The organism is Pseudomonas sp. A39, assembly GCF_058145955.1.
Map to the genome: position 1 here is coordinate 1 of NZ_JBYVMD010000033.1, position 57,056 is coordinate 57,056.

Genomic DNA, 57,056 nt, shown 5'->3' on the forward strand with positions numbered 1-57,056 from the left:
TCCAGCTCGCCCGGTTCGACGATTTCTTCGACTTCGACCACGGTGATCTTGCCGGCGGTGGCGGCCAGCGGGTTGAAGTTCTGAGCGGTGTGGCGATAGATGACATTGCCGAAGTGGTCGGCTTTCCAGCCTTTGACGATGGCGAAGTCACCGGTGATGGATTCTTCCATCAGGTACGGGCGGCCGTTGAATTCGCGGGTTTCCTTGCCTTCGGCGACCGGGGTGCCGACGCCGGTAGCGGTGAAGAAAGCGGGAATGCCGGCACCGCCTGCGCGCATTTTCTCGGCCAGGGTGCCTTGGGGGGTCAGCACCACTTCGATTTCGCCGCTGAGCAATTGCTTCTCGAACAGTGCGTTTTCGCCGACGTAGGAGGCGATCACCTTGCTGATCTGCTTTTCTTCCAGCAGCACGCCCAGGCCAAAACCGTCGACGCCGCAGTTGTTGGACACCACGGTCAGGTCGCGGGTGCCTTTGCGCTTGATCTCGGCGATGAGGTTTTCCGGAATGCCGCACAGGCCAAAACCACCGGAGAGCACGGTCATGCCGTCTTCCAGGCCTGCCAGCGCTTCTTCATAGGACGCCACGCGTTTATCGAAACCTGCCATATGCACCTCTTTTTCTTGTGTGTGGGCCAGCCAATGAACCGAGTGTTGCTCCGACGGATTGATTTGTTAAGTTGTTTTTTAAGGTTGATTGATTTAGAAAACAGCATAGTCGACCCGCCGCCCGGAGCAACCTCATGACCGTCAAACAGATGCGCGCGTTTCTCGCCGTGGCCCAGAGCCTGAGTTTTGCTGCCGCCTGCGAGCGCCTGCACCTTTCCCAGTCGGCGCTGAGCCTGACCATCAAGGGCCTTGAAGAAGGCCTGGGTGGGCGCCTGTTCAGCCGCAATACGCGCAATGTAGCGCTGACACCCGAAGGCGAATCCCTGCTTCCGCTGGCACGCCGGCTGATTGCCGATTGGGACAACGCCGAGGATGAGCTGCGCCAACGGTTCACGCTGCAGCGTGGGCGAGTCACGGTCGCGGCGATGCCGTCGTTTGCGGGCAACTTGTTACCGCCGATCCTGAAGATATTCCGCGCACGTTACCCGCAGGTGAACGTGACGGTGCATGACTTGATCAACGAGCAGGTGCTGGAGATGGTGCGTGACCGCCAGGTGGAGTTGGGCGTGGCGTTCGAGCCGTCAGAAGGGTCGTCGCTGGCGTTCACGCCGTTGTACCTGGACCGCTTCATCGCTGTGGTGCCCGGTGATTCGCCGTTGGCGGGGTGTGCCGAAATCGATTGGAAGACCTTGCTGGAGCAGCCGTTCATCACCTTGCAACGGCCGTCCACGGTACGGGTGATGCTGGAAGAACACTTGGGCGCTCTAAAGATGAAGCTGCCGGTCGCACTGGAAAGCCATCAATTGGCGACGGTGGGCAAGATGGTTGCCAGCGGGCTTGGCGTCAGCGCGGTACCCGCGTTGTGCGCACGGCAGATGGAAGAGGCGGGTGCTCATTGCATCACTTTGACCGACCCGGTGATCGAGCGACCGATTGGGGTATTGACCAAGCCGGGGCATGAGCTGTCAGCGGCGGCGCAGGCGTTGTTTGATATTTTTCAGGATGAGGCCGCGAAAGGCCGGTTTCCGCTCTGATCACTGCAGGCGCCGGCTGTTGTTGATAACAGAATAACGATGGCAATAAAAAAGTCCGCTCGGCTCACCGGGCGGACTTAATGTGTTAATTAGTTTCTTATCAGCAGTATCGATCAATTACCTTAACGTGCGATTGGCCCTTGAGGTTCTGCCATTCGGTGTTAAGTGTGTGGAAGACTTGCTCGATAAAATTACGATCGGCTGCCGCTTTCTTACCAACATAACCCTGGCCGCGACGGTAAACCTTCAGGCGCGCTGCCAGTTCGCGGTGATTGCGGTCGAACTCGGCCTCTTCGGTATTGGGCTCCAGGCAGTCAAGTTGCACTTCGCCCGATTTGCCAATCCACAGGATATGGTCGTCGAGTGTGTCTTTCTGCGCTGCGAACATCTCAGCCAATTCATCGATAGTTGGTTGGTTGTTCAGATTCATGTGTAAGCCCCTTGACCAGTTGGCGATCTATCAGTTGGTTCGTTAAAACTTCTTTAGTTGTCTCCGGTTGCGAAAACCGGGCGTCAGCAACGGTCTGCCGAATACGGGCAGGGTCTTGAACCTGATGCATGTAGTCTTGCTGATGAGCTGCTACGCAATGCTTTCATAACGAAGACAAGCCGCATTTGAGCGCCTTGTACCGAGCCCTTTGGGCCGGTCAGCTTCATCAATCCGCCTTGTGGGCAGTGCACATCCGGAAAAAACAGCTCGGCGGTCAGACGAGCTTGTTCAAAACGCTGGTTGCCAACGCTCCCGATCCGGGAGACGTCTCGATAATGCAAGGACAAAATCGTTACGTCAACGGTTATGTAGTGATTATTTTTGCTCACTACATAAATTGCTGTGGGGACGGGAGAATGCGGGAAAACGTGACTTGAGCGTCATTTTTTGTGCGGTGGGTCGCGAGACTGAGAGGGCAAACTCAACACCGTTCAATGTGGTTGTGCTAGCCGAGTCGATCGACCAACAACGGCAACAACCGCTCGCACGATGCCTCGATTTTCACCTGCAGCAGTTCATCCCCCCGGGTCTTGCCCAGGTTGATGGCAATCACGGGCTTGCCGTGTTCGACCATCGCTTTGCACAAGCGAAACGCCGAATAGGCCATGAGCGATGACCCTACCACCAGTAACCCCTCGGCATGTCCTACCGCAGCCATCGCCCTGGCCGCTGTCGCCGGCGCGACGTTCTCACCAAAAAACACCACATCCGGCTTCAAGCGCTCGCCATTGCAATGGGGGCAGTGGGGGACCTGGAAGTGCTCTTCAAAGGCCGGGTCGAGCAAGGTGTCGCCATCCGGGGCCTGCACCGCATGGACTTGCGCCAGATAGGGATTGTCGATTTCCATCTGCCGCTGGATCACACCGCGCTCGCTGCGCTGTTGGCAGTCCAGGCACAGCACCCAATGCAGGCTGCCGTGCAGTTCGATCACATCGTGGCTGCCGGCCTGATCATGCAGGGTGTCGACGTTTTGTGTGATCAGCCCGCTGATGCGCTCGCGCTGCTGCAAGGTTGCCAACGCCAGGTGTGCTTGGTTCGGTTGCGCAATGCGTACCCTTGGCCACCCCAGCATCGCCCGTGCCCAATAACGGCGACGTGCCTGCGGGGTGGCGAGGAACTCCTGGTACATCATCGGTGCCCGGCCTCGGCGCACGCCTTCGCTGTCGCGGTAATCGGGAATGCCCGACGACGTGCTGATCCCCGCACCGGTCAACACCAGAAAACGCCGTTCGGCCATGGCCCGGTGCAGGGTGTCGAGGTGGTCCTCTTGATGTTCCAGCGTGTCGAGCATGGGGTCCCCTATTCGCCGCGGATGTACTGCTCCAGCTGTTTGATCAGGTCAGCCTGGTCGGCGATGGCTTCTTTGACCAAGTCGCCGATGGACAGCAAGCCCAGCAGTTTGCCGTCTTCGACCACCGGCAGGTGACGCAGGTGACTGTCGGTCATGATGTTCATGCACTCATCGACCTTTTTATGGGAGTCGACGGTGATCACCGGAGAACTCATGACTTCATCGACCCGAGTGGTGACCGACGACAGGCCTTTGAGGATGAGTTTACGTGCGTAATCACGTTCGCTGATGATCCCTACCACCACGCCTTCCTTGATGACCGGCAAGGCCCCGACGTTTTTCTCCGACATCCGGACCAGTGCTTCAAACACGGTGTGGTCGTGTTTGATGGTATGGACCTCCTGGTTTTTCTGGTCCTTGCTTTTGAGCACTTGTGCAACGGTTTTCATGGCGGCCACTCCGGTGTTGTTGTTAGTTAGTCAGGGTCCCCTTACAGAATCCTAGACGGCCCACGCCGAGGCAAGGTCCAAAGCGGCGTTAAACCCGTCGAAAAGCGTCATTCGCCGGTTTTTTTCAGTATTCACCCAGCATTTGTCGGCTTTTTTGCCCGCTTGGGGCTGGCTGTCGTCTTGCGTGGCGCGCTCTTGCGTTTGTTTTTCCACGGCGTGGCGCCTCGACCTGCCGGGCTGGCCGGGCCGGTGATGGTCATGCGCATGCCATTGCAGCGCGCCACCTGCTTGCTCATCCAGGCCGCCTGTTTGGCGACGAATTCTTCCAGGCTCATTTCGCCGCTTTGTACCATGTCCAGCGCCTGCTCCCAGATCGCGGTAGTGCCAGGGTCGGCGATGGCGCGGGGCACCGCGTCGATCAGGCTGAACGCCGCCGGTGTCGCCGACAGCGCCTTGCCGTTCTTCACCAGGTAACCTCGGTCGAGCAACCCTTGGATAATCCCGGCGCGGGTGGCTTCGGTGCCGATGCCGGTGGTGTCCTTGAGCTTTTGCTTGAGCAGCGGGTCTTCCACCAGCTTGGCGACGTTTTTCATCGCCTTGATCAGGTCGCCTTCGGTGAAGGGCTTGGGTGGTTGGGTCCAGAGGTCCTTGAGGTTGACCTTGGCCACCGCGTAATCCTGGCCCTGCACCAATGTCGGCAATGCCTGCGGCACAGGCGCTTCACGGCCCTTGGCCGGTGTGAGTGCTTCGGGCAGGGCGCGTTTCCAACCCGGCTCGATCACCACTTTGCCCACCGCACGCAATGCTTGGCCCGCACAGTCGAAATCCGCTTGAGTGCGATCGTATTCATGGTTGGGCAGGAACTGCGCCAGGTAGCGCGCGCGAATCAATGTGTACACCGCACGATGCTTACCGGCCAATTGCCCGACCTCCTTGCCGGCACCGGTCGGGATGATGCCGTGGTGGGCGCTGACCTTGGCGTCGTTCCACGCCCGCGAGCGACGCTGGGGATCGATATACGGCATCAATGCGTTTACCGCTGCATCAGCGCGTCCCAGCGCAGCCAGAATTTTCGGCGCTTCGCTGTGCTGACTGACCGGCAGGTAGCCGCAATCGCTGCGGGGGTAGGTGATGACTTTGTGGGTTTCATACAGCGACTGGGCAATATCCAGGGTTTCCTGAGCGCCGAGGCCGAGTTTCTTGGAGCAGATTTCCTGCAGGGTGCCGAGGTCGAAGGGCAGGGGCGCGACCTCACGCATGCGTTCGGTGCGTAGCTTCACCAGTCGCGCCGTGGCGGCATTGGCCATGGCATCGGCGGCGTCACGCGCCAGTTGCGGGTTGAGGCAGCGGCCCTGGTCATCACAGGCCTCCTCGGCCGCGCGCCATTGGGCGGTGAAGGTCATGCGCTCGTGGTGCAGGTCGACATCGATGGCCCAGTAAGCCACCGGCACGAAATCCGCAATGCTGCGGTCGCGGTCCACCACCAGGCGCAGGGTCGGCGTTTGCACCCGACCTACGGGCAATACGCCCTGGTAACCGGACTGGCGCCCGAGCAGCGTGAACAGGCGGCTCATGTTCATGCCGATCAACCAGTCGGCGCGGGAGCGGCCCAGGGCCGAGTGATACAGGCTGAAGGTCTCGGCGCCGGGTTTGAGGGCCGCCAGGGCCTTGCGAATCGAGGCATCGTCGAGCGCCGAAAGCCACAGCCGCTGGATCGGCCCGCGATAGCGGCAATGCTCCACCAACTCGCGCGCGATCATCTCGCCTTCACGGTCGGCGTCGGTGGCGATCACCAATTCCTGCGCTTCGCCCAGCAGTCGCTTGACCACCTTGAATTGGCTGGCGGTCTTGGGTTTGACCAGCATCTTCCATTTTTCCGGGACGATGGGCAGGTCGGCCAGCACCCAGCGTTTGTACTTGGCATCGTATGCATCGGGCGGGGCGGTTTCCAACAGGTGGCCGATGCACCAGGTGACTGTGACCCCATTGCCCAGCCAGCAACCGTCGCCCCGGCGGCTGGCGCCGAGCACGGCCGCAATATCCTTGGCCTGGGAGGGTTTTTCACAGAGGTACAGCCGCATGGTCATCACATCAGATGGGGTTGATGCCTTGCAGGATGCTTAGTCTGAGGGATTTGAGCAACTGTTATCTGTATGTATGTACAGCAATTTATGTAGGCGCTGGGGAATAAATGTGGGAGGGGGCAAGCCCCCTCCCACAGGCGATCTTCAGTGTTTGAAAATCCGTTGTTACGGGTCAGTTGTTATCGATATCCACATGCCGCGTTTCTTTCAGGCAGACCATCCCCACAATCAGGCTCACCCCTGTCACGACCACCGGGTACCACAGGCCGTAGAAGATATCGCCGGTGTACACCACCAGGGCAAACGACACGGTCGGCAGGAACCCGCCAAACCAGCCGTTACCGATGTGGTAGGGCAGGGACATCGAGGTGTAGCGGATGCGCGTCGGGAACAGTTCCACCATCAGCGCTGCCAGCGGGCCGTAGCACATGGCGGCGATCAGGATCAGCGCCACGATCAGCACCACCACCATGGTCTTGTTGACCTGGGCCACATCCGCCGAAGACGGGTAGCCGGCCAGGGTCACGGCGCCACGCAGGGCTTTTTCGTCAAAGCCGTCGATACGCACGTCACCCACGCTCACCTGCACCGGGCTGCCGGCAGGTGCCACGGCGCTGCTGTAGGGCAGGCCTTGCTTGACCAGGAAGGTCTTGACCTTGTCGCATGGGCTGTCAAATTTCGCCTTGCCCACCGGGTCGAACTGGAAGGTGCAGGTCGCCGGATCGGCCAGTACGGTGATCGGTGCCTGGTGACTGGCCTGGTCCATCGCCGGGTTGGTGTAGTGCGCCAGGCTCTTGAAGATCGGGAAGTACAGCACGGTGGCCAGCAGCAGGCCGAGCATCAGCACCGGCTTGCGGCCCACTTTGTCCGACAGCCAACCAAAGAAGATAAAGAACGGTGCGCCGATCACCACGCTGATGATCAACAACATGTTGGCCAGGGCCGGGTCCATTTTCAGGAACTGCGTGAGGAAGAACAGCACGTAGAATTGCGCCGCGTAGAAGGTCACCGCCTGGCCGCCGTTGATGCTGAACAGGGCGATCAGCACGATCTTGAGGTTCTCCCATTTGCCGAAGGACTCGCGGATCGGCGCCTTGCTGACCTTGCCTTCCTCTTTCATTTTCAGGAACGCCGGCGACTCATGCAGGCTCATGCGGATCCAGGTGGAAATGCCCAGCAGCACGATGGAAAACAGGAACGGAATGCGCCAGCCCCACACTTCGAACTGGTCACCGGTGAAGTAACGGCAGGCCAGCACCACCAGCAGTGAGAGCAACAGGCCGAGGGTCGCGGTGGATTGAATCCAGCTGGTGTGAAACCCGCGCTTGCCCGCAGGCGCATGCTCGGCCACATAGGTCGCCGCGCCGCCGTATTCGCCGCCCAGGGCCAGGCCTTGAAGCATGCGCAGCACGATCAGGATGATCGGCGCCGCAATGCCGATGCTGGCGTAGGTCGGCAACAGCCCGACGCAGAAGGTCGCCACGCCCATCAAAATAATGGTGACGAGGAAGGTGTATTTACGCCCGATCATGTCGCCCAACCGGCCAAACACCAGTGCCCCGAACGGTCGCACCACAAAGCCGGCCGCGAAGGCCATCAAGGCGAAGATAAACGCCGTGGTGTCGTTGACCCCGGCAAAGAACTGCTTGCTGATCACCGCCGCCAGGGCGCCGTAGAGGAAAAAGTCATACCACTCGAACACCGTCCCCAGGGACGAGGCGAAGATGACCTTTCTCGATTCGTTGCCGGTGCTGGCGGTAACCGCCGAGCCCAGGGGTTGAGCATGTTCTGACATCGGGTAGCCCTCACAGTGATTATTTATTGTTGTTCCACTGTCGGCGCCAGGTTTGGCGCCGCTATTCAGATTGCATGAACCAGTTCTTTCTCCGGGGCGAGACTCCTTGTAGGCGGCGAAAGGATCAGCTGCGCGGCTTTCTCCGCGATCATCAGCGTCGGTGAACAGGTGTTGCCGGAGGTAATGCGCGGCATGATCGACGCATCGGCGATGCGCAACCCAGGGACGCCATGCACCCGCAGTTGCGCATCGACCACCGCCTCTTTATCGCTGCCCATGCGGCAGGTACCGACCGGGTGGAAGATGGTCGTACCGATGCGCGCGGCGGCTTCGTGCAGTTCCTCTTCGGTCTGCAGCGAGTCGCCCGGCAGATATTCCACCGGCTTGAACTGGCTCAGGGCCGGTGCGGCAACGATGCGGCGGGTCAGGCGGATCGCATCGGCGGCCACACGCAAGTCTTCCGGATGGCTGAGGTAGTTGGGACGGATCAGCGGTGCATCCGCCGGGTTGGCCGAGCGAATGTCGATGCGCCCGCGACTTTGCGGGCGCAAGTCGCAGACCGAGGCGGTAAACGCCGGGAACGCATGCAGCGGTTCGCCAAAGCGCTCCAGGGACAGCGGTTGCACATGGTATTCAAGGTTGGCCGAGGCCTGTTCCGGGCCCGAGCGGGCAAATGCGCCGAGCTGACTGGGCGCCATCGACAGCGGGCCGCTGCGGTCGTACAGGTAGCGCAGGCCCATGCCCATCTTGCCCCATACGGTGCCGGCGATCTGGTTGAGCGTGCGGGCGTTTTCCAGCTTGTAGATCAGCCGCAGTTGCAGGTGATCCTGCAGGTTGCCGCCCACGCCCGGTAACTCGTGCAGTACCTCGATGCCCAATGGCTTTAGCACGTTGGAGGGACCTATCCCGGAGCGTTGCAGGATGCCCGGTGAACCCACGGAGCCGGCGCACAGCACAATCTCCTTGCGCGCTTTCCAACTGACCTGCTGGCCGTGCTCGCGCGCGACCACCTGGGAGGCGCGGCCGTTTTCCAGCAGCACGCGATCCACGTCCACGTCGGTCAGCACTGTGAGGTTGGGGCGTTGGCGGACCGGCTTGAGAAACGCCTTGGCTGCGTTCCAGCGCACCCCGGCTTTCTGGTTGACCTGGAAGTAGCCGCAGCCTTCGTTGTCGCCCTGGTTGAAATCGTTGAGGTTGGCAATGCCGCTCTGCGCCGCTGCGTCACGGAACGCATCGAGGATCGGCCAGTGCAGGCGCTGTTGCTCGACCCGCCATTCACCGCCGTCGCTATGGAACTCCGAGCTGCCGGCAAAGTGGTTTTCGCTTTGCTTGAACAGCGGCAGCACGTCTTTCCAGGCCCAGCCTGCGTTGCCTTCTGCCGCCCAGCCGTCGTAGTCCAGGGCCTGGCCGCGCATGTAGATCATGCCGTTGATGGACGAACAGCCGCCCAGCACCTTGCCGCGTGGATAACTCAGCGCACGGCCTTGCAGGCCTTCCTGGGCTTCGGTCTTGAAGCACCAGTCGGTGCGCGGGTTGCCGATGCAGAACAGGTAGCCGACGGGGATATGGATCCAGGGGTAATTGTCGCGGCCGCCGGCTTCCAGCAGCAGCACGCGATGGGCGGGGTTGGCGGACAGTCGATTGGCGAGCAGGCAGCCCGCGGGGCCGGCGCCTACCACGATGTAATCGTATTCAGCAGTTGCAAAGGGCATCTGAGGCCTCGCTTGTTTTTCTTATTGGTTCCATCCTAGTTGTTAGTTTTCGTCTTAAAAATGTTAGTTTTTACCCAGCTGCTGTGCGTTTTTAAACAGCGTAGCCGAGGCTCATTCAATGGAGGCGTCATGTTCGACTGGAACGACCTGCGGTACTTTCTCGAGTTGCAGCGCAGCGGCCGCCTGCTTACCGCCGCGCAACGCCTGAAAACCACGCATGCCACCGTGGCCCGGCATATCGAGGCGATCGAGAAAAGCCTCGGCACCGCACTGTTCGTGCAGCATGCCCAGGGCTACGAACTGACCCCCGCCGGCGAAGCCCTGCTCAAGCACGCGGAAGCCATGGAAAACGTCGCGCTGCTGGCCGAAGACGAACTCACCCACTCCGCCGCGCCCCTGGGCAAGATCCGCCTCGGGGTGGCCGAAGGGTTGGGCGTGATGTTCCTGGCCAGCCGCATGGGCGGCCTGTTCGACCGCTACCCCGGCCTGGAAGTGGAACTGGTGGCGGTGCCGCGCTTTGTCAGCATCCTCAACCGAGAAGCGGAAATCAGCATCCACCTCGAACGCCCGAGCGTCGATCAACTGGTCACACGCAAACTCACCGACTACCGCCTGGCCCTCTACGCCAGCCGTGCCTATCTGGACCGCAACCCGCCGATCGAAAAACGCGAAGACCTCGCGGCGCATGCGTGGATCGATTACGTGGACGACCTGCTGTTCAGCCAGGAGCTCAAATTCCTCAGCAGCTTCTGCCGCAACCCCAAGGTGGTGTTCCACAGCACCAGCGTGATCGCCCAGCACCAGGCGGCGCGCTCCGGGTTGGGGATCGCGGTGTTGCCGTGCTTCATGGCAGCCGGCGACCCGGAGCTGGTGCCGTTGCTGCCGGGGGAGGGGATCCAGCGCAGTTACTGGATCAGCTCGCGCCGGGAGTTGCATAAGTCGGTGCGGCTGCGGGTGTTGTGGGACTACGTGGTGGAGTTGTGCGCGCGTGAGCAAGGCTTGTTGCTGGGCGAAACCAACTGAAGAAACCGGATCAATACTGCTCCCACATTGGATTTGTGTGGAATCACTGAACCCGGTCAGGCGCGCAACTCAAACTCGGCACTCCCCAGCCTTTCCCCATTCACCAGCACATGCACCACATGCCGGCCAGGGTAATGCTTGCGGGTGGTCATGTCGCGAATGTGCTGTTCGCGCCGAATGTGCTGCTGCTCTCCGGCACCCAGACTGAATGCCTTGAGCTTGAACACCTTCGCCGCGCCGTGGCCGGTGCTCTTCACGTAGTCGATGGCGTAATCCACCACCAACTTCTGTGGGGCCGGGGCCGTGGATTCCAGGGTGAAGGACAGGTTGATGCGTTCGCCGAGGTTGATCACCGCTGGCGTGACCATGAGATGGTGGATCTTCACTTCGGCCTTGGCGCCTGCACCCATCAGGGTCAATGCACGCGTATTGCCTTGCTTGATCAGGCTGCGCAGGGCATGGCGGGCGATCCAGGCGGTGTGAGGGTTCTCCAGGTTCCAGCCTTCGATCAGGCTGAGCACCCACTCCGGGTGGTCCTTGGTGATGTCGTTGAGGTGGTTGGCCACGGACTTGCGCACGTACAGGCTGTTGTCGGCCTTGAGGTGGTCGAGGATCGACGCGCACAGCTCAGGGTCAGCCTGGACTTCGGCCAAGCGAAACGACCAGGGCAAGCGCGGCCGCGACCCTTCGCTGGCCAGGCGGCGCACGTGTTCGTTGTCATCCTGCGACCACGCCTGCATCACCGCCAATGTGCGCTGGAAGTCGTGCAGCAGAAAGTGGCGGATGGCGAATTCGGCGGAGCCAAACGTCGTGAAGTATTTAAGGGCGGCCATGGAGCGCTTGAAGTCATCCCGCCCATAGCTCGCCACGTAGTGCGGCAAAAACAGGCTGACAAACCCACTGTTCAGGCGTGGCGCCAAGGCGTAGAGCAGCGTGAGGGTTTGCGGGTAGTCCAGCGGGATCACCGCATGCAGGCTCTCGCTGACCCGCGCCATGCGCTGCATCACCGATAACTCGGCCAGCCCGGCCTTGGCGTGCTTGAGGAAGCCCTTGGCGTCGAACGCCGGGTACACCGCCGTCATCTCACTGGCAATGTGTTGCACGCGTTCGACGTTGAAAATTTCCTTCAGCGCCGGGGCAGCTTGGTCGGTCATCGATGATTCCAGGGGCGGTTAAAGAAACCAGCGGTATTCCCGCGCATTGATCTCTTGTTGAAAGGCCAGGTGATCCTGGCGTTTGTTCTCGCAGTACACGTCGACAAATTCGGCGCCCAGCTTATCGCGCAGCACCGCTTGATGCTGCATGGCGCGTACGGCTTCGAGCATTTCCAGGGGGAAGTCGCTGCCGCTGCTACGGTCCTCGTTCAGCGGGGCGATGGGTTCACGCTTGGCTTCGAGGCCATGCTCCAGGCCCACCAGGATCGCCGCCAGTACCAGGTACGGGTTGGCATCGGCACTGGCCAGGCGATGCTCGACGCGCAGGTTGCGTGGGTCGGACTCGGGAATGCGCACACACGCGTCGCGGTCTTCAAAGCCCCAGCTGGCGCGGGTGGCGGCATTCACCGTGCCGCCCAGGCGGCGGAAGGCGTTGTGGTTGGGCGAGAAGATCGGCATGCAGTGCGGCAACAATTCCAGGCACCCGGCCACGGCGTGGCGCAGGGGCTGCTGCTGATGGGCTGCGAGCACATTGTTGCCCGCGCCGTCATACAGGCTGACATGCACGTGCATGCCGCTGCCCGGGAATTGCAGGTAAGGCTTGGCCATGAAACTGGCGCGGTAACCCTGTTTGAGCGCCACGCCACGGGTGCTGCGGCAGAACAGGGCGGCCCAGTCGGCGGCGCGCAGGCCGTCGTCGAGGTGGCCGAAGTTGATCTCGAACTGCCCGGGGCCGAGTTCGGCGGTGATCACCGTGATATCGATGCCCTGGTCCTTGGCGGTTTGCGCCATGTCATCCAACACGCCGCTGAAGCGTGACAGCCGTTCGATGTGCAAGTTGGGCTGGTCGTCGGCATCGCCGCTGAGCGAGTCGCGGGCGAATTGCGGCAGGCCGTTATCCAACGTTTTGTCGAACAGGTAGAACTCCAGCTCAAACGCCACCACTGGGTGGATGCCCTTGTGCTGCAGGCGCTCCAGCACCTTGGCCAGGACTTCGCGGGGCTCGAATTCGATGGGCGCGTCGGTGCCATCGGAGGTCATCAGCATCTGGCCCAACGGCTGTGATTCCCAGCTCACCGGCTTGAGCGTGCCCGGCACCAGGCGGCGGTTGGCGTCCGGGTCGCCGTCGTTGAAGCAGTAGTCGCCAATCTTGAACAACCCGCCCTGAGCCCCCAGCAACACGGCATTCTGCGGCAGCTTCAACGGGCTGCCGGCGGCAACTTTTTCCAGCATCTCGATGGGGTAGCGCTTGCCGTAGAAATGCCCGGGAATGTCCAGGGCGATCAGGTCGACATAACGTACATCTGGATGGTTCTGGCGAAAGGTCCGTACTTCGGCCAGTAACGTGGAGGCATGGCTTTTCACGGGTGTTGCTCCTAGTTGTAAACCCACAACACGCGGGCGGGCAGGTCGGTGAGGTTGGCGTAGCGGCAATGGGCGAAGCTGGCCAGGTGAAAGCTGTCGCCGGGGGCAAGGGTGACCGGATCGGCCTCACCTTCTACCCACAGCGTCAATTCGCCCTCCAGCACAAAACCGGCCTGCTCGGCGCGATCGCTCATGGTTTGTTCGCCGCTGTTGGCGCCAGGGGCCAACAGGCTGTCGAGCATCGAGAACGCGCCGTTCATGCTCGGTGAGACGAGGATGTCGGTGATGCCATTGGCGTAATACACGGTGCGCCGCTCGTTGGGGCGGGTGATCCAGTCCACGGCCTTGGGTTTGGGCTGGCTGTAGAAGTAGGTGGTGGGCACGTCGAGTGCGTGGCTGATGGCGGTCAAATCGGCCACCGTCGGTCGCGACAGGCCGCGCTCGACCTGGGACAGGAAACCCACGGAACGCTCAATTTTTTGCGCGAGCTGGGCGAGGGTGAGCTTCTTGTGCTTGCGCAGATCGTGGATCAACGCCGCGAGAGTGGCGAGTTCTTCTTGTTGGTTCATGAAATTTATTTCGATTAATTTCATGAAAAATTACAGGATTTATTTCATGCGGGCAATGGGGGCTGCAGGATGAGGGGGTTCCTGTGGCGAGGGAGCTTGCTCCCGCTGGGCTGCGAAGCGGCCCCAACTCGTACGCCGCGTTCGTTCAGGAGGTATACGGTTTAGCTTTTTGGGGCTGCTGCGCAACCCAGCGGGAGCAAGCTCCCTCGCCACAGGGGGGGAAGGAAATATGAGGAAATTGAATTGAGCAGGGCGATGGGCGCGGACTGCTAGGTTGAGTTGATCAGATTATCAATCGCCAGGAGCATTGAGTTGCTTCAGAAGCCCAGCTCTCATTTGTTACGTCGTGGTCGTTACTCAGAAACAGGTCGTGCCTACTTGGTGACCGCGGTGGTTTATCAACGGCGGCCCGTATTTACCCACTTTTACCTGGGGCGGTTGCTGGTTGCAGAACTCAAGCAGGCCCATGACCTCGGCCTGGTTGAATCACTCGCATGGGTCATCATGCCGGATCATTTCCATTGGTTGTTTGAATTGCAGGACGCGTCGCTGCCCCAGGTTATGCAGCGGGTGAAATCGAGGAGTACGCTGACGATCAATCGAGCCTGCGGCACACAGGGCGCTTTTTGGCAAAGCGGATACCATGATCGAGCCGCGCGTGCCGAAGAAGACCTTATCCAAATCGCGCGCTACATCATCGGTAATCCCCTGCGAGCAGGCTTGGTGGATCAAGTGGGTGACTACCCTCTATGGGACGCTTCCTGGCTATGAAGGCCTGTCACCTGTGGCGAGGGAGCTTGCTCCCGCTGGGCTGCGAAGCGGCCCCAACTCCTACGCCACGTTCGTTCAGGAGGTATACGGTTCTGCTTTTTGGGGCTGCTGCGCAACCCAGCGGGAGCAAGCTCCCTCGCCACGGGGGGTGGTGCGCTACATCATCGGTAATGCCCTGCGAGCAGGCTTGGTGGGTGACTACCCTCTATGGGACGCTACCTGGCTATGAAGGCATGTCACCTGTGGCGAGGGAGCTTGCTCCCGCTGGGCTGCGAAGCGGCCCCAATTCATACGCCGCGTCTGTTCAGGGAGTACACGGTTCTGCTTTTTGGGGCTGCTGCGCAACCCAGCGGGAGCAAGCTCCCTCGCCACAGGTGGCGTGTTGCTTGATTGAATGATCGCGCGTGGCAGCGGTCCGAACCTGGGTACGCATCATTCATTGACGGAGCACCCATGAAATCCAAATCCCTGATCGCTTGCCTGCTGGTCGCCACGAGCCTGTCCACCGCCAGCTTTATCGTGCAGGCCGGTGATACCCCTCAGGAAACCGTGCAACCTTCGAATATCAACGCCCGTGACTTGAAAGAAGGTGATCGCGCGCCGGATATGCTGATGCGCAAGGAATCAGCCGTCAGCGACTGGAAAAAACGCGGTCTCAAGCAGCCTGAAGAAGACAGCCAATGGACGCGGGTAGGCGATAAGTTCGTACTGCTCAAGACCACCAACGGCACCATCCTGGAGATCACCCCCGTCAAGAAGTGACGGTGGTTATCGTAGCGGCTCCGGGTTGAGGTAACCGGCTTCAAAAACCGCGTTACCTTCCCAGCGAAGAAAGCAGGGGGTGCCTACTCCACTAAGAAACTCCCCCCGCACGCTGAGCTTATTGTTGCGTCGCTGAAGGCAAATCATCCAGCGTGAGCTTACCCACGTTGTTGCATTGCAATTCGTAGCGCAGCTCTTCCACCATCTTTTCAACTTCTTGCGGGGTCTGCAGCCGGTTCGTGCTGATCCCGGTCACCACCAAGTCCACGCGGCCGGTTTCAGCGTCGTAGACCTTGAGCGTCAGGGACGCATCCCGGCACAACGTGAATTCACATGTCAGCGGCGACAGGCCTTCTTCGATGCAATTTCGCAATTGAGAGAGGGTAAACATGCTGTTTCCTTCAGGGCATAAGTTTCGACCCTTGAAGGTTAAGGACTGGCCCCTGGCGCCATAAGGCGAATTCGCACTAGGTGCACTAGTGCATTTGCACTTAAAGGGTTTACTTTTTTAGACGCAACTCGCCCGCAAACAGCCCGCGTTCACGGGCCCAGACGATGGCTGCGCTGCGGCTGTGCACCCCCAGTTTCGAGTACACCGTGGCGACATGATTGCGCACCGTATTGGGCGCCAGTTTCAGCCGCGAGGCGATCTCCTTGTCGGCCAGGCCTTCGCAAATCAAGCCCAGCACATCGCGCTCGCGGGCCGTGAGGTCGGTAAAGCTGATATTGGGTTGGTTGGGACTGTTGACGCTCTTGGCGTTGGCCAGTTTTTCGATGAGGGTCTGGCTGAACCAGGAGGCGTCCTGCATCACCTCTTCGATGGCGGCCACCAGTTCCAGTTCCGAGCGTTTGCGTTCGGTGATGTTCATCATCACCAGCAAGTAGCAGGGTACGTCCTGGATGATCACGGTGTCGGCAGAGACCACACAGTCGATCACCTCGTTGCCTTTTTTACGCACCTTGAGGTCCTGGCCGTCGAGATTGCCGGCTTTTTCCAGACTGGTGAACAACTGCGCACCCGCTTGGGGGCTGTCGATGAAGTCGATGTCTTCGACGGACTTGCCGATCAGTTCCTCACTGGTATAGCCGGTGAGACTCATGAACGCTTCGTTGATGTCCACCACCTGGCGGTTGGCGGCGCTGCACACCAGGGTGGGCACCGGGGTCAGGCGGAAAGACTTGGCGAAGCGTTCCTCACTCTGGCGCAGGGCGATTTCCGCTTTGCGTCGCGGCTCCAGGTCCATGAAGGAAAACAGCATGCAGTCCTCTTCGTTCATGTCCAGCGGCTGGCCGGCGACGATCACCAGTTTGCTGCCACCTTCGGGCAGTCTCAGTTCGGCCTGCATTTGCGGGATGGTCGCGCCTTCGCCCAGGCGCTGGATGGCCAGGTCCTTGCGTTCGGCCTGTTCCAGTACGTCCAGTTCATACACGGATTTGCCGATGACTTGGTCGCGGTTGTAGCCGGTCATTTCCAGAAAACCCTGGTTCACCTTGATGTAGCGCAGGTCGCTCAAGCGGCAGATCACCGCGGGCGCCGGATTGGCGTTGAAGGTTTTCTCGAACCGCTGCTCGGCGCTCGCCCATTCGGTGGCGTCGCTGAGGATCAGCACCAGCAATTCCGGTTCGCCGTGCGAGTCCGTGATGATCAGGCTGCGCAGGCGATGGACCCAGGTCTTATCGGCGTCAGCGATGGGGGTGCATTCGACCACCACATCACTGAACTCTTCGCCTGCGGCTACGCGGGCGAGGGGGTAGTTTTCCAGTAGCACCGGATGATTGTTGCGATAGCGCAGGGCGAAGTGTTCGGCGTAGGCCTGGGTATTGGCACCCAGTGCCGTGACGTCATCAATGCCGTGCATGTTCAGTGCGGCTTCATTGGCCCAGAGGATGGTCTGGTCGACCTCAGCGAGGATGATCCCGTCGGACACACCGGAGATTATTTGCTGCAGTTGGCGACGGTTGGTTTCTTTGGCGAGAACATCCTGGGTCATAGAATCTCCGGGTTTTGGGTGCATGAAAGTACGACACCCGGGTATCAGGATAGTGCAGAGAAAGTGCAGGGAGGGGAGTGCGAATGCACCAGGCCACCTGGTGCATTTGGGCCACGACTGAACGTATGTCGTTTCGCCACACTCACACCCATCAAGGCATTTCGCCTTGCTCCCATAACGTGTGAAGGACCTCTGTATGACCACTGTCTATGAAACCAATCGCTCGCTGTTTCGTGTGTCCTGGAGCTCGGTGCTCGCCGGTAGTGCAATTGCCCTGGTGACCTATCTGGTACTCAGTGTGCTGGGCACGGCCATCGGTGCCAGCGCGGTCAACCCCATGGAAGCCGGTAACCCGCTGAGCGGTTTCGGCACCGGGGCAGGGATCTGGCTGTTCGTCTCCACGCTGGTTGCCATCGGCGTTGGCGCGTTTGTCGCCGGCCGCACGGCACCGGATCGCGGCGGCCTGCACGGCGTGCTGACCTGGACCGTCACCACCTTGCTCACCACCTGGCTGCTGGCTGGCTTGGCCGCCAGTGTCGTCGGCACTGCCGGCAATGTGGTCGGTAAAGGCCTGTCGGCTGCAGGCAGTGGTATCGCCGCGGCGGCGCCAGGCATTGGTGACAGCATCAAGCAACAACTGAACGAGCAGGGTATCCAGTTGGATTGGAACAGCCTGCAAGGCGAACTCGATACCTTGCTCAAGCAGAGCGGCAAGCCTGAACTGGACCCGGCTAACGTCGAGCAGAAGACCGACCAGGCAGCCGCCGATGGCAAACAGTCCGCCACCGCCGCAGCGGCCGACCCTGCCCAGGCCGGCGATGCGCTGAAGCAATGGTTCGAGCGCGTCAAAGCCTCCGGTGAGCCTGCGCTGAACGCGGCCGATAAAGAAGCCCTGGTCAACATCGTGGCTGCCCGTACCGGCAAGAGCAAGGAAGAAGCCACGCAGATCGTCGACAACTACGCCCAGGCCTATCAACAGGCCATGCAGAAGGTCGATGAGCTGAAACAACAGGCTGAACAAAAAGCCCGTGAAGCCGCCGAAGTGGCCGCCAAGCAACTGTCCCGCGCTGCCTGGAGCACTTTGGCCATGCTGTTGCTGGGTGCGGCCTTGAGCTTTTTTGTGGGTCGCCTGGCGCTGACCAACCGTCGCGTGCCGTTGGCTTAAACCTTTGGGGCGAGTGGCAAGGACGCCGCTTTTCCCGTCACGACAGCGCTGTACTTGAGTGTGATACGCGTAAACTGGCGGCCTTTTACGCGTATGACACACAGGTGCCCCTTGAGCGCAGGCAAAGCCGTCGGACTGTTACTCCTCTCTTCTCTGTTGGCGGCGTGCGGTACTTCACCGCCACGCAACCCCAACGATCTCTGCAGCATCTTCCGTGAAAAGGACGACTGGTACGACGCCGCCAAAGTCACGCAAAAGCGTTGGGGCGTGCCGATCCAGGTGCCGTTCGCCATCATGTACCAAGAGTCGGGTTTCCATCAGGACGCCTTGGCCCCACGCAAATACCTGCTGTGGATCATCCCCTGGGGCCGCGTCTCTACCGCCGCGGGTTACGCCCAGGCCAAGGATGAGGTGTGGAACGACTACCGCAAAAGCACCGGCCGCAGCGGCGCCAGTCGCCATGACTTCGACGACGCCATCGACTTTGTCGGCTGGTACATGGACAAGACCTACAGCGTCAACGGCGTGTACAAATACGACGCCTACGGCCAGTACCTGAACTACCACGAAGGCTGGGGCGGCTACCGCCAGCGCACCTACGCCAGCAAAGCCTGGTTGCCGCCGGTGGCCAGCAAGGTACAGGCGCGCTCGCAGATGTATGCGCAGCAATATGCGGGGTGTAAGGATGATTTGGGGCGGGGATTCTGGAGTCGGTTTTGGCGGTGGTTGTGAGAGACCAAAAGCTGTTCCCACGCTGCAGGAGGCACGCAGCGTGGGAAGGCTCTTACGCTTGAACTAACCAACCTACCAGCGGCACTATCATCAATGTACTCAACGCCATTGAAGTGACATTACCTATATACGGGTGAACGTGTGCGGGCACGCGCGCTGCAATCGCACAGGCCAATGGCGGCGCGATCAGCGCCCCGAGCAGTGCACTCGAAGCAATGACTGTCCAACTACCACCATGGGTCAATACAGCCGCAGGCACGACGGATACCAGTGGAACGTAGGTTGGGTACCAGCCTCGTTTGATCCACTGTTTTCGCCAGATCACGACACCTGACAACGATGTCAGCGCCTGGGCGCCCAGCAGCGGCAAGACCAGGCCTGATCCATACGCCGGGCTGACGGGGTTCAGGGCGTATGCCAATAACACGCCTGCCAGCAACCCGAGACTGGCGAGTTCGTTCCCAAAAAACGGCGCTTCGGAAAAGTCTGCCAGTACCCGTCGAAGGCTCCAGGCTATCCCGTAAGTAGGCGGTTTTGCAGGCGCCGGTCTGGCGGGGGCGATGTAGTCGGAACGCACCAGCAAGGGCACTCTACGACACAGTACAAACGCTATGACACTGCCGACGGCCATGCCCACCACGTTGCCGATAACCACTGGAAGACCTAGCGGTACGCACACGAAGTTCACGATCAACAAGCACACAGGCGTCACCAGCAATGCGCCCAGCACCGCACCGTTTATCGCAACTTTCCAGCCGCCACCGAACATCAGCACCATCGCCGCCGGTAATGAGACGAACGCCGCGAACGTCGGTTGCCACGTCTGTGCGGTGACGCTCCAGCCCCACAGTAGATTGCTCAGCAGTAGCCCCAACAGTGAACTGGTTATCAGCCAAGGCCACAGTCCCGTTCCGTAGGAAATGGAAAATCCCTGCCAGGTTTTACCGTGCTTGCTTGCCCACCAAGCCAGGTAAGCGCCGCCCAGCAAGCCGAGTGATGCAAGTTCATGCTTGTAGAAGGCTACTTCACTGATATCCCCCAGTATCCACCGTAGCCACGCAACCGGATGGGGCAGGCTCGCGACCATCTCGGCGTAGCCCGGCCATGAGCCTTGAGTGCTCAGCGCTACCCAAAGCACCAGCAGTACGCTACTCAACCCCAGCATCAGGACGGTGATGTCCATCCAGGAACAGCCGGATCTCGTTTCGGTAATGAGTGTTTTCATGCTGTGCCCTCCGATCAACGTGGAAGGGCAGGGTGGTGGGAGTAACCGAGCATTTGATCGTAGAGATCATTACGTCGATCACGTTGCAGGTCATTGAGGCTGTTCCAGATCGGAGCACTGCGGGCGCTGGTGACATCAATGTCCGCGAACAGGATTTCCTGGCGATTGGCCGAAGCTACCGCGCCAATCGGCCAGCCGTTGGTGCCGGCAATCAACGAGCATCCGAGGTAGCGCGCTCCACGCTCTTCGCCAATGCGGCTGGCGGCGGCGATAAACACATTATTGACGTGGGCGGCGGTCATCGTCAGGTATGACGCCATGCATTTGCCTGCCTCATCGAATAGCGGCGGTGGCGTCCACACCCAGTTATTCAGGCTGCAAATAATATCGGCACCTTGCTGGCCAAGAATGCGGGGCACCTCCGGGAACCAGATATCCCAACAAATCAGCAAGCCAATACGGCCGATCGGCGTTTCAAACACTGGAAAGCCCGTATTGCCAGGGGTGAACCAAAGCTTTTCCAGGTTCCACAAATGCGCTTTGCGGTATTTGCCGATAAACCCGTCAGGACCTAGCAGCACGGCCGTATTGAACAACTGCATACCGTCTATTTCGCACAGGCCAGCCACCAGATAAACCTGATGCCTGCAGGCAAAATCTATCCATGCCTGCACACTGGTACCGTCTGGAACCAGTTCGGCGTGATCAAAAGCATCCTGGCGACTGCTGAAAAAATACCCGCAATTGGTGAGCTCAGGCAGCACGATCAGGTTGGCTCCGCCGTTTGCGGCTTCGGTTGCCAGTGCAAGACTTTGATGCAAGTTATTGGCTCGGTTATTCATGCCAACCTGAGGATCAAGTTGTATGACCGCTACGCGTGCAGGGCTTGCTGGTTCGCTCATGGAGGTGACCTCTTATTGTTATACAACCGGAAATCGGTTGGGTGTTTATAAGAGGCGAGCAAATGTTTAATTGAAAGTCGGGCGATTCCCGTTGCGTTGTAGTCTCTTTCTTTTACGGTTCGGCTTTGTAGGTGGGATAGTCATGCATAGTAAAACCTCCGTTGAATGTTGCACGGGTTTTGTTGCAAATGTTTATCACGGTATCCACTGCTCCTCTGAAACAGGGTTCCGTCCAGCCTGCATCGACGGAGAAAGACTCCCCGCAGAGGTAAAGGCCTGACTTATGAGAGAAGTTACGATTATATTGCAGTAGTTTCATAGCGTTGTAGTAAGTGCCTGCACGGTAAAGCTTTGCGCAACCCAGTGCGTTTTTATCGTTCATCCAGCGTTGCACGACCGCTTGTTTACGTCCGATGTAGGGTGATATTTTTTCTTTTATGTTTGTGGATTTCAACAGGATTCGGTCAAGGTCTTCGATGCATTTGTCTACAAGCTCTTCATCGCTGAACACCGATAACTTTGTGGCATCATCTTCCCACGTATAGCTGAGTAGGATGCAATCATAGGTGTTGGTGTTGTTATAGCGGTACGTGTATACATCATGAACTAAACTGTCTGTCACGAGCGTCTGCGGAATGTTCTTGTTGTGAGAGAGGAACGACTTTTTAAGCGGGGCGTACACTTTACAGCTGGTTTCCCAGTGAGCTGATTTGTAGGCTTCTGTGATCTCGAAGGGGAGCATTTCCTGGCTGAAGCCTTCAATGGATACCTGTGTTTCGATCAGCCATGAGGGCAGCGTCATTACGACAGAATCGCAATCGATGAATGCGTTGCTCGATGTTCCTTTTGGGCTGATGCTCCAGTCGTAATAGACGCGTATTTGCCCGTTGTTAAGTTTCTTCAGTTTTGTCACTGCACTGCTGGTCAATAACCCGGACTGACTTTTTATGAGGTGTTCGTACAAGGAATCCTGCGTTTCGCCAGGTTTGATGAAGAGCAGGGACTCGGCCAGCGATCCAAGGCCGATGTAGTTTGGTTTGTTGAACGCAATGCCTTTCGAATCCAACGTCTCGGGAGCATCCAAGTAAGGCGAGGCCATGAGGGTGCCGTCCGCGTTTACGCGGCCGTGGATCAATTGCAGATGACTACTGAACCCGAATATTGCCGTGCGTAGCGGATAAAGCGCGCAGACGTCATAAAACGCTCCCCAACTGCCATCACCAATTCCGATCGCGTAGAAAACAGCCGACTCCTGCGCCGTCATGCCCATGCCACCAAAGTTTCCAGGGTTGCTTTGATTCCAGTTGTCGATACTTGGCATTTTGACCAGGTCGCGAAAGGAAATACCTTCATATGTTCTGACTATCGACGCCCACATGTCCTCCCAGTGTTCAGCCCCATAATGTTCGGCGATGATCCGCGTCATGCGTTCGGCGAAGACTTTCCATTTTGCAAAAACGTTGCCCAACGTTTGACCCGGAGGCGGGGTTTTCCCATCGGCGTTTTTCCAGATGAGCATGGTGGGTTCTGTGCTGTTATCGATGCTTCCCTCTCGCAGGTAGATGCCCGTTGAGCGTACTGCAGGGCTACCCGGGTTTGGAAAGTCTGAGTGACGTAATTCGAACGCATTGGCGTAATAGGCCATCAGTGATCGGCCCTGTTTAGGGGGCTCGCTTGAGTGGTTGAAGAACGGCATCCTCATTGCCCCCATCTCGAAAGGTGGTCTGCCGACAGTGTTGGTATTGTTGTGTCCAAGGGCGGTAAGGTGCCTGCCGCCAATGCGTGTCGATTTTTCAAGTAAAGTCAGGTTGGTGAAACCGCATCGATACAGTTCGCGTGCGGTTGTTAAGCCTGTAATGCCCGCGCCGATGATGCAGATTTTATGTTGGGTTTCAGTGGCCAGCGCGATGCCATTTACTTGCTCGACCAACGCGCGATAGTCAAAGCACAAATCAGGCGGGTTGGGGTATGTCGCTCTCCATTTATTCTTGCTGGAGCGCTTTTCCCGATGATGCCGTTGAGCGATGTCGGCAGAGTAGTTAAAGTTGGAACCGATGGTCATTCTGATATTCCCTATTCAGAGTTAATGGGCTCTTCATAGGTTGAACGCGGGCGCTGTTAGCCTGAAATAAGCAGGCGTGACTTTTTGGCGAGGGTAAGTCGTATTCTTTCGTAAGGGCAGTGCCGACGACCAATGGTGAGGGAGTATGCCCCCTCACCCTGATAGCACTGTATTAGCTCGGCTGTATACACGGCAGCGTCCGATCCACCAAAACGCAGGGCCGTGATTTGAGCGGCGCAAGCGGTCGAGATCCTCTCGGAAGCGTCCTGCAAGTTAAAGGGAAATGTCGCCGATCTGGCTCCTGTGACCGCTTCAAGATTCTGCGTGGCTGTGCAGAACTCAAGATAGCCGACGCTTATCCGGTCAAATTCCACCCGCCTTTTGTACCCACCGAAACCTGGGCACAAAAACTGACATTAGTTTGCTCGCGTAAGGGAGTTGCACATCGTCATCATCGCGTCACATAAGCCCGCTTGCAGGTAAAGCGGGCTTTCTCATGAGTGTGTCTCGTGTGTACAAATAACGCATTGCCATGCGCCGGTGTGTAATATACACACCTAAGGGTTGGGCGATGAGAAGTCGAGAGCTGATTGACCTGCTGGTTGCGGAGGGTTGGTTTGAGGTGGCAGTTAAAGGCAGTCACCATCAGTTCAAACACCCTGTGAAGCGGGGGCGAATAACCGTCCCTCATCCCAAGTCGGAGATCGCCAAAGGCACTCTGCACAGTATTTTCAAATCAGCCGGTCTCAAATATTGATGCTGCTGAATGAGTTGGACGAGCTCCTGAGGGGCTTGTCTAAAGGAGGAGCAATGAAATTCCCGGTGGTCGTGCACAAAGATGCTGACTCGGATTACAGCGTGACGGTCCCTGACGTGCCGGGTTGTTTCTCGGCGGGAGGGTCTTTTTCCGAAGCACTGGATAATGTCCGCGAGGCATTGGCTTTGCATCTCGAAGGGCTGGTTGCCGATCAGGAACGGCTTCCTCAGGCACTGGAGGTTGATGCGCATTTAAGTAACCCGGATTTCGCCGGTGGCGTTTGGGCGATTGTCGACTTTGATCTCACGCCCTATCTGGGTAAGTCGGTACGGTTCAATGCTTCTTTGCCGGAACACCTGTTGCAACGTATTGATGAGCGTGTGCAAAAGGACCACCGCTATGCATCGCGGTCAGGTTTCTTAGCGACGGCAGCCTTGCGCGAACTCTCTGCTTAAAGCAACACAAGCAAACACTATGTATCCAAAGGGATGCCCATGAGCCACGAAGAACTCCAAATCACCGACCTCCGCCCCGGCACCGGCAAGACCGTGGTGAAGGGCGCGCTGATTACCACCCAATACACCGGCACCCTGGAAGACGGCACGGTGTTCGATTCGTCCTGGGAGCGGGGCAAGCCGTTTCAGTGTGTGATCGGTACCGGGCGTGTGATCAAGGGCTGGGACCAGGGCTTGATGGGCATGCAGGTGGGCGGTGTGCGCAGCTTGTTCGTGCCGGCGCATTTGGCTTATGGCGAGCGGTCGATGGGCGCACATATCAAGCCCAACAGTCATCTGCGCTTTGAGATCGAGTTGTTGGAAGTCCTGACGCGGGACGATTGAGGGCGGATGAATATGGACGTGGATGCGCACCTGTTGCCGGGGGGCTCCGTTGCGGGCATTCGGGTCACTGAGCTGGGCGGTGGGGATGAGGCCGAGCTGCAGCGGTTTTTTGAACGCGCACCGGATTACTTCGTCGCCGTGAATGGCGAGCCGGCCACGCCGACTGAAGCGCATGAGGAGTTGCGGGGGCAGTTGCCGGTAGGATGGACATGCCGGCGGATGTATTGGCTGGGTTACCGCGATCAGGACAATGAGCTGGTGGCGGTGGTGAACATTGCGGCGGATGTGTTGGCGGTCGGCGTCTGGCATATCGGTCTGTTGCTGGTGGATGCACGGTTGCACGGCACCGGGCTGGCGCACCAGCTGCATGCGGATCTTGAAGCGTGGGTGGTTCGCAATGACGGCCAATGGTTGCGGTTGACGGTGGTCATCGGCAACACCCGTGCTGAACGTTTCTGGCCAAAACTCGGTTATGTGCAGGTGCGTACCCGTGAGGGAATCACGATGGGGCGGCAGGTGAACAGGGTGTCGATTCAGGTCAAGGCGTTGGGCGGTGGGCAGGTGGATGATTACCTGGCATTGGTGGCAAGGGACCGACGAGACACCGCGTCACAGTAAATGTACACCCAACCCTGTGGGCGGGCGCTTGCTCCCTCTCACATTTGATCCTCAGTGGGCCCAGGAAAAGGCATACCTGAACCCTCCCTGAAGAATCTTCTTATTCATCATTCGGAAGCTTTCCTACGGTTTACTCTCCTAGTATCGGGGCGTAAGCTTCGCGCGTTTTCATCAATTGCGGAGACCCTCAGTGGGTACTTGTTCGAGTGACAGTAGTCGGCCGGTTTCGTTGACCGGCATAGACTTGGCAAGGTAACGCGCATTTTCCAGATGCCGTTGTCTCGCCAATAAAGCGAGAAGCGGCATCGCGGCAGTGACCAGTCCTGGCTCCTGTCCGATTCCCTCTCATCGACGCTGACCAGCACCTGATTAACCTCGGGATGCGACGGACGCGCCTGCCTTTTACGGCGGGCGGGCCAAGCCGGCTGTGCCTTTAAAACGGGCGCGGTGCGCGAGGCGGTACCTGCACGAGTGTTTCCTCGCGCAGGAGTAACACCATGAACTTCACACTGTTGAAAGAGTTCTTCGCCGGCTTCCTGCGGACCCGGCATATCGCCCGGCATTTCCGCCGCTTGGCGATGCTCGACACCGTGGCCGACGCCAGCGTCAGCCGCGAAGTGCCGCCGACCCTAGCGCAAACCCTGGTGATTTCGGCCAACAGCAGTGCCGTGCAATTGCTCGGCACGCTGGGCAGTCACTCCGAAGGCTTGAATACCCAGGAAGCCGACGCCCTGCGCGTGCAATACGGCCTCAACGAAGTCGAGCACGAGCAGCCGCTGCCGTGGTGGGTGCACCTGTGGCACTGCTACAAAAACCCCTTCAACCTGCTGCTGACTTTGCTGGCGGTGATCTCCTGGCTGACCGAGGACATGAAGGCGGCCACGGTGATTTTCTCCATGGTGGTGCTCTCGACACTGCTGCGCTTCTGGCAGGAGGCCAAGTCAAACAAGGCGGCCGACGCCCTCAAGGCGATGGTGAGCAACACGGCGACCGTGCTGCGTCGGGATGAAACCAAGCGCATCGAGCTGCCCATCAAACACTTGGTGCCGGGTGACCTGATCGTGCTGTCGGCCGGTGACATGATCCCCGCCGACTGCCGTGTCATCAGTGCCAAGGACCTGTTCGTAAGCCAGGCGGCGATGACCGGCGAATCGATGCCGGTGGAGAAGTTCGCCCAGCAGCAAGATGCCAACACCCGTAACCCGCTGGACCTGGAAAACATCCTGTTCATGGGCACCAACGTGGTGTCCGGCGCGGCGACGGCGGTGATCCTGACTACCGGCAACAGCACCTATTTCGGTGCGTTGGCCCAGCGCGTCACCGCTACCGACCGCGCGACCACCTCGTTCCAGCAAGGCGTCAACAAGGTCAGTTGGTTGCTCATCCGCTTCATGTTCGTGATGGCGCCACTGGTGCTGTTCATCAACGGGTTCACCAAGGGTGACTGGACTGAAGCGCTGTTGTTCGCGCTGTCGATTGCCGTGGGCCTGACCCCGGAAATGCTGCCGATGATCGTCACCTCGACCCTGGCCAAAGGCGCGGTGTTTCTCTCGCGTAAAAAAGTCATCGTCAAGCGTCTGGACGCGATCCAGAACTTCGGCGCCATGGACGTGCTGTGCACCGACAAGACCGGCACCCTGACCCAGGACAGGATTTTCCTCGCGCGCCATGTGGACGTGTGGGGGGAAGAGTCCGACGACGTGTTGGAAATGGCCTACCTCAACAGCTACTACCAGACGGGCCTGAAAAACCTGTTGGACGTGGCGGTGTTGGAGCATGTGGAGGTGCATCGTGAGCTGAAGGTGGGTACGGCGTTCCAGAAAGTCGATGAGATCCCGTTCGACTTCAATCGTCGCCGCATGTCCGTCGTGGTCGCCGAGCAAGGCCAGCCACACCTGTTGATCTGCAAAGGGGCGGTCGAAGAGATTCTGTCGGTGTGTAACAACGTGCGCCATGGCGACGTCAACGAAGCGCTGACCGATGACCTGCTGGCGCGCATTCGCCAGGTCACCGCCGCGTTCAACGAAGAAGGCCTGCGCGTGGTGGCCGTGGCCGCGCAACCGATGGCGCCGGGGCGCGACACCTATAGCCTGGCGGATGAACAAAACCTCACGCTGATCGGTTATGTGGCTTTTCTCGACCCACCGAAGGAAAGCACCGCGCCTGCGCTCAAGGCTCTCAAAGCCCACGGCGTCGCCGTGAAAGTACTGACAGGTGACAATGAATTGGTCACCGCTAAAATCTGCCGCGAAGTGGGCCTGGAGCAACAGGGCCTGCTGATGGGCAATGACATCGAGGACATGACCGACGCCGAGCTGGCCAAGGCCGTGGAAACCACCAATGTGTTCGCCAAGCTGACGCCGTCCCATAAGGAGCGCATCGTGCGCCTGCTCAAGGCTAACGGGCATGTGGTGGGCTTTATGGGTGATGGCATCAACGACGCGCCGGCGCTGCGTACTGCCGATATCGGGATTTCGGTGGACAGTGCGGTGGATATCGCCAAGGAAGCCGCCGACATCATCCTGTTGGAAAAGAGCCTGATGATTCTGGAGGAGGGCGTGCTGGAAGGCCGGCGTACCTTCGCCAACATGCTCAAGTACATCAAGATGACCGCCAGTTCCAACTTCGGCAACGTGTTTTCGGTGCTGGTGGCCAGTGCGTTTATTCCGTTCCTGCCGATGCTGCCGATGCACCTGCTGGTGCAAAACCTGCTGTATGACATTTCGCAGATCGCGATTCCGTTCGATAACGTCGACGCCGAGATGCTCGCCAAGCCGCAACGCTGGCAGCCCGGCGATGTGGGGCGGTTCATGCTGTTTTTTGGGCCGATCAGTTCGATCTTTGACATCACCACGTTCGCGCTCATGTGGTATGTCTTCGATGCCAACACCCCGGACCACCAGACGCTGTTCCAGTCCGGCTGGTTCGTGGTGGGGCTGCTGACCCAGACGCTGATCGTGCACATGATCCGCACCCCGAAAATCCCGTTCCTGCAGAGCCGCGCGGCGATGCCGTTAATGGTGATGACCGGTGTGATCATGGCCGTGGGGATTTTCCTGCCGATGGGGCCGCTGGCGCACTACTTCAAATTGCAGGCGCTGCCGTCGCTGTACTTTGTGTTCCTGCCGGTGATCCTGCTGGCGTACATGGCGCTGACCCAGGCGGTGAAGGGCTACTACATCCGTAAGTTCGGGTGGCAATAAACAGGGAAGATCTTCTATGCAAGCAATCGACAACATCAACCTCAACTCCCTGGTTGATACGCTGGTCAGCCTCACCGCGGCCTTCATCCTCGGTGGCCTGATCGGTTTCGAGCGCCAGTACCGACAGCGCACGGCAGGTCTGCGGACCAACGTGCTGGTGGCGGTGGGCGCGGCGATCTTCGTCGACATGGCCAACCGTCTCGGCGGTGCGGAAGGCGCGGTGCGGGTGGTGGCGTATGTGGTCTCGGGCATCGGCTTTCTCGGCGCCGGCGTGATCATGCGCGAGGAAGGCAACGTGCGTGGGCTCAACACGGCCGCCACCCTCTGGGCGTCGGCGGCGGTGGGTGCCTGCGCGGGTGCCGACCTGATCCTGGAAGCGCTGCTGGGCACCCTGTTTGTGCTGGCGGCCAACACCTTGCTGCGGCCGATCGTCAATAACATCAACCGTCAGCCGTTGGACGTGGTGTCGGCGGAGGTCACCAATATCCTGTATGTCATTGCACGGCGTACTCAGCAGAAAGCCGTATTGGCGTTGCTGGAAGCCGAGCTGGCGTGTTGTAACTATCCCGCCAGCGATGTCGACGTGCGCCCCTTCGGCACGGAGGAGGTGGAAATAGAAGCCACTCTGGCCGTGACGTCGGTAGACGGTGACGAACTGGATGCGCTGGTGGCGCGAATTTCGATGTCTACCCTCGTCGTGCAGGCGTTCTGGAGCCCCAGTACTACCGAGTAGTCCCCGGCTGTCAGGCATTGTCCCGTGCAACGCGGGTCATGCTATCGCGAGGAAAAGTCCTACAATAATTCGAGACTATCCCTTCATTTGATAAGACACGCTGTTGTTAAGGTTTCCCGCTTGCGCCTCAGGAACCAGGGCGTGGCTCTATGTGTTTACCGTGTTTTATCAAAAGGAGGGGTCTGTACTGCCTGCAGAGTAATCAGCGCCGTTTGTCGGAACTGTTACTTTTCACAGGTAGATAGGTCCCGCGTGATATGTAAGCGTACTGATCCTCTCGGGGGAGTCTTATGAGCAAAGCTTTAATTGTGGATGATCACCCTTTTATACGCGCCACTGTGAAACATCTGTTGAAACAGGAAGGCTTCGTAGAAATCCTGGAAGCGGGCAACGGTGCCGACGCTATGCAGATTGCGCGGGTGCATCGTCCGGACTTGGTCATCCTCGATCTGGCAATGCCCAAGCTCGGCGGGTTGGAGGTGATCAGCCGGATCAAGGCGCTCGAACTGCCTTGCAAGATCCTGGTGCTGACCTCTTATCTTGCGGTGTTCTTCTCCACCCGCTGCATGCGCGCCGGTGCCATGGGCTTTGTGGCCAAGACGGGTGAGCTTGATGAGTTGCAAAAGGCAATCAGGGCGATCCGGTCTGGTTACAGTTGCTTCCCCAGCCTGCCCACCAGTTCAGTCCGCCGCGACGATTTGCAGACCACCGAGCAGGAATTGGTGGACGCACTGTCGGACCGCGAGCTGACCGTGTTGCAAAAGCTGGCGCTGGGCCTGGGCAACAAGGAAATCGCTGAGGACATGCTGTTGAGCCATAAGACTATCAGCACCTACAAGACGCGACTAAAGGAGAAGCTGCGCATGTCATCGGTGGTGCACCTGTCCAAGTTTGCGCAGCGCAACCACCTGATCTGATTTGAAATGACCACCTTTCGGCGGCTGAAACTCACGGCCATCCTGCTGTTGGGGCTGTTGCCCTACTCGGCGATGGCCCTGGACGAACCCCATACCCTGCGGCTCCTCGGCCATTCTTCCCTTGAACACCCCAGTGTTGAGCTTGATGAAAGCGACTGGCGCTGGCTGCGCGAGCGGCGCACGTTAGTGATGGGGGTGTCCGCGCCCGACTACGCCCCTTTCGACTTGAGCAACGATAATGATTTTGAAGGGATCACTGCTGACTATACGTGGCTGATCAGCCTTATTTTGAATGTACCTATCGAGGTTAGACGCTACGACACCCGCGATGAAGTGATCGAGGCACTCAAGCTGGGCAACGTGGATCTGGTCGGGTCGGCCAACGGCTATGAGGCGGCCGACAAAGCGCTGGTATTGTCCCGTTCCTACGCCAATGATCAACCCGTATTGGTGACCCGCGCGGGGGACAGTCATTCATTGAGCGTCGACCTGGCCGGCAAACGTGTCGCGATGCTCTACCACTATATGCAGCCCGACGCTGTCCAGGCCTTTTATCCCCAGGCGCAATTGTTGTTATATGGCTCGACCCACCAGGCCATCGGTTCCGTAGCGTTCGGCCAGGCCGATGTTTACCTCGGCGATGCCATCAGCACCCGCTACCTGATCAACAAGAATCACCTGAATAACGTGCGCATGGCTGATTTTTCCGCGCTGGAGGTCAACCCGTTCGGGTTCGCTTTCACCGGGGACAATATCCGCCTGTTGAAGATCGTCAATGCCGCGCTGGCTGTCATCCCGGCCGGCCAGCAGATGGAAATTCTGCGGCGCTGGAGTGCGGGCGGCAGCGGCTTTCTGGAGGCTGACCGGTTGCGCTTGAGTGACAGTGAACAGCGCTGGCTGGAGAAGCATCCACGCGTGAAAGTCGCGGCGCTCGACAAGTTTATGCCGCTGTCATTTTTCAATGAGCAAGGGCAGTTCATCGGCTTGAGTGACGAGGTGTTGTCGCGGATCAGCTTGCGCACAGGCTTGAAATTCGAGGTGGTGCAGGGCAGTTCGTTGCCTCGGCAAGTGGACGAGGTCAGCGCTGGCCAAGTGGAGATGATGGCGGTGATCACGCCCAGCGTCGAGCGCTCCGAGAAAGTCCGTTTTACCCGGCCTTACTTGTCCAACCCCTATGTGCTGGTGGCGCGCGCCAGCGATGAGCACCTGCTTACCCTGGAAGACATGCCCGGCAAACGCCTGGCGTTTATCGGCGGCAACAGCCTCGCCGTGCAAGTGGCGCGGGATTATCCTGGTATCGTCTTTGTGGCGGTCGAGAACCCTGAGCAAGCCATGGAGTTGGTCGCCAAAGGCGGTGTCGATGCGACGGTTGTGTCGCTGATCAGTGCCCGTTACATGATCGCGCGCCATTACCGTGATCGCCTGCGTATCACCAGTACGGTGGGTACGGAACCGGCGCGGATTGCCTTCGGCGTCAATCGCAGCCAGCTGGAGCTGTATTCAATCCTCGAGAAGGCGCTGTTGAGTATCACGCCCGAGGAAATGGACGAACTGACCAACCATTGGCGCAGTGAGATCATCATCGAGGACAGCTACTGGATCAGCCATCGCAACGTGATTATCCAAGGGTTCGGCCTGGCAGCCGTGCTGTTGTTGGTCACGTTGGGTTGGGTGCTCTACCTGCGTAACCTGATTCACAAGCGTGCCCAGGCCGAACGGGCCTTGAGCGACCAGATGCGGTTTATGAGTGTGCTGATCGACGGCACGCCCCACCCGATTTATGTACGTGACCGCCAGGGCCGCTTGATGGCGTGTAATAACGCTTACCTTGATGTGTTCGGCTTCAAGTTGGAGGACGTGATCGGCAAGACCGTGGTGGAAACCGACACCGGCAACCCGCCCCAGGCTCAATCTTTCCATGCTGACTATTTGAGCTTGATGGAGCGTGGGGAGCCGCAGATTCACGACCGGGTGCTCAAGGTGCCCGGCGGTGGCGTGTTGACGATTTACCAATGGATGCTGCCGTACCGTGATAGCAACGGCAACGTGGTGGGCATGATTGCTGGCTGGGTGGATGTCAGCGAACGCCAGCGCCTGCTGGGCCAGTTGCAGGAAGCCAAGGAGGAGGCCGACGCCGCCAATCGCGCCAAGACCACCTTCCTGGCGACCATGAGTCATGAGATCCGAACGCCCATGAACGCGGTGATCGGCATGATCGAATTGGCTCAGAAGAACGCCGAGCAGGGCCGCGTCGATCAGGATGCCCTCGAAGTGGCATCGATGGCGTCCCGCAGCATGCTGGAGCTGATCGGCGATATCTTGGATATTGCGCGGATCGAAACCGGTCACCTGTCCCTGACCCTGGCACCTGCCAATCTCCATGAAATGTTGGCTTCCGTGGCACGGGTTTTCGAAGGGCTGGCGCGGGATAAGGGGCTGTTGCTGCACGTGGAGCTCGACCCGATGATCGACCGGTCAGTGTTGATCGACCCTATGCGCTTCAAACAAGTGGTGTCCAATCTGCTGGGCAATGCCATCAAGTTTACCGCGACCGGCCAGGTACGCCTGGGCGCCCAGTGCACACCGGCATTGGCGAGCGACCCTCTGAACCTTCGGCTGTATGTGGAGGACACGGGGATTGGCATCAGTGCCGAGGATCAACAACGTTTGTTCAACCCTTTTATCCAGGGCAGCAATAACGATCAATCAGCACGCAGTGGTTCGGGGTTGGGCTTGGTGATCAGTCGCAATCTGTGCGAGATGATGGGCGGCCAACTGCATTTGAGCAGTGTGCTGGGCAAGGGGACTCGGGTGGATGTGACCCTGGCGCTGGAGTTGGCCACCGCTGCACCGCTTTCTTCATCGGCTCCGCCTGTGCCCCCGGCTCATGCATTGAGCCTCCTGGTGGTGGATGACTACCCGGCCAACCGCCTGTTGCTGACTCGGCAATTGAGCTTCCTGGGGCATCGCATCGTCACGGCCGAAGATGGCGCCGAGGGGTTCGCACTGTGGCAGGCCGGGCATTTTGATGGCGTGATCACCGATAGCAATATGCCTGTTATGGACGGCTACACGTTGGCCCGTGATATCCGTGCACAAGAGCGTCGGCTCGGCCTGGTTCCGTGCCTGTTGCTGGGGTTCACCGCCAACGCCCAACCGGAGGAAACCGAGCGCTGCCGGCAGGCGGGCATGGATGGTTGTCTGTTCAAACCGACCGGTCTTGATGATTTGCGTGTGGCGCTGGCATCACGCACTGCCAGTGCCGCCGTGGAGGACGCCGAACCGACGTTTGATTTGAGCGCATTGGTCATGCTGACGGGGGGCGACGGTGCCGTGCTTGATGAGTTGCTGCTGCCATTGCTCAATAGCCTCGCAGAGGACCGCCTGTTGCTGCCGGCGCTGCAACAGCACGCGGATTTCGCCAAGCTGCATGACCTGGCTCATCGTATAAAAGGCGGTGCCCGGATGGTCAGGGCCCAGGCGTTGGTCGCCGGTTGCGAAACCTTGGAGGAGGCGTGTCAAAGGCGTGACCGTGATGCATTGTCGGCAGCGGTGGAGGCGGTTGGCATGGCCGTCGATGGCTTGCATCAGCGCCTGAGCCTGCACCTGCACAGCAAGCACGCCTGATAGCCATTCGGTGGATTTGGGACAACTCCTACATTGAACGGGAATAAGCCTGATTTTGTCGTCAGTGTATGTCTGGAGAATGGGCCTCGCTCACTGACGAGCGATGCCTGCCCAGGGATTCGCCATGCCAAACAAAGCACTGACCATCCTGATTGCCGATGAACAACACCTACAGCGGCTGTACATCGAGAAAATGCTTAACCAGTTGGGGTATCACCGGATCGTACCGGTGCAAACCTTTGAAGAGGTCCAACTCCTCACCGCCATCCCGGCACAGCCCTTTGATGTGCTGATCATCAACGCGGGGCTCGCGATCCACACGTGCCAGCCTCAACCCCAGGCGCATCACGTGCTGGTCTACGATCACCTGGACCTGGGAACAACTCCCGAGGCGACGCCGACGGTGCTGGTCCGGTTGCCCGGTGTGCCGGACAGCGTCAACCTCGAACACTTCATGGACATTATCGACCCTCCCGCGTCCAGCACCGGCCTGCGTGTGCTGCCCTGGCTGCGCGAATTATCCCGCACGCCTGCGGCAGGGGTTTAGTCCCATTGTGGGGCGATACCCTTGGGGCTGGTCAGGCGATGGCCGCGTTCCAACTCGGCAATCTGCGCCATGTCGGCAGCACTCAAGGTCAGTTGCAGGGTCTTGAGGTTGCTTTCCAGGTTGGCGCGTTTGGTCGATGACGGGATGACCGCATAGCCCAGTTGCATCGCCCAAGCCAGCGCCACTTGCGCGGGAGTAGCCTGATGGCGTTCGGCGATTTGCTCGATCACTGGGTCTTTGAGCACTTCGCCGTAGGCCAGGGTCATGTAGGACGTGATCTGGATACCGTTAGCGGTGGCGAAGTCCACGACCTTGCGGTTTTGCAGGTAGGGATGCAGTTCGATCTGGTTGGTGGCGATGTTCTCCGCGCCAACGGCTGCAATCGCTTGCTTCATCAAGTCGACGGTGAAGTTGGAGATGCCGATCTGGCGGGTCAGGCCCAGGCGTTTGGCTTCCAGCAACTGGCCCATGAACTCGGCGACAGGCACCTGATCTTCGGGTGAAGGCCAGTGAATCAAGGTGAGGTCCAGATAGTCGGTTTTCAGTTTGCGCAGGCTTTCACGCAGGCTCGGAATCAACTGGCCTTCGGCGAAGTTAGCGATCCAGATTTTGCTGGTGATAAATAGCTCATCGCGCGGCACGCCACTGTCGGCGATGGCTTGGCCGACGTCTGCTTCATTCTCGTAGATCTGCGCGGTGTCGATCACGCGGTAGCCCAGTTCCAGGCCGGCGGCGACGGAATCGATCACCACCTGACCTTGCAGACGGAAGGTGCCAAGGCCGAAGGCCGGAACGTTTTGCGTAGCGATAGACATCAGTAACTCCTGAAGGGGTGTGAACAGTGGAGTCGAGTATCCGCCCGTCGTTCCTTCGGAAAAACCGCCGAATCCGAAAAGGACTCTTTACCGCAGGTCACGAATAGTTTGAACGCTGCGCCAACTCCCTGAGCCGAACACTGAGCAAATGTGGGTGCTGGCTTGCCTGCGATGGGGCGTGTCAGGCTACAAGTCTGTCGCTGATATACCGCGATCGCAGGCCAGCTCCCACATTCTGATCTTCATCAGTCAATGATGGTGTGTTGTTGGCGCAACCGCTCAGCCGCGTTGCGTAACAACTGCTCGGTGCCGCTCCAGCCCAGGCAGCCGTCTGTCACCGACACGCCGTATTTCATCGACGCGCTCAACGGTTGGCAGCCTTCGAACAGGTGGCTTTCGAGCATCATGCCGATCAGCGAGGTGTCGCCTTGCAGGCGCTGTTCCAGCACGTCGTTGAATACCGCCGGTTGACGCAGCGGGTCCTTGCCACTGTTGGCGTGGCTGCAATCGACCATGATCCTCGCCGTCACCTTTGACTTGGCCAAATCTTGCTTCACCTGTGCCACATTCTGCGCATCGTAGTTCGGCCCACGGTGGCCGCCGCGCAGCACCAAGTGGGTGTCGGGGTTGCCGGGGGTCTGAATGATTGCCGGGTGGCCCTGGCTGTCGACACCGAAGTGGCGGTGCGGATGGGAGGCCGAGCGCATGGCGTCACACGCAATCGCAACGCCGCCGTCGGTGCCGTTCTTGAAGCCCACGGGCATGCCCAGGCCGCTGGCCATTTCGCGGTGGATCTGCGATTCGGTGGTGCGCGCGCCAATCGCGACCCAACTGAGCAGGTCATCGAAGTAGCCGGCGGCCATGGGTTGCAGCAGTTCGGTGGCGACCGGCAAGCCCAGGCGCAGCATTTCGCGCATCAGTTGGCGGGACAGGGTGAGGCCGGCAGCCATATCATCACTGCCGTCCAGGTGCGGGTCGTAAGCCAAGCCTTTCCAGCCGACGGTGGTGCGCGGTTTTTCGACGTAGGCACGGATCACCAGCAGCATCTGGTCGCTGACTTCCAGCGCGAGCTTCTTGAGGTTGCGTGCGTATTCCATGGCCGACTCAGGGTCATGGATCGAGCACGGGCCGACGATCACCAGCAAACGTGAATCTTCGCCATTGAGAATGGCGCGCACGGCTTGGCGATGGGCGTGGACTTGCTCGTTGAGGAACGGGCTGAGAGGCAATTGGTGCTTGAGTTCAAGAGAGCTGGGCAGGCGCTGGGTCAGGGCTTCATTGGCGCTGGTCAGGGCAGAGACGGGCAAAGCGGCGGTGGCAGAGTTCATATTCAAGGCTTCCTGGGCAAGCGGCGGGCTGTTCCCACGCGCTGGCCCTACTGGGGTGTTCGACAATTGGCCGTATTGGCTACGTGTGTTGGCTTGCCACCAATAGGTGACCGATCGGAGGCGGCAGGCTGTCCCGAGCGGAGCTGGCTAAATCGCCATGCGGTGGAAGTGTCGTAGCGGTAATAAGTGGCGTAGTTCATGTCGTGTGTCCTTTAAGTGTTCTGCGAAATATAGAGGGGCCTGAAAAAACAAAACCCCCGGTCGGGGAGCCGACCGGGGGTTAGATTTCTCTGGTAGGCGACCCCTTGAGTAGTGGCCGCCGATTTCAGGTATCAGGCGCGCCAGTGGCTAAACCAATACCCAAAATAAAAACTTACCGGTGCGCTCGAACCGCTCACACGGGTAGCCGATACCAAGCGCTGGGCGCTGGCAGCAGGGCAAACCTGAGTGTGGGTAAGTGGCAACATGGTGAGTCTCCAAATGATGGGGCGAGCTTACTAGAGGCGGGCAGGAGGACTCAATCATTAATTTCTATTGCACGTGGATACCAACGGCTATAGGTCGAGATATGCTGATCTCACTTTGATACCGATTGCTTGGACGCGACCATGACTGCTTTGACCCTTGCTGCTGCTCAATCCATTTCCATCGCCGGAGACCTTGCGGCCAATATCGAACGGCACTTGACGTTCATGGGCGAGGCTGCCCGGCACGGCGTGCAATGGCTGGTGTTTCCGGAGCTGTCGCTGACCGGGTATGAGCCTTCATTGGCGGCCGGGTTGGCGATTGCGCCAGACGACCCTGTCTTGGCGCCGCTGCGGGAGATGGCCCAGGCGTTACGGCTGACAGCAGTGGTGGGGATGCCCATCCGCCTGGCGCCGCAGGCCGGTGTGTTGATCGGCGCGCTGGTGTTGGGGGCGGATGGCTCAATGGCGGTCTACACCAAACAGCATTTGCATCCTGGCGAAGAACGGGCATTTGTCGCAGGGCAGGGCGGTGCGTCCCTCGAATGGCGGAGCGAGCGTATCGCGTTGGCGGTGTGCGCGGACTTCTCCCATGCCGGCCATCCGCGCCTCGCGGCTGAGGCGGGAGCCACGGTATACGCCGCCGGCGTGTTGATCAGCGAAGGTGGCTATGCCACTGACAGCGCGTTGCTCCAGGGCTATGCGGCCGAACATGGCTTGCTGGTGCTGATGGCCAACCATGGTGGCCCGTCGGGTGGCTATGTGTGCGCCGGCCGCAGCGCGATCTGGGCGGTTGATGGCAGCTTACTGGCCGCGGCGCCCGGTATTGGCGATGCGCTGGTGATTGCCCGCCGCGATGGCGGGCAATGGACTGGCCAAGTGGTAGCCGTCTGAATGGCGTTCAATCTGCGCGCGGCAACAGACCAGGACCTTCCCTTTGCTCGAAGCCTGACCTTTGCGGCCATGAGCCGTTATTACCTGCAATACGAGCTGGTGTGGTCCAACCAGGGCTTCGACATCGCTTGGGCCGGGCGTGAGAACTGGCTGATCTGCAACGATGACACCGTGATGGGCTTTATCAGCCTGAGCGCCGATAGGCGGGCACTCTATATCCGTGAGTTGCATATGCTTGAGGCGTATCGCGGGCTTGGTGCGGGCATTTGGGTGTTGGAACAGATGGCGCTCAAGGCGCAGGCGACGGGTTTATTGCGCTTGACCGTGTTTAAGAACAACCCGGCCAAGAGTCTCTATCAGCGCAGTGGGATGAGCATCGTGGGTGAAGAAGACTGCTTCTGGCGGATGGAGCGTGTTTGCCGTTGAAGCTAAACCATGCAGTTGATGCTAATAAGCGCATACTGGCTTCAGGAAATGACTTCCTGAACGTTGTGTTGGCCATCAGCCTCAGCAAGGATGATCCCTTCTTTCATGCCCAAAAGGACCGCCACCTTATGGGCCTCTCCACGCCGTCCCTTTTTACGCCCAGCGAGCACTTGATACGTGGTAGCCGGATCAACGCCGTGCTCGCGGGCGAACGCTTGAACTGACTTTCCTTGATGTTCCAGCCAGGCCTTGGCTTGTGCAGCAGTGCGGATTCCGGGCATAGTTCAAAACCGTTCAAGTTTGTTTAACTAAGAGATGAGCGTGTCACCTCTTGGGGTGTGCCAAATAGGATCATACATCCAAATGAGTGGAATCGGTTCGCGTTTGAGGCAAGAAAGAGAGCGACTTGGCCTGTCGCAAAAAGTTTTCGGTGAAATAGGAGGCGTTGAAGCCAACGCACAAGGCAAATATGAAAGTGGAGGGCGTGCGCCCAAGGCCGATTATTTGTCCCGAGTCGCCGCAAAAGGTGTAGATGTACTTTACGTGTTGACCGGAACTGCTACGCCGATTCAGCTGGAAAACCTCAGCGAGATTGAGGAGAAAGTGTTGGGTAATTATCGCGCGATGTTCAAGGAAGACCAAGCGGCGATCCGCCGATTGACGTCAACCTTGGCCGAACACTCCGTTTCATTTAATGGAAAAGCCAAGCAGCAGCCTCAAGAATCCTGACCTGTTGCCCAGCAAAATAGAGCCGTCCGCCTCTCGGCGGGCGGCCCCCGTGTATTCAAACTCTATATATATGACGCTTGCAGCTAGGTCTGCGCCTTGGTTTTTTGCTAAGGTGTTCAGCAACCTATAAGACCATATCGCGAGGTGTCTGCTTGATTAGGGTGCTAGTAGTCGATGACCATGATCTCGTTCGTACAGGCATTACACGAATGCTGGCTGACATCGATGGCCTGCAAGTAGTCGGCCAGGCCGAGTCAGGGGAAGAGTCCTTGATCAAGGCCCGGGAGTTGAAGCCCGATGTGGTGCTGATGGACGTCAAGATGCCCGGTATCGGCGGTCTCGGCGCCACGACCAAGTTGTTGCGCAGCCATCCGGATATCAAAGTCGTCGTGGTGACGGTGTGTGAAGAAGACCCGTTTCCGACACGCCTGTTGCAGGCCGGAGCGGCTGGTTACCTGACCAAGGGCGCTGGGCTGGCCGAGATGGTGCAAGCCATCCGCCTGGTATTTGCCGGCCAGCGTTACATCAGCCCGCAAATCGCCCAGCAATTGGCCATCAAGTCTTTCCAGCCCACCAGCGACTCGCCGTTCGATGCGTTGTCGGAGCGGGAAATCCAGATCGCCTTGATGATCGTCGGTTGCCAGAAGGTGCAGACGATCTCCGACAAGCTGTGCCTGTCGCCCAAGACCGTCAACACCTACCGCTATCGCATTTTCGAGAAGCTCGCCATCAGCAGTGATGTTGAATTGACCCTGCTCGCAGTGCGCCACGGCATGGTGGACGCCAGCGCCTGACATGACTACACCGTTTGATCCAAGTGCCTTCCTCTCGACCTGCAGTGGCCGCCCCGGCGTGTACCGCATGTTCGACAGCGAGGCACGCCTGCTGTATGTCGGCAAGGCCAAGAACCTGAAGAACCGCTTGGCGAGCTATTTTCGCAAGAGCGGGCTCGCGCCCAAGACAGCTGCGCTGGTGGCGCGTATCGCCCAGGTCGAAACCACCATAACCGCCAATGAAACCGAAGCGCTGTTGCTCGAGCAGACGCTGATCAAGGAATGGCGGCCGCCCTATAACATCCTGCTGCGCGATGATAAATCCTACCCCTACGTGTTTTTATCCGACGGCAACTTCCCACGCCTGAGCATTCACCGGGGTGCGAAGAAGCAGAAGGGCAAGTATTTCGGGCCCTATCCCAGCGCCGGCGCGATCCGCGAAAGCCTGAGCCTGCTGCAAAAGACCTTTTTTGTGCGTCAGTGCGAAGACAGCTTCTACAAGAACCGCACGCGGCCGTGCCTGCAATACCAGATCAAACGCTGCAAAGCGCCTTGCGTGGGCCTGGTGGACCCGGCCGAGTACGCCGAGGACGTGCGCCATTCGGTGATGTTCCTCGAAGGGCGCAGCAATGCCCTCACCGACGAACTCTCCGGCGCCATGGAGCAGGCCGCCAGCACCCTGGATTTCGAACGCGCCGCCGAGTTGCGTGACCAGATCTCCTTGCTGCGGCGCGTGCAGGATCAGCAGAGCATGGAAGGCGGCACCGGCGACGTGGACGTCATCGCGGCCTTCGTCAACCCAGGCGGCGCCTGTGTGCACTTGATCAGCGTGCGGGGCGGGCGGGTGTTGGGCAGCAAGAATTTCTTTCCGCAGACCGGTATTGACGAAGAAGTGGCCGAAGTCATGGCCGCCTTCCTCGGCCAGTATTACGTCAGCAGCCCCGAGCGCGACTTGCCGTCGGAACTGATCGTCAACGTGGTGCATGAAGACTTTCCCACGCTGATCGAGGCGATCCACGAGCTGCGCGGCCGCGAGCTGGACATCAGCCACCGCGTACGCGGCACCCGCGCGCGTTGGCAGCAACTGGCCGTGACCAATGCCGAACAGGCCCTGGGCGCACGTCTGGCCAATCGACAGCACGTCGCCGCACGCTTTGACGCCCTGGCCGAAGTCCTCAACCTGGACGAACCGCCCCAGCGCCTGGAGTGCTACGACATCAGTCACTCCAGCGGCGAGGCCACCGTGGCGTCCTGCGTGGTGTTCGGGCCGGAAGGGCCGATCAAATCCGATTACCGGCGCTATAACATCGAAGGCGTCACTGCCGGCGATGACTATGCCGCCATGCACCAGGCCCTGACGCGGCGCTTCAGCAAGCTGAAGGACGGCGAAGGCAAGTTGCCGGATATCCTGTTGGTGGACGGCGGCAAGGGCCAGTTGTCCATGGCCCGCGACGTACTCAACGAACTGGCGGTGCCCGATCTGATCCTGCTCGGCGTGGCCAAGGGTGCCACGCGCAAGGCCGGTTTCGAGACGTTGTACTTGAATGATTCCGCCCATGAGTTCACCTTGAAGGGCGACTCACCGGCGCTGCACCTGATCCAACAGATCCGCGATGAAGCCCACCGTTTCGCAATTACCGGCCACCGTGCCCGGCGCGGCAAAACCCGGCGAACCTCAACCCTGGAAGGGGTGGCGGGCGTTGGGCCGACACGGCGTCGCGACTTGCTTAAACATTTTGGTGGCTTGCAGGAGCTGTCCCGTGCCAGCATTGACGAAATAGCCAAAGCACCCGGTATCAGTAAAAAGCTCGCTGAGTTGATTTATGCGAATCTGCATAGCGAATAGAATGCCTTTCCACCTCGTAGCCAGTTGTGCCGATGAATATCCCTAATCTGATCACCGTTCTACGCGTCCTGCTTATTCCGATTTTTATTCTGTTGTTTTATTTGCCGTACGAATGGAGCTATATGGCTTCCAGTTCGGTGTTCGCGTTTGCGGCCGCCACCGACTGGCTCGACGGCTACCTGGCCCGCCGCCTGGAACAGAGCACGCCCTTCGGCGCGTTCCTCGACCCGGTGGCCGACAAACTCATGGTGGCCGTTGCGCTGGTCCTGCTGGTGCAGGAACACGGCAACCTGTGGTTGACCCTGCCGGCCGCCGTGATCATCGGCCGTGAGATAGTGGTGTCGGCCCTGCGCGAATGGATGGCCGAAATCGGCGCCCGCGCCCACGTCGCCGTCTCCAACATGGGCAAATGGAAAACCGCCGCGCAGATGCTCGCGCTGGTCATCCTGCTGGCCAACCCGTCGGACTTCACCTTCTGGGTCCTGCTGGGCTACGCCTTGCTGCTCATCGCCGCCGGCCTGACCTTGTGGTCCATGCTCCAGTATCTGCGCGCCGCCTGGCCGCATCTGCGTACCACCGTTGAAAAGAAATAAAACTTTTTTGAATCAAGGGGTTGACGGGTTCTGATAATTCTATAGAATGCGCATCACCAAGACGCGGGAATAGCTCAGTTGGTAGAGCACGACCTTGCCAAGGTCGGGGTCGCGAGTTCGAGTCTCGTTTCCCGCTCCAAATATTGCGCTGCAGAGTTCCACTGAATTCTGTAAGTGATTGAAATCAGGACCTTCGGGTCCTTTTTTCGTTCCGGCGGGAACCACTGAAATCCAGCACTATCCGGTGCGTTTAAGTCCAGGATTAAGTCCAGGATTCTGACGCGTACGGAATCGGTTTGTTGCTGGAGCAGTTTGCGTATCGAGATGAGCATCTGGCCCTGACTCTGTTCAGGAGCTCGCGATGGCACTCTCAGAAATGGCAGTTCGACACGCCCGAATGACCGGTAATGACTACACCCTCGGTGACAGTGATGGTCTCACACTCAATGTTACGGCTAGCGGTGGAAAGGTCTGGCTTTTCCGTTACTACTGGACGGGCAAGCAGAAGCGCATGTCCTTAGGTTGTTACCCGCAAATCAGCCTCAAAGAAGCGCGTACCCGTCGTGATGAAGCGCGTGCCTTGGTTGCCCAGGGCATCAATCCCTATGAGCACCGTAAACAGCAACGCCGTGCTGTTCGTAGCGCGGCAGAGCATACCTTCGACGCGGTGTTCAATCAGTGGGTCGAATTCCGCAGTCTGAGCCTGAAGGAAGGCCGTCAGAGCACACTCTCGCAAATCTTAAGAACCTTCAGTAAAGATATCCTGCCATTCCTTGGTGGGCGGGCGATCTATGATATTAATCGCCACGATCTGCTGGATGTACTGAGCCGGGTCGAACAGCGCAAGGCATTAACGACAGCCGAAAAGTGTCGGACTTGGTTCAACCAATTATTCCGATATGCTCTGGTAAAGGTAGAGGGGCTTGAGCAGAATCCAGCTTCAGACCTCGATGTTGTCGCACTTCCCAAACCCCCGGTTGCGCACAATCCGTTTTTACGTATGGACGAGCTACCCGCATTGATGGCTGCACTTCGCGGTTCTCGGGGGACGAGCCAAACACGGTTTGGTCTTCGACTTTTGTTGCTGACCGGCGTCCGCACGGGCGAGCTGCGCTTGGCGACACCTGATCAGTTCGATCTGGAGCGGCGGCTATGGATCATTCCGCCAGAGGTCGTGAAGCAACTCCAGATAGAGATGCGCAAACCAGGGAAGCAGGCTCAAGACATACCTCCTTATATTGTCCCGTTGTCGGTTCAGGCGCTTGAAATAGTGCGTCACTTGTTGAACCAGGTTCTCCCCGCGCAACGTTACTTATTTGCGCACCGGAGCGACCTGACAAAGCGCATAAGCGAGAACACCCTGAATGGAGCGCTGCGTCGGATGGGCTATGCCGACCAACTCACAGGTCATGGTATGAGGGCTACGATCTCGACGGCATTGAACGAGATCGGATACCCGAAGGTATGGGTGGATGCTCAGCTTTCTCATGCAGATCCGGACAAGGTCAGTGCAGCCTACAATCACGCGGAGTACGTCGAGCAGCGTCGGACAATGATGCAGGACTGGGCGAATCGTCTGGATCTTTGGGGGCAGGGCCAACCGAAAGCAGCAAGCTCTCCTCTCACTATCCGTTTAGAGGGTGCAGCTTCGCTTCCCTCGCTGGAAAATGCGGGCGCAAACTCCGTTCTGTACAACGGTAACTTTCCAGCGACGACCGTCCCGGCGTCTAAGGTGTTAGTCAGCAGCAAACCGGCCCTTATCGTGCCCCGCCAGTCGTCTGTCGTACCCGTTCCAATCCAGGCTGAAAAGTCGCGCAAAGACCACATGTCCGAGATCCAGCGCCAGCGCGCCGAGATGCTAACCACCTATGAGGCTTCGAGTAATTTACCGCTGCTGGTATTCGCCAGGCTGGCAGGAAAATCCCGTGATCAGGTCAATCGCGATATCAAGGCCCGGCGTCTGCTGTCCCTGAGCCTGGGTAATCGCGGTCAGCGCATTCCGGATTGGCAGCTTGATCCTTTGCGACACAAGTTGGTGCTCACCGTGTTGAAGCGGTTTCCAGATGTGGATGCGTGGAGGCTTTATCGGACGCTCTGTGAGTCTCATATCGGGGGTGTCGGAAGGATCACGTTCACCGTCGGTAAACGTTGAACTTGGCGTAAGCCAGTTCGCTGATTACAGTGCGGCATGTGCATCTGGAGATAAGGCTCATGTCGCACACCTCACGCGTACAGACGTATGACATGCAGCAACGCAGTGATCGCCCGGATTTCTATATCCGCGACAAGCGCGGCCGCACCGCGCTAACCAGTCCACACCGCCACGAATATTTCCAGATCCAGATCAATTTGGGTGGAGACACGGTTCACCACATCGGCGGTGCGGTGCGCCCGTTCCCCAGGAAGGCGGTTGCGTTCATTCTTCCGCATCGTCTTCATCTGATCCCTCACCCTGAAGGGGGTGAGTTCATCCTGATTAATTTCACCCAGGACTTCTTTCTCCCCCAACTCAAGTGCGACCCGTTGGATCTGGAAGATGTCTACATCGTACAAGCGCCCGAACTGACGCCGTTTCGCTTTCAGGAGCATATCGACTTCATCCTCGATGACGCGTCGTTCGACGAGGTCAAGGGCTGGCTGGACTGCATGCGGAGGTTGGATCAGACGAGAGGTTTTGGCGCTCGTGAGCGACTCAAGGGCTATCTGTTCCAGATAGTCGGTTTGGTGTGCTAGGCCTACGCCGAGCCGATCCAGGCCTTCGCAGCCAGCAACGCTGCCGGATCAGGAAGGAAGGATGCGTTGACGCGCGTACGCAATTACATCCGCGATCACCTGCATGAATCGACCATGAGTTTGAAGGATGCCGCAGCGGCGGCTTTTCTTTCGCCCAACTATTTGACTCATTTGATGCGCAAGGAAACCGGCAAACCGTTCTCACAGTTTGTTCTCGACCGGCGCATGCAGCTCGCTCGAAATCTGTTGCTCAATGATCAGCAATCCGTTGGCCAGGTCGCCAGCGCCTGTGGATTTACCGACGAAGCTTACTTCTCGCGCAGATTCCGCAAGGAGCATGGCCTCGCTCCTGGTCAGTTCAGGCGTGCTCATTTAAGCGGTGTGGGTGACACGGCGTAAAGGTTTCGGATCTGCGTCTGAGTCTATGATTCGGGTCGGGGGGATCAAACTCTGCAACCGGCCATTCAACCAGTGCTGCCTCACAACTGGGCAATCAGCCAATCCCTGAAAACCGCCATCGGCCGATGGTTTGCCTTATGTGGGGGGATGAGCAGGTAGTAGGCCGTCCCAGTCGGAGCAACGGATTCAAAGGGGATGCGTAGAGTGCCATTGGCGAGCTCGTCCTTAACCAAAAACCGAGGCATAAGCCCGACGCCTATTCCTGAGGAAACGGCCTGGATAAGGTGAGTGGTGAGTTCGAATTGCGGGCCCATACGCAATCTGTCGGACTTCAAGCCTTGCACCTTGAACCATTCAAGCCAAAGATTGGGTCGGGCGGCCACTTGCAATAATTGAGCAGAGCGCAGGTCTTCAACGGATTTGTATCGGTGCATGGCATCACTGCCGGCGGCAACCACGGGCACCAGTTCCTCATCGAACAACTTCAGCGAAACGACGTCGTGCCAGAGCCCATCCCCTACGCATATCGCGGCGTCGAGACCGGTCGTAGTGAACTCAACCGTGCCGACCCGAGAATGAATGTGGATCAGGATTTCGGGGTACTTGGCATAGAAATCGCTCATTCGTGGTAACAGCCATTTAGTCCCAAACGCTGGTAACACGCCCAGATGCAAAGACCCGCCACCACGTCTGTAAGCCAATGTCTGTACGGTCGCATCGCGGATACGGGCTAAAGCGCCCGCGACCTCGAGTGAGTAGATACGGCCTACTTCGGTCAGGACAATATGCCGTCCCACTCGATCAAACAGTGCCACCCCAAGCAGTTCTTCCAGGGACTGCACCTGCCGGCTGACCGCACTTTGCGACAGGCTGAGCTCCTCGGCGGCCCGGGTAAAACTGGCATGCCGAGCAGATGCCTCGAAAGCCAGTAAGGACGACATTGATGGGTTGAGCGTCCGAGGATTCATGAGGGCTCTTATGGAAAGAAAACGGGGAGGGCAGCTTAGTCAAGGGCGGGTCAGCCAGCAAGGCTGGCCCTCCATTGCGTTAGCCCTGCACCACATTGGCTCGCGGATCATGGCGAGCCAGACGCCGCAGCAGGTTATCCACTTCCAGGCGTGCCGTCTCCGACATTGGACTCGCTGGCCGGCGTTGTGCTGCGCTGGTGATAATGCCCCTCTTCATCATTACATATTTGCGCACCGCCAACCCGGCACCCGGTTGCTGTTCGTAGCGCAGCAGCGGCAGATGAGCATCGAACAAATCGTGAGCCTCATCCCGCTTGCCTTGTTCTTTCAGCCTGACGACGTCACACAACATGTCAGGGAAGGCATAGCCGGTGTTCGCGCCGTCAGCGCCACGCTCCAGTTCGTAGTCGAGAAATAGGCCATTGTTCCCGACCATGATGGCGATGTGGCGCATGGCGCCTTCTTTCTCAAAACGGCGCAATGTCGAAATCTTTTCCAGCCCGGGCCAGTCTTCGTGCTTGAGCATCAGGCAGGAGGGGAGTTCGGTCACGATACGACGAATGACATTCGGCGACATTTGCACAGAGAACGTGAGCGGATAGTCCTGCAACACGAACGGAACGTCGGCACCAATCGCTTCAACTGCTTGTGTGTAGTAGGTGACGATCTGATCATCGGTGCGCAACGTGTTGGGTGGCGCGATCATGACGCCCGCGGCCCCGCGATCCATGACCTCACGGGTCAGAGAGCGCATTGAGGCGAACCCGGGCGCTGATACGCCGACGATCACGGGCATCGCGCCTGCCCGGCCAATCACTTGACTGGCGATGTCCAATGATTCGGTGTAATCCAGTTTGGGCGCTTCACCCAGCTGGCCAAGTACTGTGAGACCGGTACAGCCGCATTCGTTATAGAAATCGATCATCCGATCGATAGACGCATGGTCAATGCTGCCATCGTCAAGAAAGGGTGTCGGGGCGATGGGATACACGCCCTTTGCGTCGGCGCTGAATTTCATGACTTGATCCTTTGCGTGCAGGCACGTTGGTTAGAGTTCGCGTAGCCAGTCTTGATATAGCTGTGTCGTCGTTTCATCGGGTGGATAAAGACCGGGCAGGGGAGCGCCGGCCTTTACCCGAGTCATGACCCATTGCTCGAACCGTTCCATTTCTTCGGCACGTTCGAGTACTGAGGCCAGCAGATCCTGAGGGATCACCACGGCACCGTCGGAGTCGCAAACCAGAACATCGTCAGGGCAGATCGTGACCCCGCCACAGCTGACAGTTTCTTGCACACCCACCAGCATCAAACCGTCGCTGGGTAACGGCGCGGCAACCCCTGCCGACCATACGGGTAGCCCGCTGTCCTTGATCCCGTCCGCATCGCGCACGGCACCGTCAGTGACAAGCGCCTGAACGCCTCGGTAGCGCATCCGGGAACTCAACACGTCTCCCATCACGCCTACACCAGGAGCGGCACTTGCGTCAGCAACCGCGATGCACCCTTCGGGCATTTGTTCAATGGCCGTTCGTGTATTGACCGCCAGCGTCAGCCCCGAACGAATCGGGGTAAAACGCAGGGTAAAAGCACTGCCGACTACGCGGCCACTGTCCTGACTTTGCAGGGGGAGGGCGCGACGGATCCAACTGTTAGTGATGCCGAGTTTTGACAGCACCGAACACAGGGTCGCAGTGGGCAGCGCAACCAGTTGCTTTCGTTGTTCAGCCGTGAGCGCGAGCGTCTGAGTCATGTCCAATTCATCTCATCAGATACTGGTGATAAGGCCGCCGTCGATGCGCAGGGTAGAGCCAGTGATGTAACTGGCTTTGTTGCTGGCGAGGAACGTGACGACGTCGCCATACTCTTTCGGATCGCCGTAGCGGCCGACCGCGATTGCGGCGGTGCTTTCCTTGCTGACCTCTTCAACCGAACGACCCTCACGCTTGGCTTTGGCTTCGTCCAGGAAGGTGATGCGCCCTGTCGCAATGCGACCTGGAAGCACAATGTTGACGGTGATGCCGTCATTGCCGACTTCGCGAGCCAAGGTCTTCGACCAGCCCACCAACGTCATGCGAAGCGCATTGGAAATGCCCAGGTTTGGAATCGGCGAGATAACACCTGAAGAGGTACTGGTGATGATTCGCCCCCACTTGCGTTGACGCATGCCAGGCAGAACGCGGTCGGTGATTTTGATCACCGACAGCACCATGCTTTCGAAATGCCGGGTCCACAGAATCGCGTCCTGGCCATGTGCGGTGGTGGGCGGTGGGCCGCCGGTATTGTTGACCAGAATATCCACCTGACCGTACTCGGCTTCGATGGCGCCGATCTTCGAATCGATCTGCTCGAGTTGAGCCAGGTCCCACTTCAGTGCGAATGCCTTCAAACCTGCTTCCACCAGGGTTGTCACCGTTGCCTGCGCGGCCTCAAGGCTGATATCGGCTACGACAACGTTGACGCCTTCGTTGGCGAGGGACCAAGCGATCGCTCCCCCAAGACCGCCTCCGCCACCGAGTACCAGAGCAGTTTTTTCTTTTATCTCGAGGTCCATTTTTATCTCTCTTCTTAGGCGCACCGGAGCGGCGCAGCACGAATGTTAGGTATGGACGAGGCCAAGTCACAAACGTCCAAAACTCATCAACTTCATGCGTTTTGTGAATGAATGATTGGGTGGGGGCCAGCAATTACGTGAAAAAACCTGCCTTTTCCCGCTCGGTTCGACTGGGTCCATGCAGCGTATTTGTGGAGGGGAAAGGGTGATTTGAATTAACTCATGCGGTTTATGCATGCATAGCGGCATTTTTTTGCGGTTTGGAAGTGAGTCTGCCTGTGGCAGCCTTCTTCCTACTCGCTGGCCCCCCTTGGCGGGTCTCTAACAACAATAATCGAGTGCGCAATGGCCATGCCGCCTACCGTGCTCCTGGATCGAGCGATTGATATGACCGACCGAGAAACCTGGCGCGAATTACACGCGGATTTGGTCAAGGCATTAGGCAGCGCCGTACATTTCGATGACGGCCATCGCGTCGTGTTTGCCCACGACGCTTCCAACTATCGGCAAGTACCTATCGGTGTGGTGACGCCTCGCACCATCGAAGACTTCGTCCGCGGTGTGGAAGTCTGCCGTCGTCACAACGCCCCTATTCTGACGCGAGGGGGCGGCACCTCAATGAACGGACAGACCGTGAATGATGCGGTCGTCTTCGATCTTTCCATGCACTGCAACGCCATCCTGGCCCTGGATCCTGTCGGTGGTACCGCCGTCGTCGAGCCTGGTGTGGTCTGTGATTCACTTCGTGACGCTGCCGAGCGTCACGGCCTGACTTTCGCCCCTGACCCGTCTACCCACAGTCGCTGCACATTGGGGGGGATGGTTGCCAACAACTCTTGCGGGCCGCATTCGGTGATGGCCGGCAAGACGTTGGAAAACGTCGAAGCGCTCGAGATCATGACCTACGATGGCGAGCGCTTTTGGGTAGGGCCGACCACCGAGTCCGAGCTGATCGAAATCATTGCCCAGGGCGGACGCAAAGGTGAGATTTACCGCCGCTTGCGTGACTTAAGAGATCGCTACGCGGACCTTGTTCGCCAGCGCTTTCCAAACATCAAGCGCAGGGTTTCGGGCTACAACCTGGACGAACTGCTCCCGGAAAACGGATTCAACGTGGCCCGCGCATTGGTAGGCACGGAGGGCACCTGTGCTCTGACGCTTGCGGCAAAGGTACGCCTGGTAGCAAGCCCGGCCAAGCGTGTGATTCTGGTGCTCGGTTATGACGATATCTACGTGGCCGCTGATGCGGTTCCTGAGTACATGCGCTTTGATCCTATTGCGATCGAGGGTTTGGACCGACGCATTATTCGAGGTCTGGAGGCCCGGGGATTGCGTTCCGAGGAGATCGCACTGCTGCCTCAAGGTGACGCGTGGGTCGTGATGGAGTTCGGCGCCGACACCTATGAAAACGCCACTCGAAAAGCTCAGGCTGCTTCTGACTACTTCAGCGCACGGCCGACTGGCCCCGTCCCCACCACCTGGATCGTTGCCGATCCGGCGCTGCAAAAACGCATTTGGTCGATACGTGAAACGGGCGCTTCTGCCACGCAGCTGTCGATCGATCCAAATGTTCCGGACCCTCAGGTGGGCTGGGAGGACGCAGCGGTGGATCCGGCGCGCCTGGGTGATTACCTGCGTGCCTTCCAGGCTCTGGTGGATGGTTACGGTTACAGCACGTCGCTTTTCGGCCACTTCGGGGACGGTTGTGTCCATGCGCGGATCACCTTCGATTTGCGTAGCGCACAAGGGGTAGAGAAGTTTCGTGCATTCACTCGCGAAGCCGCCCAACTGGTCGTGGATTATGGCGGCTCGCTGTCTGGCGAGCATGGCGATGGTCAGGCCAAAGCCGAGTTTCTGCCCATCATGTTCGGCGAGGAGTTGATGGGCGCCCTGCATGAGTTCAAGGCCATTTGGGACCCGACCAACCGACTGAATCCCGGGAAGGTCGTGCACGCCTATCGTATCGACGAAAACCTGCGAATGGGCCCCGACTATAAGTCGGTTGAATTGATCACCAAGCTGAAATTCATCAGTCCGGAAGGGGATGGTTTTCAGCGCGCCGTAGAGCGTTGCGTTGGTACAGGCAAGTGTCGATCCCTTAAAGGCGGAACGATGTGCCCGAGTTATCGCGCAACCCGCGACGAGCGATTCTCTACTCGCGGCCGATCGCGACTGTTCTGGGAGATGCTGCAAGGCGATGTCGTCAAGGACGGCTGGAAGAGTCAGGAGGTCAAGCAGGCCCTGGACACCTGCCTGGCATGCAAAGGCTGCAAGAGTGATTGCCCCACCCATACGGACGTCGCTTCCTATAAAGCGGAGTTTCTGTCTCATTTTTATGAGGGCAAAACGAGGCCACGGCAGGCGTTGACCATGGGCCGAATCGGCGACTGGGCGCCACTCGCAGGACGTGCGCCATGGCTGGCTAATTTTCTGACCCAGACTCCCGTTATTTCACGTATTTCCAAAAGCATTGGCGGTGTCGCACAGGGCTGTGAACTTCCTCGCTTCGCCAATGAAGGCTATCGTCGGCTACACACTTCTCGCCCCATGGCCAGCGCAGTAACCAAAGGCAAAGTCATATTTTGGGTGGATACTTTTTGTGAGCACTTTCACCCGGAAATTGCTTTAGCCGCCGCTGATGTCCTGCGCTTCGCCGGCTTCGAACCTGTGCTACCCAACAAGCGCTTGTGCTGCGGCAGACCGCTGTATGACTTCGGATATCTGGATCAGGCGCGTGAAAAACTGGTGGCGATTCTGGACGCTCTCGGGACCGATCTGATTGACCCCGACAAAGGCATTGTGGGTGTCGTTGGCCTGGAGCCAGGGTGTCTGTCTGTGTTCAAAGATGAACTACTGAAATTTTTCCCCGAGGATCCCCGTGCACAGGCACTGGCGAAAAAGACCCTCTTGCTGGGCGATTTTCTAGTGAGTACGGGGTACGAGCCGCCGCGCCTGGAAGTTGATGTGTTGGTGCATACCCATTGCCACCAGAAAGCATTGTTCGGCGCGAAAGGTGACCAGACCTTGTTGGCGAAGATGGGCGCAAGGGCCCAGTTTCTCGACAGCGGTTGTTGCGGGATGGCCGGCTCTTTCGGCTTCAATCCAGAGCATCGAGAACTATCGCTGGCCGTGGGTGAAGAGGTGCTGCTGCCGGCGGTGCGAGAGCAAAGTGCTGACACCGTCATTCTCACCAACGGCTTCAGCTGTCGCGAACAGATTCGTCAGAACACGGGGCGGGAAGTCATGCACCTGGCCGAGTTGCTAGCCAAGGCCCACAAATCCGCAACGGCCAATCCCCAGGCCAGGCAACGCTTGATACCCGTTGTACCCATGAATGACAACGCGCAGGAGGTGGTTTTACAGAAGTCGTAAAGCGTTGGGCAATCAAGCTACTCATTACAGAACTACAAAAATAAGAGGTCATCCAATGAGCACTGCAATTGAAAAGCAGATCATCCGCAAGATCTTCATACGGCTTCTACCGTTGTTGATCGGTTTGTACATCATTTCCTATCTGGACCGAGTGAACGTGGGCTTCGCCGCCCTCACGATGAACGCTGATATCGGACTGAGTGCTTCAGTTTATGGCTGGGGCGCCGGCCTGTTCTTCATCGGTTACTGTCTTTTTGAAGTGCCGAGCAATTTGCTGATGGCCAAGGTCGGTGCCCGGCGGTGGATCGCTCGCATTCTGTTTACCTGGGGGTTGATTGCGACCTGCATGGCCCTGGTTGAAGGCCCGAAAAGCTTTTTGACGTTGAGATTTCTGTTAGGCGTCGCCGAAGCTGGCTTCTTCCCTGCTGTCATCCTTTACCTCACCTTTTGGTTCCCGGCTCGCTATCGCGCGCGCATTGTGTCGACGTTCATGCTTTCGATCCCTATTTCCCTGGCTGTCGGCGCTCCGGTCTCGACCGCGCTGTTACAACTTGACGGCTGGATGGGGCTCAAGGGCTGGCAGTGGCTGTTCATCATTGAAGGTATACCCGGGATGCTAATGGTGGGCGTTGTCCTGAAATACCTGCCTGATTCGCCGAAGCACGCTAGTTGGCTGACTGATGCCGAGCGCCAGTGGCTGACCACGGAGCTGCAGAACGACGCAAAAGCCCATCCCCCTCAACTGGACGGTAAATCCACGCTCTGGAAAGTGTTCTGCAACCCTTCAATCATTGCCCTTTGCGCGATTTACTTCTGTGCTACGGCGGCCAATGTCGGTCTCTCGATGTTTCTTCCGCAGATTATCAAGCAACAGGGTTTCACTGGCATGCAGATCGGCTACATCACGGCGATTCCCTACGTTGTCGGGTGCATCGGGATGGTGTCCATCGGGTTCCTGTCTGATCGTTTCAACAAGCGCAAAGTGTTTCTCATTGCCTCACTGATGCTGATTGCGGGTGGATTGGGCTCCGCGGGCTGGCTGACTGGCAGCAACCTGGCAATTATCGCCATGTGCGTCGCTACCGTGGGCATCATGGGGTGCAAAGGGCCATTCTGGCCGCTTCCAGCTCTGTATCTCGGTGGCACCAGTGCCGCCGCCGGCATTGCATTGATCAACTCGGTGGGGAACCTTGGCGGATTTTTCGGCCCGGGCATCGTGGGTATGGCCAAGGAAATGACGGGCAACTTCGAAAGTGGTTTGTACGTTCTCGCCGGCCTGGCAGTGTTCGCCGTGTTGTTGACGCTGGTCTTCATCTCGGACCGGGGCAAAGTGCAGAAGAGCCAGCCTGTAGTCGATACGATGACCGTCAAGACCTAACTATTGCCAACCTGCTGGAGTTGTCGTTGTGCCACGATCATTGCAGAAATTCCTGTCGCTTCATGACTTTGAAAAAGCCGCGAGGCAATTTCTTCCGAAACCTCTGTTTGCCTATGTTTCAGGCGCAGTGGAGGATGGTCAATCGATCGCGGCGAACCGAACGGCGTATGGCCAATATGGGTTTCAACCGCGATTTCTTATCGATGTTTCCCACAGGGATCAGTCCGTTTCACTCTTCGGCGAACGTTACACATCTCCAGCTGGCATCGCCCCGATGGGGCTTGCCGCGCTCACCAGTTATCGCGGGGATATCGCCATGGCGCAGGCGGCACATGAAACGGGAGCACCGTGCATCATGAGCGGTTCTTCGCTGATTCGCCTGGAAGAGGTGATGGAAGCCGCGCCTGGTACGTGGTTTCAGGCCTACCTTCCCGGCAATGTGGAGCAGATCGATGCGTTGGTCACCAGGATTGCTGACGCGAAGGTGAAAACCTTGGTCATCACCGTCGATATGCCTGTGGCTGCCAATCGTGAGAACAACGTGCGGGCAGGTTTTTCGACGCCTCTGCGACCGTCTCTGTCGCTGGGATGGCAGGGGGTGAGTCACCCGCAGTGGCTAGTGAGCGTGTTTCTGAAAACCCTGCTGCGCCATGGCATGCCTCATTTCGAAAACAATTACGCAACGCGTGGCGCTCCAGTCCTCTCGCGCAATGTGCTGCGTGATTTCTCCGACCGAGGCCACTTGAGCTGGCAGCACATTGAAGCTGTCCGCAAACGGTGGTCCGGGACGATGATCATCAAAGGAATACTGAGTCCTCTGGACGCGGTTAAGGCGCGCGAGATCGGGATAGATGGAATCATCGTCTCCAACCATGGTGGTCGGCAGCTCGATGGCAGTCTGGCGCCGCTCCAGGCGCTGCCCGCTATCGTGGATGCCGCGGACGATCTGGTGGTGATGATGGACAGCGGCGTTCGCCGGGGAACGGATGTACTGAAGGCAATGGCGTTAGGTGCCAAGGCGGTGTTCATCGGCAGACCCTTCAACTATGCCGCATCGATTGGAGGGCAGGCGGGCGTGGCGCACGCGCTGAAATTGATCAGTGACGAAATCAGCCGCGACATGGGCTTGCTGGGTATCACTCGGCTCAGTCAGCTAAGCAGTGATTATCTCGCAAGGGCCGACGGCAAATTAAAGTCGACAGTAACCCCCGAGGCACCTCAGTGATTGCCTCTGCGGCCGATATCTCTGGCTGAGTTTCTCGCCGTAGTGGCAGGTCAATTCGTTCGCCATTCATTACCGTCTGAATAACTTCAATCGAGACAGCCATTATGTCGCTACGAAACATTAATATCGCGCCCCGAGCCTTTCTGGGGTTTGCTCTGATCGGGTTGCTCGTTGTGCTGTTGGGCGTCGTAGCGCTCTCCCGAATGAGTGTTATTCAGGACTCCACACGCAGTCTGGGGCGAGATTCCCTGCCTAGCGTGGCCGCGATGGGGGACATCGTAGAGGATGTGCTTCGCCTTCGTTCGACCTCGTTTCGCATGATGATCAATCGCAATCCAGAGCAGTTGGTCGAGGCCCATGGCCGTTTCGGGCCGTTGATTGACAAGATCAAGGAATCGCAGCGCAAGTACGAGCCGTTGATCGACAACGAAACCGAACGGGCAAACTACCAGCGCTTTACCGTAGCCTTTGATGACTTTGTCTCGTTAGTGCCCTCCATGCTGGAGATGTCGCAGCAAAACAAAATGGAGCCCCTGCTGCGGCTGATTAACGGTCGAATGAAGGAAGATGGAGATTTGATGGCCGAGATATTGAAAAAAATCTCCGCTGCCAATAAAGCGAGCGCCATACAGTCGATGGATATCTCCGATGAGCAATATGCGGTGGCGATAAAGTGGGTCATTGTGGTGATAGTCATCGCTTTCCTGATGACCGTATGCCTGGCCTGGCTGTTGACCCGCAGTATCGTTGGACCTATCGGCAGGGCTCTGCAAGCCGCCGAAGAAATAGCAGGCGGCAACCTGACCAAACACATCGACGTGGATGGCAGTGATGAACCCGGGCGCCTCTTACAGGCCTTGGTTGGCATGCAGGACAATCTGCGCAATACGATTCAACAGATATCCGGTTCGGCTGCGCAGTTGGCATCAGCGGCAGAGGAATTGAGTGCGGTCACCCAGGAGGCATCCACCGGCCTGCAACGGCAGAATGCCGAGATCGAGCAGGCTGCCACAGCGGTCACGCAGATGACCACGGCAGTGGAAGATGTCGCCCGTAATGCGGTCTCCACTTCAGAGGCCTCCCGAGAATCGACCAAGGTTGCTCTGCTGGGGCGCGAGCGCGTACTGGAGACGGTCAGTGCAATTACGCTGATGGGGGCGGACGTGAAAAACTCTTCTTCGTTGGTGGAGAGTCTCGCCGGCCAGGCGCGGGACATTGGCAAAGTCCTTGATGTGATTCGCGCGATCGCCGAACAGACCAACCTGCTGGCCCTTAATGCGGCAATCGAAGCGGCGCGGGCAGGTGAAGCCGGTCGAGGTTTCGCGGTCGTCGCTGATGAGGTGCGGGCATTGGCCCATCGCACTCAACAATCGACCCAGGAAATTGAGCAAATGGTCAGCGGTATCCAGAGCGGCACGGATAAAGCGGTCCAATCGATGCAGCAAAGCAGCAGTCGCAGCCAAAGCACCCTCGACACAGCGCGCTTGGCCGGCGATGCTCTGGAACAGATTACCCAGACCATCGACCTGATCAACGAACGAAACATGGTCATCGCCAGTGCCTCCGAAGAACAGGCTCAGGTGTCGCGGGAAGTTGATCGCAACTTGTTGAATATCCGCGATCTCGCGGTTCAGTCGGCCGCCGGCGCGAGCCAGACAAGTACGGCCACTCATGAGTTGTCTCGCCTGGCGGTCGGACTGAATGGTCTGGTTTCACAATTTGTCGTCTGAAAATTAGCCCTCCACGCGATAGCACTCGCTATCGGTGCGGCTGGATGAGCGGGCTCGGTCGTCACTATCATCGGTCGGAGTGTCTGAATGATTAGAGAGTTAAGCGCATTTGTTTGTGTTGCTCAGCGAGGTACGTTTGCAACTGCCGGTCAGCCAGTGGGGCTGACGCAATCGGCCGTGAGCTCGCGAATAAAACATCTTGAAGGCGCGCTGGGCGTAAAGTTTTTTTGACCGCACAGGCTGTTCGCGACCTTGAATTCAGCAGGGCAACGGGCGGTTCCTCTTGCAGAGGAAATCTTCGGGATTTTTCTTCGCATGGGTTCACCCGATAGCGCGAACGACTTTCATGGTTCATTGCGAATTGGTGCCATCGGCACGGTACAAACGGGCATCTTGCCCCAAGCGTTGGT

The 57,056-nt window shown here is 58.6% G+C and carries 48 protein-coding genes, 1 tRNA gene and 2 pseudogenes (1 of these 51 running past the window's edge); 29 read left to right on the plus strand and 22 right to left on the minus strand.

Translation table 11 applies throughout. The features are described 5' to 3' along the window. The coding region (locus tag AC3ZU9_RS22235; RefSeq protein WP_490091318.1) for a CoA transferase subunit A at positions 1-605 on the minus strand (605 nt) is incomplete at its 3' end. A gap of 134 nt (positions 606-739) precedes the next feature. Here AC3ZU9_RS22235 and AC3ZU9_RS22240 point away from each other — a divergent pair. Then, a complete protein-coding gene (locus tag AC3ZU9_RS22240; RefSeq protein ID WP_012723391.1) occupies positions 740-1,639 on the plus strand; it encodes a LysR family transcriptional regulator in 900 nt (299 codons plus the stop codon). Positions 1,640-1,739: 100 nt separating this feature from the next. Here AC3ZU9_RS22240 and AC3ZU9_RS22245 read toward each other — a convergent pair whose 3' ends face one another. From AC3ZU9_RS22245 to AC3ZU9_RS22270, 6 genes are all read right to left on the minus strand, one after another. After that, positions 1,740-2,069: a hypothetical protein gene (locus AC3ZU9_RS22245; RefSeq protein ID WP_012723392.1), complete on the minus strand. Its 330-nt coding sequence runs from the start codon at positions 2,067-2,069 to the stop codon at positions 1,740-1,742. 505 nt (positions 2,070-2,574) lie between these two features. Beyond that, positions 2,575-3,420, minus strand: coding sequence for an NAD-dependent protein deacetylase (locus AC3ZU9_RS22250; protein WP_093545013.1), 846 nt, complete (start codon positions 3,418-3,420; stop codon positions 2,575-2,577). Between the two features lie 8 nt (positions 3,421-3,428). Further along, entirely contained in the window at positions 3,429-3,869 is a 441-nt protein-coding gene (locus AC3ZU9_RS22255; RefSeq protein ID WP_012723394.1) for a CBS domain-containing protein, read from the minus strand. Between the two features lie 131 nt (positions 3,870-4,000). Then, positions 4,001-5,950, minus strand: a complete 1,950-nt coding sequence (locus AC3ZU9_RS22260) for a DNA topoisomerase III (protein ID WP_490091319.1) — start codon at positions 5,948-5,950, stop codon at positions 4,001-4,003. 175 nt (positions 5,951-6,125) lie between these two features. Next, a complete protein-coding gene (locus AC3ZU9_RS22265) occupies positions 6,126-7,748 on the minus strand; it encodes an MFS transporter (RefSeq protein WP_046035921.1) in 1,623 nt (540 codons plus the stop codon). Positions 7,749-7,813: 65 nt separating this feature from the next. Beyond that, positions 7,814-9,460 carry a GMC family oxidoreductase gene (locus tag AC3ZU9_RS22270; protein WP_490091320.1) on the minus strand — a complete coding sequence of 549 codons (1,647 nt, stop codon included), beginning with the start codon at positions 9,458-9,460 and terminating at the stop codon, positions 7,814-7,816. Between the two features lie 129 nt (positions 9,461-9,589). Here AC3ZU9_RS22270 and AC3ZU9_RS22275 point away from each other — a divergent pair, with 129 nt between their 5' ends. Then, positions 9,590-10,483, plus strand: a complete 894-nt coding sequence (locus AC3ZU9_RS22275) for a LysR family transcriptional regulator (RefSeq protein WP_046035923.1) — start codon at positions 9,590-9,592, stop codon at positions 10,481-10,483. A gap of 56 nt (positions 10,484-10,539) precedes the next feature. Here AC3ZU9_RS22275 and AC3ZU9_RS22280 read toward each other — a convergent pair whose 3' ends face one another. Genes AC3ZU9_RS22280 through AC3ZU9_RS22290 form a run of 3 tightly spaced genes read right to left on the minus strand, consistent with a single transcriptional unit; the run spans position 10,540 to position 13,571 of the window. Then, on the minus strand, positions 10,540-11,637 hold the full coding sequence (locus tag AC3ZU9_RS22280; RefSeq protein WP_122811096.1) for a DNA alkylation repair protein: 1,098 nt from the start codon (positions 11,635-11,637) through the stop codon (positions 10,540-10,542). 18 nt (positions 11,638-11,655) lie between these two features. Beyond that, on the minus strand, positions 11,656-13,002 hold the full coding sequence (locus AC3ZU9_RS22285; RefSeq protein WP_012723401.1) for a glutamine synthetase family protein: 1,347 nt from the start codon (positions 13,000-13,002) through the stop codon (positions 11,656-11,658). Positions 13,003-13,013: 11 nt separating this feature from the next. Then, entirely contained in the window at positions 13,014-13,571 is a 558-nt protein-coding gene (locus AC3ZU9_RS22290) for a helix-turn-helix domain-containing protein (protein WP_102061026.1), read from the minus strand. A gap of 312 nt (positions 13,572-13,883) precedes the next feature. Between AC3ZU9_RS22290 and AC3ZU9_RS22295 the strand changes: the two genes are divergently transcribed. Continuing rightward, the gene (locus AC3ZU9_RS22295; protein WP_490091321.1) at positions 13,884-14,342 is read left to right on the plus strand and encodes an REP-associated tyrosine transposase; all 459 of its coding nucleotides are present in this window, start codon (positions 13,884-13,886) and stop codon (positions 14,340-14,342) included. A gap of 453 nt (positions 14,343-14,795) precedes the next feature. Continuing rightward, positions 14,796-15,104 carry an RcnB family protein gene (locus tag AC3ZU9_RS22300; RefSeq protein ID WP_012723404.1) on the plus strand — a complete coding sequence of 103 codons (309 nt, stop codon included), beginning with the start codon at positions 14,796-14,798 and terminating at the stop codon, positions 15,102-15,104. A 118-nt stretch (positions 15,105-15,222) separates the two neighbouring features. On the opposite strand, the gene AC3ZU9_RS22305 is transcribed toward AC3ZU9_RS22300, so the two are convergent. Both AC3ZU9_RS22305 and AC3ZU9_RS22310 read right to left on the minus strand, forming a co-directional pair. Continuing rightward, positions 15,223-15,495: a DUF1652 domain-containing protein gene (locus tag AC3ZU9_RS22305; protein ID WP_012723405.1), complete on the minus strand. Its 273-nt coding sequence runs from the start codon at positions 15,493-15,495 to the stop codon at positions 15,223-15,225. A gap of 109 nt (positions 15,496-15,604) precedes the next feature. Further along, positions 15,605-17,095 (minus strand): helix-turn-helix transcriptional regulator, encoded by a 1,491-nt coding sequence (locus AC3ZU9_RS22310; protein WP_064055491.1) that lies wholly within the window; start codon positions 17,093-17,095, stop codon positions 15,605-15,607. Between the two features lie 196 nt (positions 17,096-17,291). Between AC3ZU9_RS22310 and AC3ZU9_RS22315 the strand changes: the two genes are divergently transcribed. Further along, on the plus strand, positions 17,292-18,260 hold the full coding sequence (locus AC3ZU9_RS22315) for a hypothetical protein (protein ID WP_122811093.1): 969 nt from the start codon (positions 17,292-17,294) through the stop codon (positions 18,258-18,260). 111 nt (positions 18,261-18,371) lie between these two features. Further along, positions 18,372-18,992: a transglycosylase SLT domain-containing protein gene (locus AC3ZU9_RS22320; RefSeq protein ID WP_012723408.1), complete on the plus strand. Its 621-nt coding sequence runs from the start codon at positions 18,372-18,374 to the stop codon at positions 18,990-18,992. Positions 18,993-19,044: 52 nt separating this feature from the next. On the opposite strand, the gene AC3ZU9_RS22325 is transcribed toward AC3ZU9_RS22320, so the two are convergent. From AC3ZU9_RS22325 to AC3ZU9_RS22335, 3 genes are all read right to left on the minus strand, one after another. Continuing rightward, a complete protein-coding gene (locus AC3ZU9_RS22325) occupies positions 19,045-20,217 on the minus strand; it encodes a hypothetical protein (RefSeq protein WP_206077239.1) in 1,173 nt (390 codons plus the stop codon). Positions 20,218-20,231: 14 nt separating this feature from the next. Further along, positions 20,232-21,119, minus strand: a complete 888-nt coding sequence (locus tag AC3ZU9_RS22330) for a nitrilase family protein (RefSeq protein WP_012723410.1) — start codon at positions 21,117-21,119, stop codon at positions 20,232-20,234. Positions 21,120-21,231: 112 nt separating this feature from the next. Next, positions 21,232-23,181 (minus strand): flavin monoamine oxidase family protein, encoded by a 1,950-nt coding sequence (locus AC3ZU9_RS22335; RefSeq protein WP_490091322.1) that lies wholly within the window; start codon positions 23,179-23,181, stop codon positions 21,232-21,234. 571 nt (positions 23,182-23,752) lie between these two features. Between AC3ZU9_RS22335 and AC3ZU9_RS22340 the strand changes: the two genes are divergently transcribed. The 9 genes from AC3ZU9_RS22340 to AC3ZU9_RS22380 all read left to right on the plus strand — a co-directional run bounded on the left by AC3ZU9_RS22340 (position 23,753) and on the right by AC3ZU9_RS22380 (position 34,422). Beyond that, positions 23,753-23,938, plus strand: coding sequence for a type II toxin-antitoxin system HicA family toxin (locus AC3ZU9_RS22340; RefSeq protein WP_082894011.1), 186 nt, complete (start codon positions 23,753-23,755; stop codon positions 23,936-23,938). 53 nt (positions 23,939-23,991) lie between these two features. Continuing rightward, positions 23,992-24,393 carry a type II toxin-antitoxin system HicB family antitoxin gene (locus AC3ZU9_RS22345; protein ID WP_064055496.1) on the plus strand — a complete coding sequence of 134 codons (402 nt, stop codon included), beginning with the start codon at positions 23,992-23,994 and terminating at the stop codon, positions 24,391-24,393. A gap of 39 nt (positions 24,394-24,432) precedes the next feature. After that, positions 24,433-24,777: an FKBP-type peptidyl-prolyl cis-trans isomerase gene (locus AC3ZU9_RS22350; protein WP_064055497.1), complete on the plus strand. Its 345-nt coding sequence runs from the start codon at positions 24,433-24,435 to the stop codon at positions 24,775-24,777. A gap of 12 nt (positions 24,778-24,789) precedes the next feature. After that, complete coding sequence (locus tag AC3ZU9_RS22355) at positions 24,790-25,395, plus strand: GNAT family N-acetyltransferase (RefSeq protein WP_490091361.1); 606 nt, start codon at positions 24,790-24,792, stop codon at positions 25,393-25,395. 497 nt (positions 25,396-25,892) lie between these two features. Then, a complete protein-coding gene (gene mgtA, locus AC3ZU9_RS22360; protein ID WP_012723415.1) occupies positions 25,893-28,598 on the plus strand; it encodes a magnesium-translocating P-type ATPase in 2,706 nt (901 codons plus the stop codon). Positions 28,599-28,614: 16 nt separating this feature from the next. Then, entirely contained in the window at positions 28,615-29,331 is a 717-nt protein-coding gene (locus AC3ZU9_RS22365) for an MgtC/SapB family protein (RefSeq protein WP_490091323.1), read from the plus strand. Positions 29,332-29,621: 290 nt separating this feature from the next. Continuing rightward, entirely contained in the window at positions 29,622-30,248 is a 627-nt protein-coding gene (locus tag AC3ZU9_RS22370) for a response regulator transcription factor (RefSeq protein ID WP_012723417.1), read from the plus strand. A gap of 6 nt (positions 30,249-30,254) precedes the next feature. After that, positions 30,255-33,875: a transporter substrate-binding domain-containing protein gene (locus AC3ZU9_RS22375; RefSeq protein ID WP_490091324.1), complete on the plus strand. Its 3,621-nt coding sequence runs from the start codon at positions 30,255-30,257 to the stop codon at positions 33,873-33,875. Between the two features lie 124 nt (positions 33,876-33,999). After that, a complete protein-coding gene (locus AC3ZU9_RS22380; protein WP_043206182.1) occupies positions 34,000-34,422 on the plus strand; it encodes an ANTAR domain-containing protein in 423 nt (140 codons plus the stop codon). On the opposite strand, the gene dkgB is transcribed toward AC3ZU9_RS22380, so the two are convergent. Then, positions 34,419-35,237: a 2,5-didehydrogluconate reductase DkgB gene (dkgB, locus tag AC3ZU9_RS22385; RefSeq protein ID WP_490091325.1), complete on the minus strand. Its 819-nt coding sequence runs from the start codon at positions 35,235-35,237 to the stop codon at positions 34,419-34,421. The genes AC3ZU9_RS22380 and dkgB overlap by 4 nt on opposite strands. Before the next feature lie 245 nt (positions 35,238-35,482). Further along, positions 35,483-36,565 (minus strand): 3-deoxy-7-phosphoheptulonate synthase, encoded by a 1,083-nt coding sequence (locus AC3ZU9_RS22390; RefSeq protein ID WP_122811088.1) that lies wholly within the window; start codon positions 36,563-36,565, stop codon positions 35,483-35,485. Between the two features lie 608 nt (positions 36,566-37,173). On the opposite strand from AC3ZU9_RS22390, the gene AC3ZU9_RS22395 reads away from it, so the two are divergent. Both AC3ZU9_RS22395 and AC3ZU9_RS22400 read left to right on the plus strand, forming a co-directional pair. Beyond that, positions 37,174-37,923: a carbon-nitrogen hydrolase family protein gene (locus AC3ZU9_RS22395; protein ID WP_490091326.1), complete on the plus strand. Its 750-nt coding sequence runs from the start codon at positions 37,174-37,176 to the stop codon at positions 37,921-37,923. Then, positions 37,924-38,349, plus strand: a complete 426-nt coding sequence (locus AC3ZU9_RS22400; RefSeq protein WP_490091327.1) for a GNAT family N-acetyltransferase — start codon at positions 37,924-37,926, stop codon at positions 38,347-38,349. Positions 38,350-38,390: 41 nt separating this feature from the next. Here AC3ZU9_RS22400 and AC3ZU9_RS22405 read toward each other — a convergent pair whose 3' ends face one another. Beyond that, positions 38,391-38,630, minus strand: a complete 240-nt coding sequence (locus tag AC3ZU9_RS22405) for a DNA-binding protein (protein WP_490091328.1) — start codon at positions 38,628-38,630, stop codon at positions 38,391-38,393. An 82-nt stretch (positions 38,631-38,712) separates the two neighbouring features. Between AC3ZU9_RS22405 and AC3ZU9_RS22410 the strand changes: the two genes are divergently transcribed. The 7 genes and pseudogenes from AC3ZU9_RS22410 (at position 38,713) to AC3ZU9_RS22440 (ending at position 45,422) form a co-directional block, all read left to right on the plus strand. Beyond that, on the plus strand, positions 38,713-39,078 hold the full coding sequence (locus AC3ZU9_RS22410; protein WP_012723425.1) for a helix-turn-helix domain-containing protein: 366 nt from the start codon (positions 38,713-38,715) through the stop codon (positions 39,076-39,078). 152 nt (positions 39,079-39,230) lie between these two features. Then, positions 39,231-39,872, plus strand: a complete 642-nt coding sequence (gene gacA / locus AC3ZU9_RS22415) for a response regulator transcription factor GacA (protein WP_003190387.1) — start codon at positions 39,231-39,233, stop codon at positions 39,870-39,872. 1 nt (position 39,873) lies between these two features. Beyond that, positions 39,874-41,697, plus strand: a complete 1,824-nt coding sequence (gene uvrC, locus AC3ZU9_RS22420) for an excinuclease ABC subunit UvrC (protein WP_012723426.1) — start codon at positions 39,874-39,876, stop codon at positions 41,695-41,697. 32 nt (positions 41,698-41,729) lie between these two features. Beyond that, positions 41,730-42,290 (plus strand): CDP-diacylglycerol--glycerol-3-phosphate 3-phosphatidyltransferase, encoded by a 561-nt coding sequence (gene pgsA / locus AC3ZU9_RS22425; RefSeq protein ID WP_012723427.1) that lies wholly within the window; start codon positions 41,730-41,732, stop codon positions 42,288-42,290. A 63-nt stretch (positions 42,291-42,353) separates the two neighbouring features. Then, positions 42,354-42,429, plus strand: a tRNA-Gly gene (locus tag AC3ZU9_RS22430). Positions 42,430-42,651: 222 nt separating this feature from the next. Continuing rightward, on the plus strand, positions 42,652-44,442 hold the full coding sequence (locus AC3ZU9_RS22435; protein WP_490091329.1) for a tyrosine-type recombinase/integrase: 1,791 nt from the start codon (positions 42,652-42,654) through the stop codon (positions 44,440-44,442). 59 nt (positions 44,443-44,501) lie between these two features. Continuing rightward, positions 44,502-45,422, plus strand: a pseudogene (locus tag AC3ZU9_RS22440) (helix-turn-helix transcriptional regulator). An 80-nt stretch (positions 45,423-45,502) separates the two neighbouring features. Here the strand turns inward: AC3ZU9_RS22440 and AC3ZU9_RS22445 are convergent. The 4 genes from AC3ZU9_RS22445 to AC3ZU9_RS22460 form a co-directional block, all read right to left on the minus strand. Next, positions 45,503-46,390: a LysR substrate-binding domain-containing protein gene (locus AC3ZU9_RS22445; RefSeq protein WP_490091330.1), complete on the minus strand. Its 888-nt coding sequence runs from the start codon at positions 46,388-46,390 to the stop codon at positions 45,503-45,505. Positions 46,391-46,469: 79 nt separating this feature from the next. After that, positions 46,470-47,408, minus strand: a complete 939-nt coding sequence (locus AC3ZU9_RS22450; protein WP_490091331.1) for a dihydrodipicolinate synthase family protein — start codon at positions 47,406-47,408, stop codon at positions 46,470-46,472. Positions 47,409-47,438: 30 nt separating this feature from the next. Next, entirely contained in the window at positions 47,439-48,140 is a 702-nt protein-coding gene (locus tag AC3ZU9_RS22455) for an RraA family protein (RefSeq protein WP_490091332.1), read from the minus strand. Between the two features lie 15 nt (positions 48,141-48,155). Further along, positions 48,156-48,941: an SDR family oxidoreductase gene (locus tag AC3ZU9_RS22460; protein ID WP_490091333.1), complete on the minus strand. Its 786-nt coding sequence runs from the start codon at positions 48,939-48,941 to the stop codon at positions 48,156-48,158. 387 nt (positions 48,942-49,328) lie between these two features. Here AC3ZU9_RS22460 and AC3ZU9_RS22465 point away from each other — a divergent pair, with 387 nt between their 5' ends. The 5 genes and pseudogenes from AC3ZU9_RS22465 to AC3ZU9_RS22485 all read left to right on the plus strand — a co-directional run. Further along, positions 49,329-52,313: an FAD-binding and (Fe-S)-binding domain-containing protein gene (locus AC3ZU9_RS22465; protein ID WP_490091334.1), complete on the plus strand. Its 2,985-nt coding sequence runs from the start codon at positions 49,329-49,331 to the stop codon at positions 52,311-52,313. Between the two features lie 55 nt (positions 52,314-52,368). Further along, positions 52,369-53,691: an MFS transporter gene (locus AC3ZU9_RS22470; RefSeq protein WP_490091335.1), complete on the plus strand. Its 1,323-nt coding sequence runs from the start codon at positions 52,369-52,371 to the stop codon at positions 53,689-53,691. A 28-nt stretch (positions 53,692-53,719) separates the two neighbouring features. Beyond that, positions 53,720-54,916 carry an alpha-hydroxy acid oxidase gene (locus AC3ZU9_RS22475; protein ID WP_490091336.1) on the plus strand — a complete coding sequence of 399 codons (1,197 nt, stop codon included), beginning with the start codon at positions 53,720-53,722 and terminating at the stop codon, positions 54,914-54,916. 104 nt (positions 54,917-55,020) lie between these two features. After that, entirely contained in the window at positions 55,021-56,646 is a 1,626-nt protein-coding gene (locus AC3ZU9_RS22480) for a methyl-accepting chemotaxis protein (protein WP_490091337.1), read from the plus strand. An 87-nt stretch (positions 56,647-56,733) separates the two neighbouring features. Next, positions 56,734-57,056: pseudogene (locus tag AC3ZU9_RS22485) on the plus strand (LysR family transcriptional regulator) (its annotated part continues 1 nt past the right edge of the window); the annotation flags it as partial.

What these genes read in the sequence shown, in the direction of transcription:
- AC3ZU9_RS22335 (WP_490091322.1), bottom strand. Translation starts at nt 23,181, where the DNA reads ATGACCATCGGTTCCAACTTTAACTACTCTGCCGACATCGCTCAACGG.
- AC3ZU9_RS22445 (WP_490091330.1), bottom strand. Translation starts at nt 46,390, where the DNA reads ATGAATCCTCGGACGCTCAACCCATCAATGTCGTCCTTACTGGCTTTC.
- AC3ZU9_RS22330 (WP_012723410.1), bottom strand. Translation starts at nt 21,119, where the DNA reads ATGAGCGAACCAGCAAGCCCTGCACGCGTAGCGGTCATACAACTTGAT.
- AC3ZU9_RS22260 (WP_490091319.1), bottom strand. Translation starts at nt 5,950, where the DNA reads ATGCGGCTGTACCTCTGTGAAAAACCCTCCCAGGCCAAGGATATTGCG.
- AC3ZU9_RS22245 (WP_012723392.1), bottom strand. Translation starts at nt 2,069, where the DNA reads ATGAATCTGAACAACCAACCAACTATCGATGAATTGGCTGAGATGTTC.
- AC3ZU9_RS22470 (WP_490091335.1), top strand. Translation starts at nt 52,369, where the DNA reads ATGAGCACTGCAATTGAAAAGCAGATCATCCGCAAGATCTTCATACGG.
- AC3ZU9_RS22350 (WP_064055497.1), top strand. Translation starts at nt 24,433, where the DNA reads ATGAGCCACGAAGAACTCCAAATCACCGACCTCCGCCCCGGCACCGGC.
- AC3ZU9_RS22310 (WP_064055491.1), bottom strand. Translation starts at nt 17,095, where the DNA reads ATGACCCAGGATGTTCTCGCCAAAGAAACCAACCGTCGCCAACTGCAG.
- AC3ZU9_RS22255 (WP_012723394.1), bottom strand. Translation starts at nt 3,869, where the DNA reads ATGAAAACCGTTGCACAAGTGCTCAAAAGCAAGGACCAGAAAAACCAG.
- AC3ZU9_RS22465 (WP_490091334.1), top strand. Translation starts at nt 49,329, where the DNA reads ATGACCGACCGAGAAACCTGGCGCGAATTACACGCGGATTTGGTCAAG.
- AC3ZU9_RS22270 (WP_490091320.1), bottom strand. Translation starts at nt 9,460, where the DNA reads ATGCCCTTTGCAACTGCTGAATACGATTACATCGTGGTAGGCGCCGGC.
- AC3ZU9_RS22345 (WP_064055496.1), top strand. Translation starts at nt 23,992, where the DNA reads ATGAAATTCCCGGTGGTCGTGCACAAAGATGCTGACTCGGATTACAGC.
- AC3ZU9_RS22380 (WP_043206182.1), top strand. Translation starts at nt 34,000, where the DNA reads ATGCCAAACAAAGCACTGACCATCCTGATTGCCGATGAACAACACCTA.
- AC3ZU9_RS22410 (WP_012723425.1), top strand. Translation starts at nt 38,713, where the DNA reads ATGAGTGGAATCGGTTCGCGTTTGAGGCAAGAAAGAGAGCGACTTGGC.
- AC3ZU9_RS22435 (WP_490091329.1), top strand. Translation starts at nt 42,652, where the DNA reads ATGGCACTCTCAGAAATGGCAGTTCGACACGCCCGAATGACCGGTAAT.
- AC3ZU9_RS22300 (WP_012723404.1), top strand. Translation starts at nt 14,796, where the DNA reads ATGAAATCCAAATCCCTGATCGCTTGCCTGCTGGTCGCCACGAGCCTG.
- AC3ZU9_RS22280 (WP_122811096.1), bottom strand. Translation starts at nt 11,637, where the DNA reads ATGACCGACCAAGCTGCCCCGGCGCTGAAGGAAATTTTCAACGTCGAA.
- AC3ZU9_RS22405 (WP_490091328.1), bottom strand. Translation starts at nt 38,630, where the DNA reads ATGCCCGGAATCCGCACTGCTGCACAAGCCAAGGCCTGGCTGGAACAT.
- AC3ZU9_RS22365 (WP_490091323.1), top strand. Translation starts at nt 28,615, where the DNA reads ATGCAAGCAATCGACAACATCAACCTCAACTCCCTGGTTGATACGCTG.
- AC3ZU9_RS22390 (WP_122811088.1), bottom strand. Translation starts at nt 36,565, where the DNA reads ATGAACTCTGCCACCGCCGCTTTGCCCGTCTCTGCCCTGACCAGCGCC.
- AC3ZU9_RS22315 (WP_122811093.1), top strand. Translation starts at nt 17,292, where the DNA reads ATGACCACTGTCTATGAAACCAATCGCTCGCTGTTTCGTGTGTCCTGG.
- AC3ZU9_RS22480 (WP_490091337.1), top strand. Translation starts at nt 55,021, where the DNA reads ATGTCGCTACGAAACATTAATATCGCGCCCCGAGCCTTTCTGGGGTTT.
- dkgB (WP_490091325.1), bottom strand. Translation starts at nt 35,237, where the DNA reads ATGTCTATCGCTACGCAAAACGTTCCGGCCTTCGGCCTTGGCACCTTC.
- AC3ZU9_RS22305 (WP_012723405.1), bottom strand. Translation starts at nt 15,495, where the DNA reads ATGTTTACCCTCTCTCAATTGCGAAATTGCATCGAAGAAGGCCTGTCG.
- AC3ZU9_RS22265 (WP_046035921.1), bottom strand. Translation starts at nt 7,748, where the DNA reads ATGTCAGAACATGCTCAACCCCTGGGCTCGGCGGTTACCGCCAGCACC.
- AC3ZU9_RS22460 (WP_490091333.1), bottom strand. Translation starts at nt 48,941, where the DNA reads ATGGACCTCGAGATAAAAGAAAAAACTGCTCTGGTACTCGGTGGCGGA.
- pgsA (WP_012723427.1), top strand. Translation starts at nt 41,730, where the DNA reads ATGAATATCCCTAATCTGATCACCGTTCTACGCGTCCTGCTTATTCCG.
- AC3ZU9_RS22250 (WP_093545013.1), bottom strand. Translation starts at nt 3,420, where the DNA reads ATGCTCGACACGCTGGAACATCAAGAGGACCACCTCGACACCCTGCAC.
- AC3ZU9_RS22400 (WP_490091327.1), top strand. Translation starts at nt 37,924, where the DNA reads ATGGCGTTCAATCTGCGCGCGGCAACAGACCAGGACCTTCCCTTTGCT.
- uvrC (WP_012723426.1), top strand. Translation starts at nt 39,874, where the DNA reads ATGACTACACCGTTTGATCCAAGTGCCTTCCTCTCGACCTGCAGTGGC.
- AC3ZU9_RS22450 (WP_490091331.1), bottom strand. Translation starts at nt 47,408, where the DNA reads ATGAAATTCAGCGCCGACGCAAAGGGCGTGTATCCCATCGCCCCGACA.
- AC3ZU9_RS22325 (WP_206077239.1), bottom strand. Translation starts at nt 20,217, where the DNA reads ATGAAAACACTCATTACCGAAACGAGATCCGGCTGTTCCTGGATGGAC.
- mgtA (WP_012723415.1), top strand. Translation starts at nt 25,893, where the DNA reads ATGAACTTCACACTGTTGAAAGAGTTCTTCGCCGGCTTCCTGCGGACC.
- AC3ZU9_RS22240 (WP_012723391.1), top strand. Translation starts at nt 740, where the DNA reads ATGACCGTCAAACAGATGCGCGCGTTTCTCGCCGTGGCCCAGAGCCTG.
- AC3ZU9_RS22355 (WP_490091361.1), top strand. Translation starts at nt 24,790, where the DNA reads ATGGACGTGGATGCGCACCTGTTGCCGGGGGGCTCCGTTGCGGGCATT.
- AC3ZU9_RS22275 (WP_046035923.1), top strand. Translation starts at nt 9,590, where the DNA reads ATGTTCGACTGGAACGACCTGCGGTACTTTCTCGAGTTGCAGCGCAGC.
- AC3ZU9_RS22290 (WP_102061026.1), bottom strand. Translation starts at nt 13,571, where the DNA reads ATGAACCAACAAGAAGAACTCGCCACTCTCGCGGCGTTGATCCACGAT.
- AC3ZU9_RS22395 (WP_490091326.1), top strand. Translation starts at nt 37,174, where the DNA reads ATGACTGCTTTGACCCTTGCTGCTGCTCAATCCATTTCCATCGCCGGA.
- AC3ZU9_RS22370 (WP_012723417.1), top strand. Translation starts at nt 29,622, where the DNA reads ATGAGCAAAGCTTTAATTGTGGATGATCACCCTTTTATACGCGCCACT.
- AC3ZU9_RS22340 (WP_082894011.1), top strand. Translation starts at nt 23,753, where the DNA reads ATGAGAAGTCGAGAGCTGATTGACCTGCTGGTTGCGGAGGGTTGGTTT.
- AC3ZU9_RS22455 (WP_490091332.1), bottom strand. Translation starts at nt 48,140, where the DNA reads ATGACTCAGACGCTCGCGCTCACGGCTGAACAACGAAAGCAACTGGTT.
- AC3ZU9_RS22375 (WP_490091324.1), top strand. Translation starts at nt 30,255, where the DNA reads ATGACCACCTTTCGGCGGCTGAAACTCACGGCCATCCTGCTGTTGGGG.